This is a genomic window from Catellatospora sp. NPDC049111 (genome assembly GCF_040648615.1).
GTDB lineage: Bacteria > Actinomycetota > Actinomycetes > Mycobacteriales > Micromonosporaceae > Catellatospora > Catellatospora aurea.
In genome coordinates, this window is sequence record NZ_JBEZEB010000016.1 from 111,657 (window position 1) to 153,834 (window position 42,178).

Genomic DNA, 42,178 nt, shown 5'->3' on the forward strand with positions numbered 1-42,178 from the left:
GCGATCACGTGTTTGCGGACGTGGCGGTCACGGTGGCGCAGCAGCCGGTGCACCCGGGCCCGGGTGCCCGCGTACGGGGCCAGGGGCAGCAGGGCGAGCAGGACGGCCTGCTCGCCGGAGGACAGGCCGGGCCGGTCCAGCAGGTCCAGCGCCATGGTCGCGACTAGCGCGTGGCCGGCCTCGGTGGCGCTGCCGACTTCACGCAGGCAGTACGGCCGCAGCTTGCCGCGATCGTGCAGGCGGCCGCCGAGTGCGCGGATCGCGGTCACGACCTCGTCGGGCACCGCGGGCTCGCCGGGTGGAGGCCCGTCGGACCGTGTGGGGAGGGCCGGTCCGCCCGGCTCCCATGACGCCGCGAGTTCCGCCACGATCCGCGCCAGCAGGTCGGCGATGGCGGCCAGGGTGCCCGCGTCGCCGTTACGGGCCAGCACGAGCAGCGCCGACACCGGGTCGTCCGGGTCGAAGCCCGCCCGCAGCAGAGCCAGTTCCCGCTGGTCGGGCCCACCGAGGTCGACGGCGATCCGGCGGGGCACGTCACGCGGGTCGAGGCGGGCCAGGAGCGCGGCCCGCCCGGCGGAATCGTCGGTGAGGTGCCACAGCAGCTCCAGCGCGCGACGGCGCACCGGCCGCAGGTGCGGGACGACGGCCGTGGCGTCGCCGCCGGTCAGGCCGAGCCCTTCGCGCAGCACGGCCACGGTCCGAGGGCCGCCGACCGCCTCCAGCGTGTGCAACGCCGCAGCCGGGGCCTGCGGCAGCGCCTCGATGACCGCGTCCTCCGCCGGAGTGTGGCGCATCGCCCGGACAGCCGCCAGGAACGGCTCGGGACGGGACGTCGCGGGCAGGACACCGGTGATCGCGTCGCCGATCGGCAGGTCACCGCCTCCCTGGCGGGCCAGCTCGACCAGCAGCGCCAGCCGCCGCGGCCACCTCGGATCATCGGCGTCGGCGACCAGCAGCGCGTCGAACGCCGCACGCCGACACGTGAACAGGATCGTGGCGACCTCGGCCGCGGACACGGTGTGGTCGGTGAGAGCGAGGGCCACGATGCCCGGCGCGTCGTCACCGGCCGGGAAGAGGCCCCGCCGGTGCATGGCCCGCAGGCACGCCACCATGGATCCGCCGAACAGCAGCGGGTCGGTGGCGGCGGCCGCCAGGAGATCGCCGATGTCCGCGCGTCCGGCCAGGGTGCCCAGCTCGCGTAGTGCCTGCTGCCGAGCCTGCGGCGGCATCGCCTCGTCCGCGACGACGTCGTGGAGCAGGTCGGCATGCCCGTGACGGGCCGCCGCCACTATCGCGGCATCGATCACCGCAGGCCACGGTGTCGGCGAACCGACCGCCTGACCTTTGCGGGCACCGGCCGGGGCAGGCCCCGGCGACGGCGGAACGGCGACGAGGAGCGGTCGGAGCCGCTCCCGGCGCAACGGGGCGAGCGCTGCCCACGGCTCGGCCAGCTCCCGCAGCGCGGCAGCGGACACATCGTCGAATGCGAGCAGCCTGCCGACGTGCTCGCGGGCGCGGGCCGGGGCCAGCAGCACGCTGTGCAGCCCTTCGCGGGCCAGCCGCAGCGCCGCGTCCCGTAGCACCTGGTCACCGCCGGCGGCCAGCTCGCCGACCAGCTCATCCAGCCGGTCGGTGTCCGCGGCGGCGATCCCCACCACGGACTGGTAGAGCAGCTCGCCCGCCGGTTCGCTGCGGACCGTCGCGGGCCTGTCGCAGATCTCGGCACGCAGCCAGGCGATCTGCACGCTCACCGGCGCCTGGGCTACGGGTCGGAGCGGCCTGCTCTGCTCGGAGACGTAGCGCCGGAGCCGCTGGTGGAGGTGAGCCACGAGGAGCGCCGTCTCCGGCAGTCCGTCCAGGGTCGGCGGCAGCAGCCCGGCCAGTGCACCCAGCTCGGACTCCGCGATGCCCGGGGTCGCGATCCGTGCGGCCAGCCGGTCCAGGCCGAGATGCCGCAGCAGCGGGTCCTCGTGACGGATGAGCAGCTTCAGGACGGCCGGGGTGCAGTCCTCTGCCGCCAGATGGGTCGACAGCCAGTCGAGGTCGCCTCGGCGCACCGCAGCCCGAACCGGCTCGCTCGCTGATGTCATGCCGCCCGATGGTAGTCGGCGCGGTGATCGCGGCAATCTTGATTCGGCCTGCCCGCGAGGCTCCTGCGCCGCCGCGACGAGGCGGCGGGAACCCAGCGGCTGATCCCGCGCCGCCGTGCAAGCGCCGCTCGGCGTGACGGTGAGCTGTCCCCCGGCTGTCAGACCACCGCGGGGTGAACCGGGCCGGGTGACGGGAGCGCCCCCGTGGCGCTCCCGCCGCCCGGAGACTCAGGCGCGGCGCATGCTCATGTGCAAATTCGCACAACCGGTGCCGCCGCCGACACAGCCGCTGTCGGTGATGCTGGGGAACACGTGGAAGCCGTTCTTGTCGTAGGTGAAGCACTTCTCGCCGCCCGGACCCATGCAGTCGTCGCTGCGGGCCCACCCGGCCGCTGTGAACAGCCGGTCGACGAGGTCCACCGTCTCGGCCCGGGTGAGCGGCACGGTGTACCAGCGCAGCCAGACCAGCCGAGTCTTGTCGCGCTTGGCGGATCGGGCATGTTGCGCCCATTCGTGCTCCGGCAGCTTCACCGCATCGAGTTCGGCGGTCCCGGCGGCCAGGATCTCGGCGTCGCCGGGGCCGTCGTCGGCGGGGAAGCCGCAGCCGAGCACGAGGGTGGCGGCGAGCACACCGGCGAGCATCCGGCGGCGCTGGATCGGCATGGCCCGTTCACCTTTCTGAGTCGTCATCGGAGTCGAACGCACTCTGGCACGGTCCCCCCGGTCCGGTCACGACCGCGCTGCTGGCCGCAACCGGCCTGGCCGTTTCCGGACGTCCCGGACCGCTGACACACCCGCCGCCCGCCACGCAGACTGCGTCACAACCGTTCTCGGAAGGGAGATCGACGTGTCGATCAGGACCATCGCCCCGCCCCGCCGCGCCGCCGCCTGGTGGTATGCGCTGCCCGCCGGACTGCTCGCGATCACCGCGTTCCTGTGGTTGGTCTGGCAGACCTACGCTCCGCTGTCGCCGGAGCGCGAGGCCAGGCCGCTGACCGGCCCCACCGACGTGACCGCATTCGAGATGGAGCCCGGCGTCGTCTACTCGGTCTACCAGCGGCACGACCCCGCACGGCGCGGCTCGGACTGCCGCATCGACCCGGAGAACGGCAAGGCGACCGGTCTCGGCTTCGGTGACTTCGGCCGGGGATCCGCAGCGCTCTACGAGATCCCGCGCGCGGTGACCGTCGACGGCGTCCGCTACGTCCTGACCTCGAAGCTGAGCAACGAATTCCGGCGCAAGGTCAAGGTCTCCTGCGTGGGCGACCCGGTGCTGGTGGAGCCGGTGCGGGACCGCCGGGCCGGGCCGCCGGCCCTGCTGGCCGGAGCCGCGCTGGTGATCGTCGGCGGGTTCGCGGCCGTGCTCGTCGCGCGCCGCCGGGCGACCGCCTAGAGCCAGCCGCGGCGGACCGCCTCCGCACCGGCCTGGAAGCGGCTCTCGACGCCCATCCGGTCGGTGAGCTCGGCGATGACCCGCCGCACGGTACGCGCGGAAAGGCCCAGTTTGCGGCCCGCCGACTCGTCGGTGTGCCCGGCGTCCAGCAGCCGCAGCAGCGCCTGCTCCTGCGGGCTCAGGGCGTCCTCCTCGACCTTCGGCGACTCACCGAACGGGGTGCCGCTCTCCCAGAACTGCTCGAACAGCACGTACAGCGCGTTGACCACGGCCGGGCTGCGGACCTCCAGGGCGCCCTCGCGGGAGTCCGCCGGGTTGACGGCGAGGAACGCCACCGCGCGGTCGACGACGAGCATGCGGAACGGCACCGTCGGCACGGTGCGGTTGCGCCCGCCGTGCTCGGTCATCCACTTGGCGAACGCCAGATTGTCCGGGTCCTTGCGGACGGTCTCCTGGTAGACGTTGCGCATGCTGATGCCGCGGCGCAGCACGCGCAGGTTGTTGACTTTGGCCGCCTCGATCGCCTCGGCGCTCATCTCCCGGTCGACGGTGAAGCTCAGGCACTCCTCCCGCATGGAGTCCGCCACCAGGTCGAGCCGTTCCCGCACTGCGGCGGTGCCTTCCAGCCGGACCAGCTCGTCACGGGGCCGGCCGAGGTCGTGCTCGGCCTCCAGCGCCGCGGCCCAGGCCCGGACGGTCTCCAGCCGCAGCCGCCGGGTGGCCAGCTCCGCCTCCTGCTCGGCCAGCAGGGCGCTGAGCGCGACCTGCGGACCGACCGTGCGCCATCCGCCGTCGCCCGCCGGGACGACCAGGGCCCGCTCGGTGAGCAGGTGCACCGCGTCCCGTACCTCGGTTGCGGACAGCTCCAACTCGTCGGACAGCGCCGCGACGCCCGAGACCGGACGCCGGACCATGGCGGTGTAGACGCGTTCGGCCTGCGGTGTCAGCCCGACGGACTCCAGCATCACTCCCCGATCCCGAGCCGGCGAGCATCATTGTGCCGCAGAGATCACCCGGCGCGCCGCCCGGCCAGGCCGCCGGTGAGCTGATCAAACGCGGCCCGGGTTTCCTGAGCAGGCCGACGGCCTGGTCCCGGCGACGGTGCAGGGCGGCGGCCGGACGCCCCCTGCACCGTGTTCGCCGTCGTCGCACCGCGTCCCTTGTGGGCGAGTATGAACTTGTCCTGCGGGGCGCGGACCCCATAGCTTTGCCGCGTGAACCCCCCGCCGCTCACCGCAGACGCCGACACCGCCGCCCCGCCGCCGGCCCACCACGAGGAGCAGCGCGTCGCCTGGGCCGAGTTGTTCTTCGACCTGATCTGGGTATTCGCGATCACGCAGATCACCTCGACGCTCGCCGGCGCCCACACCACCGGCGAAGCGGCCCGCACGGTGCTGCTGTTCCTGCCGCTGTGGTGGGGCTGGGTCGGCACCACGCTGGCGGCGAACCTCGCCGGCAGCCGCGTCGACCGGGCCGCGGGCCGGATGGTGCTGTTCGGCGCGGCCGGTTGCGGCCTGCTGATGTCGGTCGCGATCGGACAGGCGTACGGCGAGCACGCCGTCCTGTTCGCCCTCGCCTACGCCGTGCTGCGCCTGGTGCTGTGGGCGGTCCGTAGTGGACTGGCAGGACAGTTCCGGCCGTGCCTGGAGCCGTTCGCGGTCGCGCTGTTCGCCGGCGCCCCGCTGTACCTGGCCGGCGCGATACTCGGCGGGACGTGGCAGACCGTGCTCTGGGTGGCGGCCGCGCTGATCGAACTGAGCAGCCCGCGCCTGCTGCGCGGCCGCCTGAGCGGCATGCGGTACGAGACCGCGCACCTGCCCGAGCGGTTCGGGCTGGTGCTGATCATCGCACTCGGCGAGACCGTGGTCGCCACCGGCAACCAGGCCGCCGCGGGCCGGCTCGGCACACCGGAACTGGCCGCGATGCTGCTCGCGTTCGCCCTGATCGTGCTGCTGTGGTGGACGTACTTCCACTTCGGCGCGCCCGCGGTGCGGCACAGCCTGGAGCACACCCCCGCGCAGTCGCGCATCGTCACCGACGTGTTCAGCTACGCCCACCTCGGTTATGTCGTCGCGATCGTGCTGGTGGCGGTCGGCCTGAAGAAGCTGCTCGCCCATCCCCTGGACGTGCCGCACAGCCTGCCCGAGGTGCTGCTGGCACCCGGCGTCGCGCTGTACCTGTGGGGCTTCTGCTACGCCCGCTGGCGCATGTTCGGCGCGGCGACGGTGCAGCGCGTCGCCGCCGCGGTCGCCTGCTGCGCCGTGGCCGCGGCCGCCATCCAGCTCCCGATCATGGTGACGGCCGCGCTGCTGGTCGCCGTCCTGCTCGCGCTCAACGCGTTCGAGGCCTGGATCGTCCGCACGGGACGCCCGCTGCCGCTGCTCCGGGTGCCTCTCGGGCGCGAAGGGGCGTGACGGCGCGGCGCGGTGGGCATGGGGATGCCGGACGTCTCCCCGGCCCGCCGCGCCGGAGTCCGACCCGACCGGCCCGCGCCGGTGTGGAACCCGTGATCCGTGCCCATCCGGTGCGGCGAGTGCGAAACGAGGTAGCGATGGTCGCCGCAGCCCGCAGTTCCGAGGCGCGTGCCCTGGTCACCGACGCCGCGGACGCGCAGCGGGCCGCCCGGACCGTGCTCGACGCCGAGCCGCACCTGGTCGCCGAGATCCGCGGGCTCGCGACCGGCAACCGCAAGCAGTCGCTCGACGAGCGCCTGCAGCAGGCCGACCTCGGCCAGTTACGGGAGGCGGCAGGCGGCCGCCTGCGCCTGGGAGCGCTGCGGGCAGCCGGGATCACCACCGTCGGCCAGCTCATGGCGAACCGGCACCGGCTCCACGAGTACCCCGGCATCGGGCCGACCACGGTCACCCAGCTCGAAGACGCCATCGCCGCCCTGGCCGAGAGCGTCGAGGCCGACACGGTGCTGCGCCCCGACCCCGACCGGCGCTCCCCGGCGGACACCCACCTGCTGCGCGCGCTGCACCGGCTGGCGGTCTTCCGCAGGCGGGTGCGGCCCGTGCTGGGCCGGGCCGGCGACCTGAACGACGCCGTCGCCGGCACCATCGACGGCGCGCGGCGCGCCAACAGCCGCTGGCGCAGCCTGTTCCGCGGCCGGCAGGGCCGCCAGGACGATCTCGCGGCGCTGGCCGCGCTGGAGACGGCGCTGCGCTCGCCGCGCCTCGAAACGGCCCGCACCAGGGTGCTCACGGCCGCGGCGGCCCTGGCCGCCGAACCCACCGAGAAGCAGTTGTGGCAGAAGTACAAGGCCGACGCCGCGACCTACCTGACCCTGCTGGCGGAGGCGACCGGCGAGCAGGGCGGCGAGCAGGGCCCGGCCGGGCGGCTGTCGCCCGACGCCGCCGCCCGGGTCGACGAGGTGCGCCTGGACACGAGCCTGCTGGTCTCCACGTTGCGCGGTTACCAGTCCTTCGGCGCCCGGTTCATGATCGCGCAACGCCGGGTGATCATCGGCGACGAGATGGGCCTGGGCAAGACCGTCGAGACCCTCGCGGCCATGTGCCACCTGGCCGCCCACGGCCGGCGGCATTTCCTGGTCGTGTGCCCGCCGAGCCTCGCCGCCAACTGGATGCACGAGATCAAACGGCACTGCCGGCTGACCCCTCGCCTGCTGTACGGCGGCGACACCGCCCGGAGCACCGCCGCCTGGCGCGCCAACGGCGGCATCGGCGTGACCACCTACACGGCCCTCGACCGGCTCGACCTCGACGGGGTCGACGTCGCCATGGCCGCCTTCGACGAGGCCCACTACATCAAGAACCCCGACGCCAAACGCACCCTGCAGAGCCGCCGCCTCATCGAACGGGCCGAGCGCGTCGCGCTGCTCACCGGCACCCCGCTGGAGAACCGGGTCACCGAGTTCGGCGTGCTCACCGAGCACGTCAACCCCGAGGTCGCCCGGCAGGCCGCCGCCGCGCCGTCGGCCGAGGCGTTCCGCCGCGCCATCGCCCCGGCGTACCTGCGGCGCAACCAGTCCGACGTGCTCGCCGAGCTGCCCGACCGGATCGAGAACGTGCAGCCGGTGACCCTGTCGCCGGAGGAGGCCGCCGCGTACCGCAAGACCGTCTGGGAGGGCAAGTTCATGACCATGCGCCGGGCCACCTTCGGGGACCCGGCGCGGACGTCGACCAAGCTCGACCACATCCGCGAGATCGCGGCCGAGGCTATGGCCGAGGGGTACAAGGTCGTCGTGTTCTCGTACTTCCGCGACGTGCTCGACGCGGTCGCGGACGCGCTGGGCAAGCGGGCGCACGGGCCGCTGTCCGGATCGACCCCGCCGCTGCAGCGCCAACAGGTCGTCGACGCGTTCACCGCGAGCCGCCGACCGGCCGTGCTGGTCAGCCAGATCGAGGTCGGCGGGGTCGGGTTGAACCTGCAGACCGCCTCCGTGGTCGTCCTGGTCGAGCCGCAGTGGAAGCCCAGCATCGAGGAGCAGGCCATCGCGCGCTGCCACCGCATGGGCCAGGTCCGGCCGGTGCAGGTCTTCCGGCTGATCGCCGAGGACACCGTCGACACCAGCGTGCGCGAGCTGGTCGCGGGCAAGGCGGCGCTGTTCGACGAGTACGCCCGGCCCAGCGCGGCCAAGGACGACAACGCGGGAGCCGTCGACGTGACCCAGCACGACGGCACCCGCGCCGCCGCCGAACGCCGGATCATCGAGCGGGAGCGGGCCCGCCTGCGCGACAGCGGCGACCAGCACGGCTGACGAGTCCGCTCGATCAGGCGGGCGGACCGTCGGGTGCCGGGGTGGCGGCGACGCGGTCCCGGATCAACGCGATCACGGTGTCGGCGGTGCGGTCGAGGTGGCTGCGGCCGTCGGGCAGCTTGGCCTGCGGGCTGATGTAGCTGCGCGGACCGACGTGGGTGGCCGGGTCCAGCCAGTGCACCGTGATCTTCCCGGCGCGGACCGCCCGGTTCCAGCCGCTCCGCCGGAACAGCGGCCACCGCTGCGGGAAGATCCAGATACCGGCCCGCTCGATCCAGTCGCTCGCGGCGGTGAGCCGGTCCAGGTGCTGGGCGTGGCTGAGGTCGTTGGCTCCGTTGTAGAACCCGCCGAGGGTGATCAGCGACAGCGGGCAGCGCAGCTCGGACCACAGCTCGCCGACCGCGCCGGTGGCCACCTGGGCTCCGCCGCTGTAGCTGAGCAGCACCACGGGGATGCCGCTGCCGGGCTGGTAGCCGGCCAGCCGCAGCTGAGTGGCGATCTGCGACCCGACGGCGCGGTTGTACAGCGGACGGTAGCGGTGGTCGGCGGCGACGAAGATCTGCATCACGTTGTGCAGGAACAGCACCAGCCCGGCCCGGCGGCGCAGCCAGATCCACAGCGGCCGGTTGGCCAGCGGGTAGGCCAGCGGCGAGTAGGGCTGCACCTGGCCCAGCACCCGCAGCTCCGGTGCCCTGGCCAGCAGGGCCTTGACCAGCTGGCCGCCGTCGCGGGTGTCCTGGAAGCGGCGTTTGCCGATGCCGTCCAGGTAGACCAGGTAGGCGGCCGGCGGGCGGTCCGCCTCCGCACCTCGCGCGTAGGGCACCCGCGGGGGGAGTTCCGCGCCGGGAGCGCGCCAGCCCGCCGTGTAGGCCAGCAGCTCGTACCGGGACAGCAGGGCTTCGGCGAGCAGCACCGGTCCGATCCCGAACAGCAGCAGCAGGAGCGCGAACTCGATCATCGCAGCGGCTCCGGCAGCCTGGTCCGGTTGAGCTTCGCGACGAGCCTGCGTACGCCCTCGACGGTGATGCCGAGGCCGGCTCCCGCCACGGCCACGCACCCGGCGGCCTCCCACCAGCCGATCCCGGCCACCGGCACGAGCGCGGTCGCGAGGCCGGCTCCCACGCCGACCATGAGCAGCAGGTGCAGCAGCGGCCCGAGCAGCGGAAACGCCAGGATCGCGGCGAGCAGCAGCGGCGCGACCAGGGCCGGTGTCCAGCGCAGCACGCCCTGGTCGGTCGTCGAGGTGGGCAGCACCAGCTCGGCGAGGGTCCACGCGCACAGCGGCCAGAGCGCGAACACCGCGGCGTCGACGAACGCGCCGGCCACCACCAGCCAGATCGCCCGGGTGTGCGACACCCCGGACAGGCGCGCCACCAGGGGAAGCAGTCGACCGATGGCCTCGGACAGGCCCGCGAGCAGCAGCAGGACGGCGACGAAGAGCGTCACCGGTCGGCCTTGCGGCGCGGTGCGGCGGCGCTCGGCTCGGTGACGCCGGTCTGCCGGAGGTAGCCCTCGAGTTCGTCGGCGGCGCGCGGGGCGCCGCTCGCGCGCCGCTGGGCGGCCTGCAGGGTGGCCACGGCGGCCCGGAACCGGGGTTCGCCGAGCAGGCGCCGGCCGAGGGCGCGCACGGTCTCGACGTCGGCGGTCTCCGGGCTGGTCGCCAGACCGGCGCCCAGCTCGACGATGCGGCGGGCCACCAGCGTCTGGTCGGCGCCCTGCGGGATCACCAGCATCGGCACTCCGGCGTGTAGGGCTTCGTTGACGCTGTTGACCCCGCCGTGGGTGACGAACAGCGCCGCGTGGGCCAGCACCTCCAACTGCGGCACGGCCCTGCGGGCCAGCACGTTTTCCGGCAGCGGGCCGAGTTCTGCCGGGTCGGTGTGCCCGGTGGCCACGACCACGGTGCCGCCGAGTGGGGCGAGCGCGTCGACGAACGCGCGCAGTTGCTGCGGGCCGGCGTCGAACACCGTGCCCATGGAGGTGTACAGCACCGGGTCCCGCAGCCCGTCGGTCGGAAACGACGCGTCGGCCGGGCGGGAGCCGATGCTCGGCCCGACGAACCGGAAGGACTCGTCGAAGCCGGCGGCGTCGGGATGGAACGCCGGTGAGGTGTACACGAGGTTGAGCGGCTGGCGGATGTCCGCGAGGTCGATCCGGGGCACCCCGCGCATGTCGTACCTGCGGCGCAGTTCCCGGCGCGCCCGCAGATAACCCCAGGCGCTGCGGGGCATGGCCAGCGCCGCGCCGAGCAGCCCCCAGGACGCGCGCGTGGGGCTGGGCACCTGCCGGTTGAAGGCGAACGTGGTGAACGACGACGCGGCGGGCACGCCGAGCTCCCGGGCGGCCACCGGGCCCCACAGGCAGGCGGAGTCGTGCACGATCAGATCGGGCCGGGTGGCGCGCAGATCGGTGAGCACCCCGGGCAGCACCTGCACCGCCGTACGCGCCAGCTGCTCCATCAGGGTGACCGGCGTCGGCGGACCGGCCAGTGGCGGCTCGTCGCCCGAGTAGAGGAACACCCGCGCGCCGGTGGCCGCGATCTGTTCGGCGAAGGCGGGCGTCGTGTGGTAGGTGACGCTGTGGCCACGACGGAGGAGCTCGGTCACGAGCGGCAGTGTCGGGTTGACGTGGCCGTGCATGCCGACGTTGAGAAACGCGACCCTGCTCATCGCCCGGCTCCGGGTAGGGAGGGAGCCGACGTCGGCCACCTCTTGGCGATCATGATCCGCCCTTCCCGCCGCGACAGGAGCATCGCGTCCGTTCGCGCTCAGTATGCCAGCGGCAGATGATCCACTTGGCCGGGACCCCCGGGCGGCGGCTCCGGCGTCCCGATGCCCGGCAGCGCCGTATGCAGGCATCGACGAGGCCTAACCCCGCGCTTCGTGGACACCTTGCGCAAGTGTCATTCGGCCGGCCTCGGCCCGGCTGACGGCAGAGGGCTGTCGCCGGTAGTCAGAGGACGCCGCCGTTGACCTGGATGACCTGGCCGTTGACCCAGTGCCCGGCTGGACCGGCCAGGAACGCGACGACCTCGGCGATCTCCGCCGGTGTGCCGAGCCGGTTCATCGGAGCCCGGGCGGCCAGCCCGGCGAGGGTGGCGTCGTCCTTGCCCTCCAGGAACAGCTCCGTCGCCGTGGGACCGGGGGCCACCGCGTTGACGGTGATGTCCCGGCCGCCCATCTCTCGTGCCAGGATCAGCGTGAACGCCTCGATCGCGCCCTTGCTCGCGCTGTAGGCCCCGTAACCCGGCATGGCCAGCTGAACCACCGCGGTGGAGAACGTGATGATCGCGCCGCCGTCGCGTATGCGGCGGGCGGCCTGCTGCGCCACCATGAACGTGCCCCGGATGTTGGTGCGGTACAGCTCGTCGAGGACCGCCAGGTCCAGTTCGGCAACCGTCGTAGTGCGCCCGAGCCCGGCATGGGCGGCGGCGTGCACGACCACGTCGACCCCGCCGTACGTCGACTCGGCCAGGTCGAACAGCGCCACGACCGAGTCCTCGTCGGAGACGTCGGCGCGCGTGCCGAGCGCCGTCCCGCCACCGGCCGTGATCTCCTTGGCCGCCGCGTCGGCCTCGCCCTGGTTGCGCGAGCATACGACGACGGCGAGTCCGTTGCCGGCGAGCAGGCGTGCCGATTCCAGGCCGATACCGCGCGACCCGCCGGTGACGACGGCGACGCGGCGCTGGGCGTCCTGCGTCATGGCGCTCCCCCGTTCTTCCGCCCCGCTGTGGGGCGGCAGCCTCGCCGACGGGCCGGGAGGTCCGTTATGTTGCTTTTGACCTTAACAAGCCGACCGCCGGGTCCGGGCCTATGCTGCAGGAACAGGGGGTACGCGATGCCAGGAAACGGTACGCAGGGCAACGGGATGTCGACCGGCACCCGCCTGGCGGTCTTCACCGCGCTCGCGGGCGCCACGGCCGCCGCGGTGGCCGGCGCGCTGCGGCTGCGCAACCGCCGCCAGAGCGTGCTCGCCGAGAAGGACTTCGGCCCCAAAGCCGACCGGGATGCCGCACGCGCGATGCGGTGAACCGGGCGATGACCGGGAACCGGTGACGCGACGGGGCGGTGAGCGTTGCCCGGCCCTGCTCGGCTGCCTGCGCAGCGACTGCGGCCCCGATGTGCCGGTGGCGACGATCGCCCGGCCGCAGGATGGCGCGTACGCGCTCCTGGCCGAACCACGCGAACGTGACGGCTTCTGGCTTCAGATCGGCGAATCGCAGCCAGAGATCCAGGCCACGCTGCTCGTCTGCGCTGACACCGCATGCGGGCGGGCGCAACGCGTCCCCATCCAGTTCGACCAGCTGGGCACCAGCAACCTGCCGCGGCCGCTGCCGAGCGAGATATGGATCATGGCAGTCAACCGGACGGGCGGGTGCTGCTGACCCGCCCGAAGTGCAGCCCCAACGAGATCTATGTCGTCCGGCCCTGACGGGAGCCGCTTTGTTGTGCCTCGGTGATCCGCCGCATCACACGGACGGTGAGGTAGGCCGTGACGACGGTCGCCACCGCCCCTGCCGTCCACAGCGGATAGGCCACGATACGCATGTCCAAGGCCGTCTGCTCGAGCACGCCGCCGTCTGAGGTCGCCACGCCGTACAGCCGGATCAGCCCGTTGAGCAGCACGGTGATCAGCACGCTCGCCCACCAGCGGCGCACCGGGGCGCGCGGCGCGAGCGGGCCCCCTGCCCGCCACACGTCCCGCACCACGCGGTAGGGGATGAACAGGTTCGCGACCGGGATGAACCACCCGCCGACCGCCCACCCGGGAGCCCACTCCAACGCGCCGCCCAGGCGTCCCGCGGCGCGCCGTGCCTGGTGCAGCCAGACGACGAACGCGGCGGCCGCGAGAAGCGATGCGAGCAGTGACAACCGTTCGCCCGCGGTGCTCGCCATGCCGCGCGGCAGCACGCGGTCGAGGAGTTCGTACGCCATCAAGGCGGGCAGCACAGGGTCGGTGTTGCCGTGCGCCACCACGTCGATCCGGTGCTCGTAGTGGCCCATCGCGAGAATCGCGCGCAGCACCCCCGCGATCGCCGACACCACGAGCGCGACCGCTGCCGGCCGAGCAGCGAGCCACGGCCCGCGCCACGTCCCCGGCACCGGGCCCCGCACCGCGTCCGGCGGCCGCTGACTGGTCGTCGATTCCACAGGGGCTCATCCCTTCCGAAGGTCACCGGCGAGTACGCCCGGCCGGTGCCACCGCGCGATCATCACTGTACAGAAAATGGATCCGCGTCAAATCCCGCCACATCGGCAGATGTCGTTGTTTGGGAGTGTCGGCTACGTTATCGCCGTGAGTCCCACCCCCGAAGTGTCGCCGCGCCGTGCGCCGAACCTGTCCGTCGCGGTCGTCTTGGCGATTGTCGCCTGGTCGATCGCGATCTGCGCCATGGCCGGGTCGCTGCTCTCGATCGGGATGAGCCAGTGGGCCGATTCCTACGACGGCGACAGCCAGGCGATGACCGGTCACGCCGCCGAGAGCGCGCGGGCGGGACTGTGGCTCGCGGCCGTGCTCGCCGCCGGACCGGTGCTGCTGGCCGTGCTCGCGCGGGCGGCCAGGATGCGCAAGACCTTCGTCGTTTTCGTGGTCCTCGCCGTGCTGCTCGTGCCGGCCGGGGCGGTCGCCGCCTCCGGAAGCTGGCGCACCCTTCACCCGCCCGCACCGCCGCCACCGGCCCCGACGCACTGTGTGGAGCACAGCGGCGGCGACGCCGGCTGCCCCGGCGGCTGATCCGGACGCCGGGCGGCACGGTGCCTCGTCGGCTTGCGGGCGTGCCACCGGATGGCCATTGGCACTTGGTACACGGCGCGACATACGACATGCTTCGCGATGTGATGATCATCGCGCACCTCAGTGACACCCACCTCGACGGCGGCGAGCGAGCCCTCGACCGCACCCGGCGCGTCATGAGCTACCTGCGCGGCTGCCGCGTGGACGTGATCCTCGTCAGCGGCGACCTCGCCGACCACGGGGAGATCCACGAGTACGAGCAGGTCAAGGCCGAGCTGACGGCGGACGTCCCGGTCCTGATGCTGCCGGGCAATCACGACCGCCGTGCGCCGTACCGCAAGGTGCTGCTCGACGGCGCGGGCGATGCCCCGATCAACCAGGTCCACCGCGTCGGCGGTGCGCTGTTCGCCCTGTGCGACTCCAGCATCCCCGGACGCCACGACGGCCTGCTCGCCCCGGAGACGCTGGACTGGCTGCGCGAGGTCCTCGCCACGGCCGACGCGCCGGTCTTCCTCGGCCTGCACCACCACCCGATCCCGCTGCACAACCCGCTCGTGGACAGCATCGGGCTGCTCAACGCGGGCGAACTCGCCGCGATCGTCCAGGACTGCCCGCGCGTCGTGGCGACCCTCTGCGGCCACGCGCACGCGGCCGCGGCCGGGACGTTCGGCGGGCGGCCCGTGCTCGCCGCACCCGGCGTGGTGTCCACGACCCGCCTGCCGTGGACCACCGACGACGAGCTGACCTGGGAGAACACCGCCGATCTCGACGACGTGCCCGGGGTGGCGTTCCACGTGCTCGCCGACGACGGCGCGCTCACCACCCATTTCCGGGTCGTGCCCGCATAGGCCGCTCCGGTCAGTCCAGGGTCCCGCCGGCCGCCAGCCGCATCATGTCGGAGTCCAGCTCGATGTGCGTCTCGGTGCCGCCCGCGCTGCCGAGCTCGTGCTGGTAGCTCTGCCAGGACTCGCCCCTGACCTGGTGGGCGAAGCCGCTCTCGACCAGCAGCACCAGTTCGAGCGCGGCCCGTTCGATGCGCTTGTTCAGGCCCGGGTCGGCCCAGTCCTCCGGGGCCGCGAACAGCGACGTCGGCACCACGACGGTGCGCAGGTAGCCGAACAGCGACCGCATCTGCTCGTCCACGACCAGCGAGTGCCGCGCCGTGCCCGCCGTCGCGGCGAGCACGACCGGCTTGGCGATGAGCAGGTCGTTGTCGAGCACCTGGAAGAAGGAGCTGAACAGGCCGCTGGGCGCGGCCTTGTAGACGGGCGCGGCGGCGATGACGCCGTCGGCCCGGCCGAGGAGCTCGATCGCCTGCCGCAGCTTCGGGCCCACCATCGGCGAGATCAGCGCCGTGGTCACCTCGGTCGCCAGCTCGCGCAGGTCGACGACCTGGACGGTCGCGCTGCCGCCGCGCCGGGCGACCAGCTCCGCGGCACGCTGGGCGGTCCGGTCGGCGAGCATCCGGGTCGAGGAGGGGTCGCCGACCCCGGCGGTCACGACCACGAGGGTGTACGGCTGCGTCGGGTTCACTGTTGCGGTTCCTTCTGGTCGTCGTCGGTCGTCGTGCCGGCCCGCCCGGCCAGCTTCCAGGCGATCACGGCGAGCTGCTCCAGCTCGTCGCGGCTCAGCTCGGCGGTGACCGCACGCGCCACATGGGCGGCGTGCCCGCGCCCGATGCTGCGCTGCTTGTCCCGCCCGGCGGCGGTCAGCGACAGCCGCACGCCGCGGCCGTCGGCGGGGTCCGGGCAACGCTCCAGGAGCCCCCGCTCGGCCAGCCGGTCCACCATGCGGGACAGAGCCGGCTGGCTGAGCAGGACGTGCCGGTGCAGCTCGCCGATCCGCAGCGGCTCGCGGTACTTGGACAGCGTGTAGAGCACGTCGTACTCGCGCATCGACAGGTCATGCCACGTGTCGGCTTCCGCGAACTGCTTCATCAGCCTCGCGTGGGCGGACAGCAGCCCCTCCCACGCGTGGTTGGCCAGCCGGCCCCGGTCGGACATCAGTGAACCGGGTAGGTGGTCTGCACGGCCGGGTCGCTGTCCTGGTACGGGGACGCGCCCGTCACGTTGTCGCCGCGGTTGGCGTTCGGGCGCGGCTGGCGCGGGATCGCCTCGCCGTACTTCGCCTTGACCCGGGCGGCGTGCGTCGGCGCGTCGGGCACCTGCGGGTCGCGCTTGGCGGCCAGCTCCTTGCGCAGCGTCGGCACGACCTCACCGCCGAGCAGTTCGAGCTGGTCCAGCACGGTCTTGAGGGGCAGGCCGGCGTGGTCGATCAGGAACAGCTGGCGCTGGTAGTCGCCGAAGTGCTCGCGGAACGTCAGGGTCTTGTCGATGACCTCCTGCGGGCTGCCCACCGACAGCGGCGTCTGCCGCATGAAGTCCTCCATCGCCGGGCCGTGCCCGTAGACCGGGGCCTCGTTGAAGTACGGGCGGAACTCCTTGATCGCGTCCTGCGACCTGCGGGCGATGTAGGCCTGCCCGCCGAGCCCGACGATCGCCTGCTGCTCGGTGCCGTGGCCGTAGTGGGCGTAGCGCTGCCGGTAGAACTTGATCAGGCGCATGTAGTGCTCCTTCGGCCAGAAGATGTGGTTGGCGAAGAAGCCGTCGCCGTAATAGGCGGCCTGCTCGGCGATCTCGGGCGTGCGGATCGAGCCGTGCCACACGAACGGCGGCACGTCGTCCAGCGGGCGCGGCGTGGAGGTGAAGCCCTGCAGCGGGGTGCGGAACTTGCCCTGCCAGTCGACGACGTCCTCGCGCCACAGCCGGTGCAGCAGGTTGTAGTTCTCCAGCGCGAGCGGCAGGCTCTGGCGGATGTCCTGCCCGAACCACGGGTAGACCGGCGCGGTGTTGCCGCGCCCGAGCATCAGGTCCATCCGGCCCTTCGACAGGTGCTGGAGCATCGCGTACTCCTCGGCGATGCGCACCGGGTCGTTCGTCGTGATCAGGGTCGTCGCGGTGGTCAGGATGAGCCGCTCGGTGGCGGCCGCGATGAACGCCAGCAGCGTCGAGGGGGCCGAGGAGAAGAACGGCGGGTTGTGGTGCTCGCCGATGGCGAACACGTCGAGCCCGACCTCTTCGGCCTTCTTGGCGATCTGCACGACCGCGTCGATGCGCTCCGCCTCGCTCGGTGTGTGCCCCGACACCGGGTCGCGGGTGATGTCGCTGACCGAGAACACGCCGAACTGCATGAGATCCCTCGTTTCCACTCGCGCCGGGCCGGCAGGCCCGAGCCAAGTCTATGCGTTTGCATGAAGGGCAACCGGCGCGGAGCCCGCTCTATTCCGTGGTGACCGGCATCACGCGAGCAGGCCGCCGGATCCGAGGATCCGACGGCCTGACGGTGCGAGCGGGTCAGCCGGCCAGGTTGAGGTCGACCAGGAGGGCGTCGGCGAGGCTGGACTCGCCGGCGTCGGAGAACTGGGGACGCGAGGACGGCAGCACGAACTTGTAGCCGACCTGGCGGACCGTGCCGATCATGGCTTCGTACTCCGAGCCGAGCTTGGCGCGCAGGCGCCGCACGTGCACGTCCACGGTGCGGGTGCCGCCGAAGTAGTCGTAGCCCCACACCTCGCGCAGCAGCTGGTCGCGGGTGAAGACCCGGCCCGGGTGCTGCGCCAGGAACTTCAGCAGCTCGAACTCCTTGTACGTCAGGTCCAGCGGGCGACCCTTGAGCTTGGCCGCATACGTGTCCGGGTCGATCGTCAGCTCGCCGCCCCGGATCACGCCGCCGGCGGCGGCCGTTGCGGAGTTCAGGCGGCCGACCGCCACCCGCAGCCGCGCCTCGACCTCGGCGGGACCGGCGGTGGCCAGGATGACGTCATCGACGCCCCAGTCGGCGTTGATCGCGACCAGACCCGCCTCGGTCACCACCGCGAGCAGCGGCACGCCGAGGCCGGTCGCGCGCAGCATCCGGCAGGTGGCCCGCGCCTCGGACAGTTCGGTGCGCGCGTCGACCAGCACCGCGTCGGGGGTGGGCGTCGACACCAGGGTGCGCACGTCGCGGGGTGCGGTGCGCACCGCGTGCGGCAGCAGGTCTATCGCGGGCAGGACGGCCGACGGTTCGCCGGCACGCGCTGTCACCAGAAGCAGGATTTCCACGGATCGCCTCCGTCGTTCGCGGTTGACACCGAAGCGGCGGCCGCGGCGCGCACCGGGCGAGAGCCGATGTCGCGGGGGATGTGGTGCCACGTCGGTCCCGGCTTCACTGACGGGTGATTACGCATGAGCATAGTGGCGGACACGCCGAAGACCAATGATTGACTTCTTTGTCACTACCGTCTTTGCGCTGCTATTCCAGGCAGTTTTCCGGCATGTTTCCTGACGTGATCGACCGCTGTCCCGGAACCCGTCGGCGGCGCGGATCCGGGTCCGATCCGGTCGCCCCCGTACAGCTGGGCCACACCCGCGCTCAGCTCGTGCGGTGCGACGGCGAGCTGCGCCGCGGCCGCTTGCACCAGCAGTTCGACGTCGCCGTGGCGCACCGCGTCGAGCAGGTACGGCGCGACCATCCGGAAAGCACGGACCCGGGCCTCCGGCCAGTCGGCGTGGAAACCCTCGGGGAACGCCTTGGCCAGCGCCCGCTCGACGCCGAGCAGCGGCAGCGGGCGCTCGGCGGCGAGCAGGTCCAGCAGGGCCTCGTCGGGGCCGCGGGCCGCCAGCAGCGCGGCGATGTCCTTGCACCCGGCCGGCGCGGTGCCCGTGACCCGGCCATGCGGCCAGGTCACGGCCAACGGGTAGGCCCGCTCCAGCGCCCTGGCGCCCGCACTGTCGGCGTCGAACGACATGACCAGCGAGGTGCCCGGTGCCGCGCAGTCGGCGAGCAGCGCGAACTGGGCTGCGGTGAACGCGGTGCCGCACGGGGCGACGGCGACGGTGGTGACGCCTTCGGCGGCGAGCCCGCGGTAGGCCAGGTGTGCGGCGATGGCGTCGGTGGGCCCTTCGACGACGAGGAACTGGGTGGGTGTGCCCTGGTCGCGCAACTGCGGGGCGAGTCCGTGGAGCAGCTCGCTCTTGCGGAAGACCGCCGTTTCGGGGGTGTTGTAGAACTTCGCCTGGCTGCGCCCGGACAGATCGCGGCCGGTGAACCCGGCGATCTGCCCATCGCGGGCGTGGATGGGGAAGATCAGCCGGTCGCGGAAGACGTCGTACAGTGCGCCGCCGTGCAGCCGGCTGGCGGCGATCAGGCCGGCGTCGAGCATGACCCGGTGCGAGTAGCCGAGGGCCCGCAGGTGCCGCAGCAGCGCGTCGCCGTGGGACGGTGCGACACCGAGCTGCCAGCCGCCGCCGGGTTCCGCGGCCTCGGCGATGCCCCGCGACCTCAGATAGGCGGCCGCGGGGCGGCTTGTCGGCAGCTGGGCGGCGTAGAAGGCCGCGGCGGCGGCGTTGACGGCGTACAGCGCGTCGCGCTCCGGCGCCGCTGGCCGGTCCGGTCGACGTTGCGCCGGGACGGGTAGCTCCGGCGCCGCTACCCGCTCCGGTCGGCGCTGCGTTGAGCCGGGTGCGCCCCGGCGCGGTGCCGGCCTCGGCGCGGTCGCCGCGGGTCGGCTGAGCGCCCGCCGCAGCCGGACGGTGAGGGCGTCGGCGTTGGTGATGACCGCCGTGACGGTGTGCACGACGGCCCGGTCAACGGCCGCCGGATCCAGCTCGTCACGCCACCGGACCAGGGCGGTGGCCTCGGGCGGCTGCAGGCCGAAGCGTCGGGCGACGACGTGGGCCACCCCGGCGGCTCGCGCCGCACGGGCCGGGCCCGCCGGCAGCAACCGCTGCGCCAGGTGCTGGACCAGGTGACCGGCGGTCGCGGAGATCGGCAGGTGCGCGGCCAGGTCGAGCCGGTCGCCCTCGGCCGCGGCCGCGGCGGACAGCCCTCGGCGCAGTCGCACGGTCAGCCCGGCCCGCTCGGCCATCGCCGCCAGCGCGGCCATCACCGGCACCAGGTCGTGGACGGGCGGCCGGGGCGAGGGCGGCGCGTTGGTCTGCGTGACGTCGAAGACGGTGACGACGTCGAAGCTGTCACCGGTGTCGTCCAGCGGCTGCAGCAGCGCCATGCCGCGTTCGGCGCGGCGCACGTGCGCGCCGCGCTCCCGCCATCGGGCGTAGGTGGCCAGGTCGGTGGCGTCCGGGCGCTGCCGCGCGATCAGCAGGACGTCGTTGACGCCGCGGCCCGGATGGCGGGCCGCCACGTCGAACAGGCGGGCCCAGGCCGACGCGCTGTCGAGGTCGGCGATCGCCAGCCGCAGGGTCAGCATGGTGGTGTGGAGCGCGGCGTGCTGGGGTGAATGCGTTCGCGTGGTCATCGTTCCCCTTCCGCTTCGGCGTTCCGACAGCAGTGCGGAGGCGTGGAGCACTACTCCCTTCATACCGGTGACCACTGACAACTTTCCATTTCTGCAGCTCCCAGCACGCGGCAGAATGAAAGGGGTGCCCCAGGAGGTGGACGATGGCGAACAGGACACGGTGGATCATCGACCTGGACATCGAGGAGGTCCGGGAGGAGCGCCGCACCGTCGCGGTGGCCAGGCTGCAGCGCGACGGGACGAGCCTGGAGGGCACGGGCACCGCCCACCGCCATCCGCGTGACCTCGACCTGGCGCGCGTCGGCGACGATCTCGCCGCCGCCCGGGCCCTGGTCGAACTCGCCGGCCTGCTGCAGACCGACGCGGGACAGGTCCTGGAGAAGTTCGGCGCGACGCCGCCCGAGTGACCGCTGCGATGGCTGGTGGCGGCGTGGACGTGGTGGTGGTGGGGGCCGGACCCAACGGGCTCGCCGCGGCGGTGACCCTCGCGGAAGCGGGGCTGCGGGTGAGCGTCTTCGAGGCCGCCGGCACGGTCGGCGGTGGCGCCCGCACCGAGGAGCTGACGCTGCCGGGTTTCCGGCACGACCCGTGCTCGGCCGTGCACCCGCTGGGCGCGGGTTCACCGGTGCTGCGGTCCTGGCCGCTGGAGCGCCACGGCCTGCGGTGGCTGCACCCGGACGTGGCGCTGGCACACCCGTTCCCGGACGGCACCGCGGCGACGCTCGCGCGTTCCGTGGCGCAGACCGCCGCGTCGCTGAACGTCGACGGCGCGCAGTACCGGCGGCTGGTGGGGCCGTTCCTGGGCCGCTGGGACGAGCTGGCCCCCGACGTGCTGCGCCCGCCGCTGGGCGCGGTGCCCCGCCACCCGCTGCTGCTCGCCCGCTTCGGCATCCCGGCGGCACTGCCCGCCGCGGTCCTGGCGCGCTGGTTCCGCGGACCGCTCGCGCGGGCGCTGGTGGCGGGGCTGGCGGCGCACACCACCACGCCGCTGGGCTCGCCCGGCACCGGCGGGGTCGCGCTGACGTTCGCGCTGGCCGCGCACGCCGCCGGGTGGCCGGTCGCCCGCGGCGGATCCCAGTCGATCTCCGACGCGCTGGCGGGCTACCTGCGGGAGCTGGGCGGGCGGGTGCACACCGACCACCTGGTGACCAGTCTCGACGAGCTGCCGCCGGCGCGCGCGTACCTGCTGGACGTCGTGCCCCGGCACCTCGCCGAGCTGGCCGGCCCCCGGCTGTCGGAGCGCTACCGCGACCGGCTGCGCCGGACCCGGCACGGTCCCGCCGTGTTCAAGCTCGACTACGCGCTGTCGGGTCCGGTGCCGTGGACGGCTCCGGCCTGCCGCCAGGCGGGCACGGTCCACCTCGGCCCGTACGACACCGACATCGGCGCGGCGCTGCAGGCCGTGCACCACGGCAGCGCACCCGACCCGCCGTTTCTCATCGTGGCGCAGCCCAGCCTGTGCGATCCCACCCGTGCCCCGGCGGGCAAGCACGTGCTGTGGGTGTACGCCCACGTGCCCAACGGCTGGACCGGAGACCTCACCCCCGTGATCGAGGCGCAGCTGGAACGGTTCGCGCCCGGTTTCCGGGACCTGGTGCTCGCGCGGGCCGTCACCGGACCGGCCGAGCTGCAGCGGCGCAACCCCAACTACCTCGGCGGCGACATCGCCGGCGGCAGCTGCGAAGGCCTGCGGCTGCTGTTCCGGCCGACCTTCGCACCGGTTCCCTACGCCACCCCGGACCCGGCCGTGTTCCTGTGCTCCTCGGCGACGCCACCCGGACCCGGCGTACACGGCATGTGCGGCTTCCACGCCGCCCGGGTCGCGCTGCACCGGGTCTTCGGCGTGCGGCCACCCGACCCCTGGCGGGGCTGACATGGACTGGTTCAGCGCGCCCGAGTACTGGTGGAGCCGGCTGCTGTTCCAGCGCGGCCTCGCCGCCGTCTACCTCATCGCGTTCCTGGTGGCCGCCGACCAGTTCCGGGCCCTGTTCGGCGAGCACGGCCTCACCCCGGTGCCCCGGTTCCTGGCCCACACCCCGTGGCGGCGCGCGCCGAGCCTGTTCCACCTGCGCTACTCCGACGGCCTGTTCGCCGCCGTGGCCTGGACGGGAGCCGCGGTGTCCGCCGCGCTGCTCGCCGGCGTCGGCGACGCGGTGCCGGTGTGGGCCGCGATGGCGATGTGGCTGCTGCTGTGGCTGCTCTACCTGTCGATCGTCAACGTCGGCCAGGTCTGGTACGCGTTCGGCTGGGAGAGCCTGCTGCTGGAGACCGGCTTCCTGGCGGTCTTCCTGGGCAACGCCAAGGTCGGCCCGCCGATCGTGACGCTGTTGCTGCTGCGCTGGCTGCTGTTCCGGCTGGAGTTCGGCGCGGGCCTGATAAAGCTGCGCGGCGACCGGTGCTGGCGCGACCTGACCTGCCTGTACTACCACCACGAGACCCAGCCCATGCCCGGCCCGCTGAGCTGGTGGTTCCACCACCTGCCCCGCCCGCTGCACCGCGCGGAGGTCGCGGCCAACCACGTCACGCAGCTCGTCGTGCCGTTCGGCCTGTTCCTGCCGCAGCCGGTCGCGAGCGTGTCCGCCGGGCTGATCATCGTCAGCCAGCTGTGGCTGGTCGCGTCGGGCAACTTCTCGTGGCTGAACTGGATGGCGATCATCCTGGCCGCCTCGGCGCTGGACCTGTCCGCGCTGCTCGGCAGCGGCACGACCGCCACCGGACCCGGCTGGTACCAGGTGCTCGTGCTCGCCGCCGCCGCCCTGCTGGTCGCGCTCAGCTACCGGCCCGCCCGCAACCTGGTCTCGCGCCACCAGCTGATGAACTCCAGTTTCGACCCGCTGCGCCTGGTCAACACGTACGGCGCGTTCGGCAGCGTCACCAAGGTCCGCCACGAGATCGTCATCGAGGGCACCGGCGACACCGACCCCGGCGCACACACGCTCTGGCGGGAGTACGCGTTCAAGGGCAAACCCGGCGACCCGCGACGCCTGCCGCCGCAGATCGCGCCGTACCACCTGCGCCTGGACTGGCTCATGTGGTTCGCCGCCATGTCCCCGCTGTACGCCCACCCGTGGCTGCTCGCCCTGCTCGGCCGCCTGCTCACCGGCGACCGCCACGTGCTGCGGCTGCTGCGCGCCGACCCGTTCCCCGGCAAGCCGCCGGTTTACGTACGGGCCCTGCTCTACCGCTACCGGTTCACCACTGCCGCCGAGCGCCGCGCCACCGGCGCCTGGTGGCACCGCACCCTGGTCGAGGAGTTCCTGCCACCCGTCGCGCTGCGGCACAGCGTCCGATCTCCCGACGGACCGTGACGACCCGACGGGCCCGGACGACAGGTCAGCGGTCGCGCGGAGCCACCAGCCCGGACTCGTACGCGAACACCACCAGCTGGGCGCGGTCGCGGGCGTGGAGTTTGGCCATGGCCCGGTTGACGTGGGTCTTCGCGGTCATCGGGCTGATCACCATCCGCTCGGCGAGCTGCTCGTTGGACAGCCCGCGCGCCACCAGCGTGACGGCCTCCCGCTCGCGATTGGTCAGCCACTTCAGGTCGGCGCCGGCGGCCCGGGGCGGCGGCTCGGTGACGTACCGGTCGATGAGCCTGCGGGTGATCGACGGTGCGAGCAGGGCGTCACCGCGTGCCGCGACGCGCACGGCGTGCAGGAAGTCCTCCGGCTCGATGTCCTTGACCAGGAACCCCGCCGCACCGGCCCGCAGCGCGTGGAAGACGTACTCGTCCAGGCCGTAGTTGGTGAGGATCACCACGTGCACCGCCGAAAGCGCCGGGTCGGCCGCGATGCGCCTGGTCGCCTCGATCCCGTCGACGACCGGCATCTGCACGTCGATCAGCACCACGTCGGGCAGGTGCGCCCGGACCGCGGTCAGGCCGTCCTCGCCGTTGCCGGCCTCCGCCACCACCTCGACGTCATCCTCGGCGTCCAGCAGCGCCCGAAACCCGCTGCGGATCAGCGGCTGGTCGTCGACCAGCACGACCCGGATCACGACGCCTGCTCCACGGGCAGCTCGGCCTCGACGGTGAAGCCGCCCCCGCCGCGCGGCTCGGCGCGCAACCGGCCGCCGAGCGCCGTGACTCGCTCGCGCATCCCGAGCAGCCCGACCCCGGCGATCGCGGCCCCGCCCGGCACCGCCGCGCCGTCGTCGTCGACCCGGATCGCCAGGGCGTCCGGGCGATAGTCGATCCGCACCGACGCCGTCATCGCGGCGGCATGGCGGGCGACGTTGGTCAGCGACTCCTGCACGATCCGGTACGCGGTCCGGTCCACCGCCGCCGGCACGTCGCGGCGACCGCCCGCGATCGTCAACGTCGCGTCCAGGCCGGTCGCGCGGACACGGGCCACCAGTTCCGGGACGTCGTCGAGCCCGCGCGGCGGCGTACTGCCGTCGTCGCGCAGCGCCTGCAGGGTCGCCCGCAGCTCCCGGGACGCCTCGCGACCGGCCTGCTCGATCGCCAGCAGGGCTTCGGGCACCTGCTCGCCCCGCTTGCGGGCCAGGTGCACCGCCACCCCGGCCTGCACCTTGATCACAGAGATCTGGTGGGTGAGCGAATCGTGCAGCTCGCGCGCGAGATGCAGCCGCTCCTCGTCGGCTCGCCGCCGCGCCGTCTCCTCGCGGGTGCGTTCGGCCTCCTCGGCCCGCCGCTCGGCCTGCCGCAGCGCCTCCCCGGCGGCACCGGCCGCCACCAGCCACGCTATTTCGAGCGCGCCCCGGGACCGGGCAAGCGCCTGCCCCACGGACATGTCCGGTGACAGCACGACGACCGCCAGCGGCAGCGCGACGAGCATCGTCACCGCCGCCGCGACAGTGACGGCCCGGTGGCCGGCGCGCACAGCGGCGTACACCGCGAACAGGAACGCGACCGCCGGCACGTCGAAGCCGAGCGCCTGATGGCCCACGGCGCACAGGCCGGTGACCACCAGCACCGCGACCGGGGCCCGGCGGCGCGCGACCAGCGCCAGGCCGCCGGCGACCAGCAGCGCGTACCCGAGCAGTCCGGCATCCGTGGCGGGACGCTCTCCGGACAGCCCGGCGATCAGCAGCGTCGCCGCCACACCGGCGGCGATCGCCGCATCCGTCACCCCGGCAGCACGCAGACGTCCCCTGCTCATCGTCGAACACTAACCGGATCGGGGCGTGGACCGACTCCTGCGCCCGAACGAGCGGCGGCATACCGCAGCCGCGGTACTCGTGCGCGCTCTGCGGCGACCGCGGCAGCCGCCTGCGTCGGCGGCGGCAGCGTGAATTGCCTGCGGCTGTGGGACGTCCGGCGGATCGCCCGACGACATGCTGAGGTGACATCCCCTCTCGGCGACGAGACGTACCAAACAGGAGCGGAACATGAGCACACCAGCAGCCCGCACCGCAGTGCGATCTGCCATCGCCGCAGCCACCGTGCTCGGCGGGTTCGGGTTCGCCGCACCGGCCGCCGCTGCCCAGCCGGCCGCCACCGTCTACACGATGAGCGCCGGTCGGTTCGGCGCGAGCGCGGGAGCCCTCATCGGGCTGGCCGGCGTGGTCATCGGCTGGCTGGCGCTGGCCCGCCCCACCGGCCGGTTCGGCACCGGCAACGGCCGGCTCGGCGCGAGCATCGCCCTTGCCGCAGGACTGCTCGGCCTCGCCCTCGGCGCGCTGGTCGTGGCGACCTCCGACAGCGGCATCGGCACCGGCAACGGCCGCGGCGGAGCGTACGTCGCCCTGATCGTGGGCCTGATCGCCACCGTCCTCGGCGGACTGGCGCTGCGCCGCTCCCGCCGCATCGGCTGACTGCCCGTGGCCGGGCCGGTGCATGGCCAGCCCGGCCACGGCACGCCCGTGTGAGACAGAGGGCTCGGCCGGGACCGAAGCTGTCAGCGAGGCAGAACCGGACCTGGCGAGATATACTCACCTTTTACCGGCGATACCAGGTCGGACCGGGAGGAGCCATGAGCCAGGACGGCGGGCAGGGCGACAGCATCGACGGCGTCGGCCAGTGGGACGAGATCGAGGACGAGGGCGTGCTCGACGCCTCCGACACACTCGACGGCGATCCGGTCACCGACCCTCTCGACACGGGCGTGGTCGCCACCGATCGCTGGTCCGGGGCCAACCGCTTCGGCACGACGCCGGCCGAGGCACTGGCCGGGGAGTCCCTCGACCAGCACCTCGCCGAGGAGGAACCGGACATCGACCCGTACGCGGACCCGGTCGACGAGGACGAGGACGACCTGATCCGGCGCGGCTACGACCGTGAACCGCGAGCCGGCCGCCTGGTCGCCGACGACCAGGGCTTCGGCGAGGACGACCAGCCCGACTCGATCGCGTGGGACGTGGGCATCGACGGCGGCGGCGCGAGCGCCGAGGAGGCCGCGATGCACATCGTGGACGATCCCGACGGCCAAGGCGACGGCCCGCTGGACTAGCTCCAGGCACACTCGTCAGAGCAGCTCGGCCAGCATCGCCGCGGCCCGTGCCGCGCCGTCGCTCTCGACCGGCCGGTAGGCGACCTCCCGCCCGATCTCGTCCGCGATGGCCCGCGCGAGCACGTCGGACGTCAGGTCCTCGTAGTCGAGCCGGCGCCCGGCGCCGTACCGGTCGAGCCGGTGCGCCACGTGGAAGTTCTGTTCGAAGTGGTGGCGCAGCGGGATGTAGATGAACGGACGCCGGGCGGCGGTCATCTCCATGCACGTGGTCAGACCACCCTGCACCACCGCCAGGTCGCTCGCGGCCAGGTGCCGGTGCAGGTCCGGCACGTAGGCGCGCACGTCCAGACCCGGCCGCCCGGTGATCGAGGCAGGGTCGATGCGCGGACCGGTCACGACCAGCATCCGCAGCCCCGGCACGAGCCTGGCGGCCGTGTCGTACGAGTCGACGACCCTGCGCAGCAGGTGGTGGCCGACCCCGGAACCGCCCACGGTCACCACGCACACCCGCTCGTCCGGCCGGTACCCGAGGTCGGCGCGCAGCGCCGCCCGGTCGGCGACCGTGCCGGGATCGAACCCGGTGACGTATCCGGCGAAGTCGTAGTGCTCCCGGGTCCACTCCCGGATCATCGGCAGATCCGGACCGAACCGCTCGTCCACCACGTCGTCGGGGTTGCCGACGAAGATCGCCCGGTCCCTGATCCGCGGATACCGGGCGATGTGCTCGATCATCTCGGCGTTGTAGTCGGCCGTGACCAGCGCCTCCCGCGGCCCGCCGTCGGGCATCGGCAGAAAGCCGACGAAGTCGGTGAACCACGCGTACGCGAACCGCTTGAGTTCCGGGTTCTCGTGCAGGAAATGGTCGACGTCCCACGCCTCGTCCCCGACCACCAGGTCGTAGGCGGTTTCCCGCACCACGTCGTGGAACACCATGAAGTTGGCCAGCAGCACCTCGTCCATGCTCCGCAGCGCCTCGAAGCAGTGCAGGTCGTGCTCGCCCGCCTCGCCTTCGATGTGCGCGGACTCGTTGGCCAGCCACCGGCTCGCCGGGTGCAGCCGCTCCCCGGCCTGTTCGAGCACCCGCGTCACCGGATGCTGCGCCAGCCAGTCGATCTGCACCTCCGGATGGCGCAGCCGCAGCTCCGCGGCGATGGCCGCGTCGCGGCGGGCGTGGCCCAGGCCGATCGGCGAACACAGGTAAAGCACCCGTCTGCGCCGGTGACCGAACCGCGACCAGGTCCGCCGCCGCGGGGCGGGCGGGCGGAAGCGCTCGGCGAACTCGTGCACGAGCAGGTTGACCTTCACCGGGTCGCGGGCGAGCGGGATGTGCCCCGCGCCTTCGAGGATTACCAGGTCGCCGCCGGTCAGGTCGGCGAGGACCCGGCTGCGGTGGACGTGGCTGATCCGGTCGTCGTCGCCGTGGATCAGCAGGACCGGGCTCTTGACGCGTTCGCACCAGCCGGTCAGGGTCGGGTTGTCCGGCCACGGGGCGTGGCTCTTGGCGACCAGCACCTCCCCCGAGGTCTGCCGGCCCCAGCCGACCGCGTCCTCGATCTGCTTGGTGGAGTGCGGCTCGCTGAAGCACTGTCCCATGAAGAACCACAGGAAGTCGTCGAGGTTCTCCGTCCAGTACTCGCGGTTGTACTTCAGCCAGTGTTCGGGTGGGTCGGCGCCGAGCACCGGCACCTGTGACGGGGCGAGTGCGGGAGCGGGGCCGTCGACGCGGTTGTAGGCGGAGCGGGCCGAGTCCGGCGGGCTCGCGACGGGCACGGTCGGGCCGATCAGGACGGTCCCGTGGACCCGGTCCGGATGATCCGCCGCGAGTTCCAGTGCCCAGTTCGCGGCCATGGACAGCGCCACCGGGACCGCCCGGTGCGTCCCGGTGGCGTCGAGGACCTTCAGCGCGTACGCCACCTGGTTCTGCTGCCCGTAGGCGGCCGGGTCGAGTGGGCGGTCGGAACGGCCGTTGCCGGGCCCGTCGTAGACCACCACGCGGTGGTGCCGGGCCAGGTAAGGGACCTGTGCCTTCCAGAACCGCTTGTCGATGACGGTCCAGGTCGGCATGAGCAGGATGGTCGGCTCGCCGTCGCCGTACACCTCGTAATGGATCCGCACACCGCCGTGTTCGACGAATCCCTCCGCGTCCGCCTCCCGTGCCCGCATCGTCAGGCCTCCACCTGCTCCGGCACCGCCCGCGCCCGGGGGATGAAGCGGGGCACCTGCCGGGCGTAGCGCTCGTAGGGCTCCCCCAGGCTCTTGCGCAGGTCGTGCTCCTCGAACCGTACGGCGATCAGAATGTATCCGGTGGCGGCCCCGGCGAACAGCAGGTGCCCGACGCTCATGTCGGGCGTGGCCCAGAACGCGATGATGAAGCCGACCATGATCGGGTGCCGGACGACGCGGTAGAGCAGCGGCTGCCGGAACCCCGGCTCGGCGTAGTCGGCGTCGCGGGCACGGGCGAGCACCTGCCGCAGCCCGAACAGGTCGAAGTGGCCGATGAGGAAGGTGCTCAGCACGAGCACGCCCCAGCCCAGCCCGCACACCGTCCACAGCAGCACCCGCAGCCAGGCCGCCTCGACCGACCAGACGTCCGCGGTCAGCGGCCGCCACTGCCACAGCAGCAGGCCGACGGCGAGGCTGGACAGCAGCACGAACGTGCTGCGTTCGACGGCCGCCGGCACGAAGCGGGTCCACCACCGCTTGAACCACGGCCGGGCCATGACGCTGTGCTGAACCGCGAAGATGCCGAGCAGGCCGGCGTCGACCGCCACGGCTAGCCACGCCGGGCTGGTCACACCGTCGTCGACGCCCTTGGGCACCACGGCGTTGGCCAGAAAACCGATGGTGTAGACGATCGCCGCCAGGAACGCGGCGTAGGCGAGCACACCGTAGCCGACCGCCAGAGTCCGCCGGATCATGGGATCCTCCTCTTCGTTCGGTCGATCGACCGAATCTGCGGTACGTTAACATTCGGTCGACCGACCGAACAAGGGGTATCGATTGACCACGGCATCGACGAAGATCATGGAAGCCGCCCGATCGTGCCTGCTGTCCGAGGGGTACGCCAAACTGTCCACCCGCAAGGTGGCCGACCAGGCCGGCGTCCCGCTCAGCCAGATCCACTACCACTTCGGCGGCAAGCAGGGCATGGTCCTCGCCTTGCTCGACCACGAGAACGCGCGGCTCGTCGACCGGCAGCGCCAGATGTACGCCGCGTCCGAACCGCTGTGGCGGCGCTACGACCAGGCGTGCGACTTCCTCGACGACGACCTTGCCTCCGGCTATGTGCGTGTGCTGCAGGAGATGATCGCCGCGGGCTGGTCCGACGCTCTGGTCGCGCAGCGGGTGCTCGCCATGCTCCAGGGCTGGATGACCCTGCTCGAAGATGTCGCCGGCGAGGCCGAAGCGCGATTCGGCTCACTCGGCCCCTTCACCGCCGCCGACATCGCGGTCCTGGTGGGAACGTCGTTCCTGGGCGGCGAGGCGATGATCCTGCTCGGCGACGACGACTGGACCCAGCGGGTCCGCACCGCCCTGCGCCGCGTCGGCGACCTCATCCGCGCGTGGGAGACCCGGACACCTTGACCGGATACAAGAACATCCCCGAACTCGGTCGCCAGCTAGCCGAGGCAGTGACCCAGGCCATGACCGACATCAGGCCGAAGCTCATGCAGGCCGCGCTGACCGGGGATGCCGGCGAGAGCGAAAACGCCCGGCACACCGACAACTTCCTGTCCGAACATGACCTGTGGATGCACGAACGCTATCGGACGCTGTTGCAGCAGCGCCTTCGCGGGTTCGTGTACGCGTCGGAGGAAGCTGAGCCGCAGATCGTCGGCGCAGACCCCGACCCCGACCTCTGCCTCCTCGTAGACCCACTCGACACCAGCGAACTCGCCGTTCGAGGGCTTCACGGCTACACGCATGTCATGGCCTACTCGCGGTCGATGGGCCGCCCCGTCGCGGCGGTGGTCGGCGACATCTTCCACCACGTCCGGCTCTACATCGCCGCATACGACGGAACCGAGGATCACGCGTTCCTGATCACGTCCACCGGCGACGTGCATCGACTCGGCAACCGCCGCACTCGCGCGCTGACCGACTCGATCGTGACGAACTTTCTGATGAAGCCCGCCGAGCGGCTCACGCCGCTTGCCCGGCAGCACCGCTTTCTGGAGGCGCTCTCTCAGCCCAATACCGCAGGCAAGCCCAAAGGCAGGATAGGCGTGGACTTCGGATCAGTAGGCCTTTGCCACGTCGCGGCGGGCTTCACTGACGCCATGATCGAATTCGCGAAGGGGTTCGCGATCTGGGATCTGGCCCCAGGCCACTACGTTCTTCACGCTGCCGGCGGCGTCGTCACCGACCTCGACGGCATCGTGCTTCCGCTGGACTACCGTCTTTCTCACCTGGATGACATCGCCGCGGCGATGGGCATTCGAAGAACCTTCATCGCCGCGGGTACCTACGAACTTGCCGCCGATCTCGCCCATCTACTGGTCCGTTGACCCAGCCAACCGACAGGACGGTAGGAACATCTTCGATTCGCGGGCACGGACGGTGTCCGCCCGGGGAACTGGGCGGACACCGTTGAGCACGGTCGGCTTGACGTCGGTCAACTCCAGGCGATGGAGAAGCTGTTGTCCGTGAAGGCGGCCGAGCCGCTGGTTCCGCTGATCTCGAAGCCGAACTGGGCCTCCCCCACGGTCACGTCACCCCACCAGCCCTGGGTCCGTAGCCAGTTCATGATGGCGCGGATGTCGACCGTGCCCGAGTTGGTCTTGCTGGTACGCAGGAACGAGAACACCGCGTTCGCCCCGTTCGAGCCCCGGTAGATGTTCCAGGTGTGCCCGCCGAGACTGACGTTGCGGAACGCGGGCACGGCGCCGTTGGCGTCGTACTGCTCGGCGATCGGCCCGACGTTGCCGTTCCAGTTCATCCACAGCATGACCTCGTACGCCCAGTTGTTGGCCCAGATGTCATAGGTGGTGGAGTAGTCGCCGCTGCTAGGCACGCTGACGTTGAACGAGCTGGTCAGCGAGGCGAGCGAGCTGACGGTGCGGTTGACCGAGCCCTTGACGGTGTGCGGATAGGACTTCACGCCGGAGGTCATCGGGTGGTTGGCGATCACGCCCCAGTTGGTACCCGAACGCGCCCACACGGTCTGCGACCCCGCCCCGGAGCCCCAGATGTTGTTGTAGACGGTGAACCCGTTGTTGTTCCAGGTGTCCCACTGGCCTGACGCCGACCATACGGCGTCGGACGGCACGCCGGGCGTGCCGCCGCTCGGCGACGGCGTGACCGAGCGTGACGGGGACGGCGTTGGCCCGGCCGTGCGGGTCGGGGTGGGGTTGGAGACGCCGCCGGTGCAGGCGACGCCGTTGAGGGTGAAGCTCGCGGGCACGGGATTGCTGCCTGTCCACGAGCCGTTGAAGCCGAACGACGTGGTCGCGCCGGTGGCCAGCGAGCCGTTGTAGTCGACGTTGCGGGCGCTGACCGCCGAGCCGCTCTGGGTGAGCGCGGTGCTCCAATACTGGGTCACCTGCTGGCCGGCCGAGAAGGACCAGGCGAGGGTCCAGCCGTTGATCGGGTCGCCGAGGTTGGTGACGGCGACGGAGGCGCCGAATCCGCCCGGCCACTGGTTGGCGACGGTGTAGGCGACGCGGCAGCCGGTGGCCGCATATGAGGGCATTGCCGTGATCACGCCCGTGCCGACGGCGGCCAGGACGGCCGCGGTGAGCGCCGCGGCGGCGGAGGTGCGTCTGCGCATGACTTGGTGACCCTTCGTGAGTCGGTCGCCGACGGGGTGTCCGGCCGGTCGGCGCGCTGGCGCTGCCCTGGGCCCGGACCGGAGCGACCTGGCGGGATCACCGTGGCGACACATTTAAGTTTATCGTATTAACAAACTTAAGGGATCTACTCGGCGAGGTCAACCGGCACGGCATGCCCGATCGCCCGCGCCGCAGGCCGTGGTTCGTGTCCGATAGAGACATGTGCCATGTCCGACAGTTCGGCATTGACACTTATGAGTCTCCGACGTACCCTCCGTTGCGGAAAACGCTTTCCGCGCCTGGAGCCGCCGATCACCCCGGTCGCGGGCAGCCCTCTGATGGAAGGAGGCACAATGCGACCCGAGGTGGCACACGCCCGCAACGGCCGCCGATGGCGCCTGCCGCTGGCCGGCCTCGCGACGGCGGCGCTGGTCGCCGTCGGCACGCTGGTGTCCGGCGGCACCGCGCAGGCCGCGACGATCGACACATCGGCGACCTACGTCCTGGTCAACCGGCACAGCGGCAAGGCGATGGACCTGTGGAACTGGTCCACCGCCGACGGCGCGCCGGTCAACCAGTTCACCCGCAACGATCTCGCCGTGCAGCAGTGGCGCTTCGTCGACGTCGGCAGCGGCTACTACCAGATCCGCTCCGTGCACAGCGGCAAGGTGCTGGAACTGCCCAACGCCAACGACGGCATCCAACTCGTCCAGAACACCGCCGCCGGCGGCAACACCCGCCAGCACTTCGGCGTCAGCGATTCCAGCGGCGGCTACGTGCGGTTCGTCAACCGGCACAGCGGCAAAGCCGTCGAAGTGTGGAGCTGGTCCACCGCCGACGGCGGCATACTCTCGCAATACCAGGACCTCGACGGCTACAACCAGCAGTGGCAGCTCGTCAAACTCGGCTCGGGCGGCGGCACCGGCTGCGGCAGCGGCTCCTTCCACGCCGAGGCGGTGCTCAGCGGCTCCACCTGGACCGCCCGCAACGGTTCGAGCACCGTCTACACCGGCTCCGACCTGCGTTCGGCCGTGCAGGCGGCGGTCAACAGCCTGACCTCGGGCCGCACGTCCAAGCAGCGCGTCGTCGTACGCGGCTCCGGGTCCATGAGCGCCAACGCACGCATATCGCTCCCGAGCTACACCACGATCGACGTCTGCGGCACCATCAACGTCACCGGCACGGGCAGCGGCGACCAGGCGCCCATCTACTCCCGCGGCACCACCCAGGTCGAAGTCCAGCACCTGAACCTGACCGGCACCCCGCTGTACGGCGTCTTCATGCGCAACGTCACCGACGTCGTCCTCGGGCAGCTCGACATGCGGCTGTCCGCCGGTCTCGGCGTCCGCATCGACAACCGCGGCGACACCAGCCAGTGGACCCGCAACGTGCGCATCGACAACGTGTACGTCTCCGGCGCGAGCTCACACGCGGTGGAGACGTACGGCGTCGACGGCCTCACCGTCGGCACCGTCACCGCCCGCAACGTCGGCGAGTCCGGCCTGCTGCTCAACCAGACGATCAACGCCACCGTCGGCACCGTCGACGCCGAGAACGCGGGGACCGGCACCGGATACGCCGCCTTCCGCATGGCCAACCGCAACGGCCGCATCGGCTCGGCGTACACCACCAACATCCGGGTCGGCACCGTCCGGGCCCGGGGCGGCGGCCGCGGCATCTTCTGCGTCTCCGAGAGCGGCGGCGCGGCCATCGACCGCGTCGACATCGCCAACACCGGCAACAACGCGATCCTGATCGAGAACTGCTACAACGTGAACATCGCCGCCAACGGCGGCACCATCAGCGGCGGCGGTGAGGTCCGGCTGGCCGAACGCACCGAGTTCGCCGGCAACCGCGACCTCACCCTGCGCAACTTCACCCTGGTCAACAACCGGATCGTCGAGAACCCCTGCGCCGACAACCTGACCATCAGCGGCATCACCCTCAACAACTCCAGCATCACCCGCTGCTGAAGCGAAGGAAGGGCACCTTCTACAACGCTAAGCGTTGTGAAGGTGCCCTTCCTTTCCTTGGGACGGTGGCGGGTCGTGCGTCAAGCGTCGATATACGACACATCGGGCGCGGCGTGTCCGGGCGTCGTCGGGCGGGCCACGGCGGCACCATCGAGAGTGTGAGCCGCGCTGGACAACCCGCCGTCGACGTCGCCGAGCAGCTCGACTACTACCTCGTCTTCGCCAACATCCGGGCTCGCGAACGGTCGCTGCCGCCAGAGGGCATCGTCGTGGAGGAGTTCGTGCTGCGGCCGGACGGCACAGCGTCCGCGCTGGACAGTGCGGGATGGACCGTTGGCGGGACCTGGTGGAGCGCCGCGGCGTTCAGTCGTGGTCTGCGCGGCGACGCCCGCTTGCAGGCTAGGGTCATCCCCGTCGACCGGGCCGGTGCGCACGCGGCATACCGAGGGCTCGGCGGCGGAGACCTGGGCCCGGAGCCGGAACTGCGCCGGCACTTCCTGGACCGGCTCGATCTGCCCGGCAGCGCCCCGCTGCCACTGGTGCCCGCCCAGGCCACCGGCGAGCGCCGGATCTACCGGGTGCTGCTCGCCGGTGAGCTGACCGAATCCGGGCTCGCAGCGCTGCGCGGCGCGTGGCGCATGCAGCCGTTCGACCGCCACGACGACGCCGCCCACCGCATCGCCGGACGAACCCGGCGCACCCTCGACGGACAGACGGTGACCTGGACGCTGCGCCGAATCGGCATCGACACGGCCTGGGCTGTCGACCTGTCCACCGACCGCGCCACGGACACCCCGGACCCCACCGTGACCACGCTGCTCGGCCGCCTGCGCGCCGATGCCCGCGGCCAGGGCCTGATCCCGGTCACCGTGGAACGCCTGCGCTGACCACTCGCGAGGTCTTGAGGGTTGACGGTCCCGGCCCGGCTCGAACGGGCAGCCTCCCTCTCCGACTGCGGGCGCGCCCTTACCGGGTAGGCGCGCCTAGGGCGGGTCACCGTCACTGTAGGTCAGCCGGAGTAGCCGAACAACGAATATCTGCCAGGTCACAGGCCTGGTTCCGCCGGCCGACCAGGTCGCCGTGCACCCATGAAGATCACTTCCATGCAGTACCGTGTCGCGAACCCAGCCCCGCGACGGAGCGAGCACCGATGTTCTTCACCGACTACCTACCAGCCGTGATCTCCGGCTTGATCATCGGTTTCGCGTACCGGAAGCGCGCGGAGATCGGCCCGGCCGCCGGCAACCTCGCCTACGCTGCGGGCATCGTGATGCTGGTGAACGGCGTGCTGGTGGCGACGGCCATCTCGTTCGTCGGCGACATGGCCACCGACTGGGCTTCGCTGGGCGAGGAGGTTCCGTTGGCGTGGCGGATCACCCAGAACGCGCTCACGCCGCTCTCGGCGATCATGGACGTCGCCGCCGTCGGGTTCCTGGCCATGGCGGTGTTCGTGCCCCGGCCCGCGGCGCGTGCCTCTCAGCCGACGTGAGCGGGCCGGTGATCGGACCTACCGATATTCCGCGGTAGCCAGGAGCACTGCGGGCGGGGACCAGCACGTCACACCCTCGGCCGCGACGCCGCGATGTCCGCGGCCCACTGCTCCTCCAGCCGCTTCGCGTGCTCGACGAGTTCCGTGCGGCTCGCGCCGGTGCCGAACACCGACGCCGCGACCAGGTCGACGAACGCCAGGTGGTCGGCGTCCCAGGGACGTTCCGGATCCGCGTCGTCGTCGCCGGTCGTCCATCGGCCGCAGGCCCGGTACGCAGCCCGGTGGCCCTGCTCCCACGGTGTCCACCAGTCGAGCTCCTGATGCTCGAAGAGCATGGGCACCTCCGCGGCGTACGGCACACCGAGTGCGTCGACCAGTTTGTCGATGCGGTCGTGCCCGTCTAGCTCCGTCGACCTGAGCACATGGGCGATCGCGTCCCGCGACGTGGTGAAACCGGCCTCGGCCGACCACGCGAGGAGGTCCTTTACCAGTGTTCGGGTGTCCGCCGCATCCGGGCGCTCACCCTCCGGCAGGCGGAGCGTCGCGAACCGAGAATGGTCGTAGCCGCACTTACCGCGCTTCATTCCCTGGTATGCCAGCAGGTGGCGCGACCACGAAAGCCCGCTCGGCGTCGCGCCGACCAGGCGCGCACACGACGACTCGGACACCCACGCCGCCAGGACAGGCGCACCGGTCGCTGCCACCAGGCGCTCGATGCCGCCGCCGACCTTCGACCACTCGTGCGGATTAGGGGCGACGACCGCCAGGTGCCAGCCATCCCCGCGATCATCCAGCCGCGACCAGCGGGACCCGAACAGCGTCCGCACCTCGGGAAGATCGACGAGCAGCCGTCCGGGGCTGCGCGCCAGCACCCACGATGCGTAGTAGCCCATGGCCCGGCATGGTAACCGGATCGTCCGACACCAGGCCGCTCGAATCGGGCCGCACGCACCCCGTTTCAGGTACGCGTCAGACCCGCGTCAGCGCTCGCCGCCACCGTCGTGTCCAGGTACGACACGACACAGGAGGGCATCATGAGAAGGCTGATGGTCGCCGCGCTCGCGGTGGGCACCACGCTGGCGGTCGCCGGCGCGGCGGCCCCCGCGCTGGCGGGCGACAGGTCGGACGGCAAGGGCGACTGCGTCGTCGAGCAGGTCGACGAGCGCGGCGAGGTCCGCGGCACGTCGACGGAGCCCGCGGGCGCGCAGGTCGGCGAGTTCCGCTGCGTGGACGGGCTGTGGCAGTTCGGCTGGGCGCCGTACGGGGCCGACGACCTGATCACCGCGCCGGCGCTGCAGGTGGACCCGTCCGGGCGGGTGTCGGTGCGCCGGTTCGACCGGCCGGAGCGCGGCAGCGATCTGACGTTCGGCGAGATGGCCGAGATCGCCCGAGTGATCAGCGGGGGCAAGGCCGCAATATTCCAGCGGGCCGTGGTGACCGCCGACGACGGCCGCAAGCGCACGCCGGAAGAAGTCGAGGCGATCCTCGCGGGAAAGGACACCACCGGGGCGAAAGTGCTGCGCACGGTCGACAAGCTCGACCCGGCGTCGACAGTGCAGGACGTCGTCGACGGGGCCGGCGGCGGGGAGCCGGTGGTGGTGTACCTGCTCAGTGAGATCTGGGACGCGATCACGGGCGCGGTGTCGGCGGTCATCGACTGGGTCGTGGACGGCATCGACGGCATCGGCGACTGGATCCACGACCACTGCTCCTGGTTCCCGCCGCCGCCTCCGGGCAGCAACACCATCCCGATCATCACCTGCCGGTTCTAGGAGGACGACCATGCGAGTCGTATTGCCGGCCGTGGCACTCGGGCTGGTCCTGGCCGGGTCCCCGGCGTACGCGGCCGAGGACCGGCCGACCGTCACCGTGGCCGATCAAGCGGGTGCGCCGCGGGAGATGCTGCAGCAGTTGGCGAAGGTGGCCGGGCGTCCACTGGGCGAGGTGCAGCGGGTGCTGGCGGTCGACGCGGGCAAGGTCGCGCTGACCGCCGAGCAGGCCGAGGTCCTCGTCGCGGGCGGCGAGGTCGACGGGGTGAAGGTGCTCGGCACGATGCCGGGCGGCAAGGACCTGCTCGACACGACGTTCACGGACCTGTCCGACGGGACGTTCGACGGGCCCGGCGAGGTCGCCCCGTTCCGGTCGGCGCTGATCTTCGGCGGTTACCTGTTCGAGGGCCGCGAGTGGTGCCTGACCATGTGCATCAGCACGGGCCGGTCGGTCGCCGAGTGCGTGGTGCTGTCGCGGCGCTGACGCGCATCAGCGCCGTTTCAGGACGGGGTGGCAGGGTGATCCTGCCACCCCGTCCCCTCGTGAAGGAGCCATCGTGGCCCACCTGAGCAGAATGCTGCGCCTGGCAGCCGTCGCCGCGCTGGCCGCCGCCGCCGTCTGCGTCGCGCCGAGCACGGCGACCGCCGGCGAGGAGCCGCCACCCGGCGGCATCGACCCCAAGACCCTGGTCGCCGTATGCGAGCAGCTGCGCGGCGAGTTCTACGAGGACCCGAAGGCGCTGTACCCGTACGGCTGCGTGCTGTCCGACGGGGAGGTCACCTGCCTGGAGTCGACGGTGTGCGCGTTCCGGCCGGTCGGCGACCTGCCGCCGCTGGAGGACAGCTGCCGTCGCGCCGGCGGCCTGTACCACCTGGACGTGCGGGCCTACCTGTGCGTGATCGAGCTGTACGCCGTCGAGGTCTTCTGCGACGACGATATGGACGACTGCGGGATCAGCGTCGCCAACGAGCAGCCGATGCCGCGGCCGAAGCTGGTCAGGCGGCCAGTTTGACCCTGATCCGGCCCGCGTCGGCGTGGCCGAGCCGGTCGAGGATGTCCACCGCCTGCGCCCAGGCGGTCCGGGCGGCGGCCGGGTCGCCCGCCGCCCGGTGGGCGTCGCCGAGGTGGTCGAGCGTGTCCGCCTCGTAGTACCGGTCGTCGTGGCCGCGGTACAGCTCCAGGGCGCGCAGGTAGTGGGCGATGGCCAGCTCGTGGTTGCCGAGGTGGTGGTGGATGTAGCCGAGGCTGTCGGAGGTGCCGGCCTGGAAGGCGTGGTCGCCGAGGCGCTGCATCTGGGCCAGGGCCAGCTCGCAGCGGGGACGGGCCCGGCCGAAGTCGCCGCTGAGCGCGTACCCCCAGCCGAGCGAGTTGAGGGTGCGCGCGGCCATCATCGGCTGCCCGGCCGCCCGGTACAGCCGCAGCGCCTGCCGGGCGTGGCGCACCGCCTGGCCGTGCCGCCCCTGCCGGTTGCACAACCAGCCGAGCTGGTACTGGACCTTGGCCTGGCCGCCGCAGTCGCCGAGCCCAGCGAACAGGTCGAGGGCCTGCTGCAGGTGGTCCTGAGCCCGGTCGAGGTCGCCTAGCCGGGCGTACGTCGTCGAGGCGCTGATGTGCGCGTGCCCCCGCGCGGCCGACAGCCCGAGCCGGCCGGCGGCTTCGGTCGCCAGGAGCTGGTTGGCCACCTGGTCCTCCCAGTGGCCCCATCGGTCGAGGAAGTCCTGCGCCGCCCAGGCGAGCTGCCACACGTGCTCGTCGTGGCCGCCGTCGGCGGCGCGGCACAGCATGGCCTGCAGCGCCTGCCGCTCGTCGTGGAACCAGGCCACCGCCGCGTCCCGATCACCCGGCGCCTGCTCGATGTCGTGTCCGGACTCCGCGAGGCCGGCCAGCGGCTGCCGGGCGGGGGTGAGCAGCATCGCCGCCTGGACCGAGGTGTGCAGGTAGTGGTCGCGCAGGCGGCGGTCGGCGGCGGCCAGTCCGGTCGCGGTCTCGTCGGCGGCGGCCCGATCGACGGCGTACGCGCGCAGCAGGTCGTGGAAGCCGAACCGGCCCGGCACCGCCTCCTGCAGCAGGTTCGCCCCGAGCAGTTCGGCGATCAGGGGATCGACCGCCGCAACCGGGACGCCGGTCAGGCTCGCGGCGACCGGAGCGGTGAAGTCCGGCCCCGGGTGCAGGCCCAGCAGCCGGAACAGCCGCGCGGCGGCGGGACTGACCGCCCGGTACGACCAGGAGAACACGCTCTGCAGCGCGTCGAACGGCCCCGCGGACCCGCGCAGCTGCCTGCTCACCTCCGCGACTGCCAGCTCGGGCCGGGTGACGCAGCTCGCCGCGGCCAGCGCCAGGGCCAGCGGCAGCCGCGCGCACAGCGCGATGACATCGTCGACGGCGACCGTCTCGGCGGCCATCCGGTCCGCGCCGATGCGCCGGGCCAGCAGGTCACGGGCTTCGCCGTCGGTGAGCAGGCCGAGCGTGACAGGCTGTGCGCCCTCGAACGCGACCAGGTCGGTGAGCCTGCTGCGGCTGGTCACCACCACGGCGCAGCCGGGTGAGCCGGGCAGCAGCGGCCGCACCTGCTCCGTGTCACGGGCGTTGTCGAGCACGACCAGCACCTGCCGGTCGGCGAGCACGCTGCGGTACAGCGCGGCCAGCTCGTCGGCCCCGGCCGGGATGCGGTGCCCCGGCACGCCGTACGCGTCGAGGAAGCGCCGCAGCACCGCGGGCGGGTCGATCATCCGGTCGCCGCCGAACCCGCGCAGGTCGACGTACAGCTGGCCGTCGGGGAACAGCCGCCGGACCTGATGGGACCAGTGCACGGCCAGCGCGGTCTTGCCCGCGCCCGCGGTGCCGGACACCACCGTGATCAGCATCGTGCCGGCGGCGCGGCTGTCGGCGAGCATCGCGTCGAGCCCGGCGAGTTCCCGCACCCGGGGCGCGAACGCCCTGGTGGCCAGCGGCAGCTGGGACGGCACCGGCGGGGCCGCGACGGTGATCCGGGCCGAGGCGTCCGGAGCGGGGGTGTCCAGGGCCGGGTCCTGGCGCAGGATCGCCGTCTCCAGCTCCCGCAGCGCCGGGCTGGGGTCGATGCCGAGTTCCTCGGCGAGCAGCCGTTTGAGCTGCTGGAACCGCTCCAGCGCGGCGGCCTGCCGGCCCGACCGGTACAGGGCCGTCAGCAGCAGCCGGTGCAGCCCTTCGTCGAGCGGCCGTTCGGCGACGAGCTGCTCCAGTCCGGGGATCAGCTGCCGGTGCTCGCCGAGGTCGAGCCGGGCCTCGGCCAGTGACCGGACCGCCTCGTGCTCCAGCAGGTCGAGGCGGTCGGCCTGCTCGGCGAACCAGCGCAGCGTCGTGACCCCGGTCAGCGGCCGGCCCCGCCACAGCGCGACGGCCTCCCGCAGGCACGCGGCCGTCCGCTGCGGATCGGCGGCCTGCCTGCCCGCGCGGATCAGCCGCTCGGCGACGAGCACGTCGGTGGCCTCCTCGCCGAGGTCCAGCTGGTATCCCGACGCCCTGGCCGTGATCGTGTCCTTGGCGCCGAGCAGCTCGCGCAGGTAGGAGACGTGACGCTGCAGGGTGTTGAGCGCGGTGGCGGGCGCGTCGTCGGCCCATACCGCGTCGATCAGCCGGTCACTGCTGACGATCTGACCCGGGTGCAGGCCCAGCATCGCCAGCACGGCCTTGCGGCGCAGCCCGGGAACCGGCCGCACCGTGCCGCCGACGACGAACTCGACCGAGCCCAGCAGCCTCACCCGCATCGCGCCCACCTCCTGTGTCGCACCAGGAAAGCAACCCACCATAAGGGACGGCGCTCGGCAACCGGCGGTCGCCGGTTGTCGGAAACGGCACAGTCGTGCGGCGGGCCGGACGCCGCCGCGACCGGCGGTAGGCTCACGGCCCGTGAGAGAGATCGTGACCTACGTGCACATGACCGACCGGGACCAGTTCCGACCGGCGGCCGCGGTGCCCGGCCTGGCGCTGGCACCGCTCGACCGGCGCTCGCCGCTGGTCGTCGAGCTGCAGGCCCGGATCGGCGCACCCTACGGCTGGGGAAGCGCGGTGCGCACCGCGCCCGAGTGGGAGCAGTGGTTCGCGCGGCACGCCGACCGGGCCTTCTGGCTGCTGTCCCACGACGGCGAACCGGCGGGCCTGCTCGCGTGCGATCTCCACCCCGACGACGAGGTGGAGATCGACACGTTCGGGCTGGTGCCGGAATTCGTCGGACAGGGCCTGGGCGGTTACGCGCTGACACTCGCCGTCCGGCAGGCGTGGGAGCTGACCCCTGCGGTGCGGCGGGTGTGGCTGCACACGTCCTCGGCCGACCACCCGGCCGCGCTGCCCAACTACCACCGCCGCGGCTTCAGCACCTTCAAGGTCGAGGAGGGCGAACGCGCCTGAGTCGCCGGCCGGGCTCGGAACACCGTCGCCGCGGTCAGCTCGCGGCGTAGCGGTTGACCGCCGGGCGGGCGAGCCGGGGTTCGGTGTCGGGGAACGAGCCGTCGCCGAACAGCACCCGTGCCGCCGCGGCCCGGCCGGCCCGGCCGCG

General features: G+C 72.4%; 41 protein-coding genes (1 of these 41 running past the window's edge). 21 read left to right on the forward strand and 20 right to left on the reverse strand.

All coding sequences use genetic code 11. The features are described from left to right. Both AB0B66_RS22680 and AB0B66_RS22685 read right to left on the reverse strand, forming a co-directional pair. Window positions 1-2,090, reverse strand: the beginning of a protein-coding gene (locus AB0B66_RS22680; protein ID WP_360533119.1) for a HEAT repeat domain-containing protein. 2,614 nt of this gene lie to the left of the window's left edge; the window shows 2,090 of its 4,704 coding nt (coding positions 1-2,090); its start codon is at window positions 2,088-2,090; its stop codon lies off the left edge, out of view. A 228-nt stretch (window positions 2,091-2,318) separates the two neighbouring features. Then, a complete protein-coding gene (locus tag AB0B66_RS22685; RefSeq protein ID WP_360533122.1) occupies window positions 2,319-2,753 on the reverse strand; it encodes a hypothetical protein in 435 nt (144 codons plus the stop codon). A 184-nt stretch (window positions 2,754-2,937) separates the two neighbouring features. Here AB0B66_RS22685 and AB0B66_RS22690 point away from each other — a divergent pair, with 184 nt between their 5' ends. Next, the gene (locus tag AB0B66_RS22690; protein ID WP_360533125.1) at window positions 2,938-3,483 is read left to right on the forward strand and encodes a hypothetical protein; all 546 of its coding nucleotides are present in this window, start codon (window positions 2,938-2,940) and stop codon (window positions 3,481-3,483) included. Here AB0B66_RS22690 and AB0B66_RS22695 read toward each other — a convergent pair. Further along, on the reverse strand, window positions 3,480-4,448 hold the full coding sequence (locus tag AB0B66_RS22695; protein ID WP_360533128.1) for a LuxR C-terminal-related transcriptional regulator: 969 nt from the start codon (window positions 4,446-4,448) through the stop codon (window positions 3,480-3,482). The genes AB0B66_RS22690 and AB0B66_RS22695 overlap by 4 nt on opposite strands. 249 nt (window positions 4,449-4,697) lie before the next feature. On the opposite strand from AB0B66_RS22695, the gene AB0B66_RS22700 reads away from it, so the two are divergent. Both AB0B66_RS22700 and AB0B66_RS22705 read left to right on the forward strand, forming a co-directional pair. Continuing rightward, window positions 4,698-5,897, forward strand: a complete 1,200-nt coding sequence (locus tag AB0B66_RS22700) for a low temperature requirement protein A (protein ID WP_360533131.1) — start codon at window positions 4,698-4,700, stop codon at window positions 5,895-5,897. A gap of 119 nt (window positions 5,898-6,016) precedes the next feature. Further along, window positions 6,017-8,203 (forward strand): DEAD/DEAH box helicase, encoded by a 2,187-nt coding sequence (locus AB0B66_RS22705; protein ID WP_360533134.1) that lies wholly within the window; start codon window positions 6,017-6,019, stop codon window positions 8,201-8,203. Window positions 8,204-8,216: 13 nt separating this feature from the next. Here the strand turns inward: AB0B66_RS22705 and AB0B66_RS22710 are convergent, their stop codons facing one another. The 4 genes from AB0B66_RS22710 to AB0B66_RS22725 all read right to left on the reverse strand — a co-directional run bounded on the left by AB0B66_RS22710 (window position 8,217) and on the right by AB0B66_RS22725 (window position 11,905). Continuing rightward, window positions 8,217-9,161 carry a hypothetical protein gene (locus tag AB0B66_RS22710; RefSeq protein WP_360533137.1) on the reverse strand — a complete coding sequence of 315 codons (945 nt, stop codon included), beginning with the start codon at window positions 9,159-9,161 and terminating at the stop codon, window positions 8,217-8,219. Continuing rightward, window positions 9,158-9,649, reverse strand: coding sequence for a hypothetical protein (locus AB0B66_RS22715; RefSeq protein ID WP_360533140.1), 492 nt, complete (start codon window positions 9,647-9,649; stop codon window positions 9,158-9,160). Before AB0B66_RS22715 ends, AB0B66_RS22710 begins: the two co-directional genes overlap by 4 nt. After that, window positions 9,646-10,872 carry a macrolide family glycosyltransferase gene (locus tag AB0B66_RS22720; protein ID WP_360533143.1) on the reverse strand — a complete coding sequence of 409 codons (1,227 nt, stop codon included), beginning with the start codon at window positions 10,870-10,872 and terminating at the stop codon, window positions 9,646-9,648. Before AB0B66_RS22720 ends, AB0B66_RS22715 begins: the two co-directional genes overlap by 4 nt. A 283-nt stretch (window positions 10,873-11,155) precedes the next feature. Further along, window positions 11,156-11,905: an SDR family oxidoreductase gene (locus AB0B66_RS22725; protein ID WP_360533146.1), complete on the reverse strand. Its 750-nt coding sequence runs from the start codon at window positions 11,903-11,905 to the stop codon at window positions 11,156-11,158. Window positions 11,906-12,040: 135 nt separating this feature from the next. Here AB0B66_RS22725 and AB0B66_RS22730 point away from each other — a divergent pair, with 135 nt between their 5' ends. Both AB0B66_RS22730 and AB0B66_RS22735 read left to right on the forward strand, forming a co-directional pair. Further along, entirely contained in the window at window positions 12,041-12,232 is a 192-nt protein-coding gene (locus AB0B66_RS22730; protein ID WP_360533149.1) for a hypothetical protein, read from the forward strand. A gap of 97 nt (window positions 12,233-12,329) precedes the next feature. Continuing rightward, entirely contained in the window at window positions 12,330-12,587 is a 258-nt protein-coding gene (locus AB0B66_RS22735; protein ID WP_360533152.1) for a hypothetical protein, read from the forward strand. 28 nt (window positions 12,588-12,615) lie between these two features. On the opposite strand, the gene AB0B66_RS22740 is transcribed toward AB0B66_RS22735, so the two are convergent. After that, complete coding sequence (locus AB0B66_RS22740) at window positions 12,616-13,248, reverse strand: DUF4328 domain-containing protein (RefSeq protein WP_360533155.1); 633 nt, start codon at window positions 13,246-13,248, stop codon at window positions 12,616-12,618. 250 nt (window positions 13,249-13,498) lie between these two features. Here AB0B66_RS22740 and AB0B66_RS22745 point away from each other — a divergent pair, with 250 nt between their 5' ends. Beyond that, the gene (locus tag AB0B66_RS22745; protein WP_360533158.1) at window positions 13,499-13,936 is read left to right on the forward strand and encodes a DUF6234 family protein; all 438 of its coding nucleotides are present in this window, start codon (window positions 13,499-13,501) and stop codon (window positions 13,934-13,936) included. 104 nt (window positions 13,937-14,040) lie between these two features. Then, on the forward strand, window positions 14,041-14,784 hold the full coding sequence (locus AB0B66_RS22750) for a metallophosphoesterase (protein ID WP_360533260.1): 744 nt from the start codon (window positions 14,041-14,043) through the stop codon (window positions 14,782-14,784). 10 nt (window positions 14,785-14,794) lie between these two features. Here the strand turns inward: AB0B66_RS22750 and AB0B66_RS22755 are convergent, their stop codons facing one another. The 5 genes from AB0B66_RS22755 to AB0B66_RS22775 all read right to left on the reverse strand — a co-directional run bounded on the left by AB0B66_RS22755 (window position 14,795) and on the right by AB0B66_RS22775 (window position 20,231). Further along, window positions 14,795-15,469 (reverse strand): CE1759 family FMN reductase, encoded by a 675-nt coding sequence (locus AB0B66_RS22755; protein WP_360533161.1) that lies wholly within the window; start codon window positions 15,467-15,469, stop codon window positions 14,795-14,797. After that, window positions 15,466-15,939: a MarR family transcriptional regulator gene (locus AB0B66_RS22760; RefSeq protein WP_360533164.1), complete on the reverse strand. Its 474-nt coding sequence runs from the start codon at window positions 15,937-15,939 to the stop codon at window positions 15,466-15,468. Before AB0B66_RS22760 ends, AB0B66_RS22755 begins: the two co-directional genes overlap by 4 nt. Continuing rightward, a complete protein-coding gene (locus AB0B66_RS22765; protein WP_360533167.1) occupies window positions 15,939-17,126 on the reverse strand; it encodes an LLM class flavin-dependent oxidoreductase in 1,188 nt (395 codons plus the stop codon). The genes AB0B66_RS22760 and AB0B66_RS22765 overlap by 1 nt, the downstream gene beginning before the upstream one ends. Window positions 17,127-17,289: 163 nt before the next feature. After that, window positions 17,290-18,036 (reverse strand): response regulator transcription factor, encoded by a 747-nt coding sequence (locus AB0B66_RS22770; protein WP_360533170.1) that lies wholly within the window; start codon window positions 18,034-18,036, stop codon window positions 17,290-17,292. Between the two features lie 173 nt (window positions 18,037-18,209). Continuing rightward, the gene (locus AB0B66_RS22775; RefSeq protein ID WP_360533173.1) at window positions 18,210-20,231 is read right to left on the reverse strand and encodes a toprim domain-containing protein; all 2,022 of its coding nucleotides are present in this window, start codon (window positions 20,229-20,231) and stop codon (window positions 18,210-18,212) included. A gap of 143 nt (window positions 20,232-20,374) precedes the next feature. Here AB0B66_RS22775 and AB0B66_RS22780 point away from each other — a divergent pair, with 143 nt between their 5' ends. The 3 genes from AB0B66_RS22780 to AB0B66_RS22790 are packed head-to-tail and all read left to right on the forward strand — an operon-like array spanning window position 20,375 to window position 23,539. Beyond that, window positions 20,375-20,638, forward strand: a complete 264-nt coding sequence (locus AB0B66_RS22780) for a dsRBD fold-containing protein (protein WP_360533176.1) — start codon at window positions 20,375-20,377, stop codon at window positions 20,636-20,638. Then, window positions 20,635-22,104 (forward strand): NAD(P)/FAD-dependent oxidoreductase, encoded by a 1,470-nt coding sequence (locus AB0B66_RS22785; protein ID WP_360533179.1) that lies wholly within the window; start codon window positions 20,635-20,637, stop codon window positions 22,102-22,104. Before AB0B66_RS22780 ends, AB0B66_RS22785 begins: the two co-directional genes overlap by 4 nt. A gap of 1 nt (window position 22,105) precedes the next feature. After that, the gene (locus tag AB0B66_RS22790) at window positions 22,106-23,539 is read left to right on the forward strand and encodes a lipase maturation factor family protein (RefSeq protein WP_360533182.1); all 1,434 of its coding nucleotides are present in this window, start codon (window positions 22,106-22,108) and stop codon (window positions 23,537-23,539) included. A gap of 25 nt (window positions 23,540-23,564) precedes the next feature. Here AB0B66_RS22790 and AB0B66_RS22795 read toward each other — a convergent pair whose 3' ends face one another. Then, window positions 23,565-24,227 carry a response regulator transcription factor gene (locus tag AB0B66_RS22795; protein ID WP_360533185.1) on the reverse strand — a complete coding sequence of 221 codons (663 nt, stop codon included), beginning with the start codon at window positions 24,225-24,227 and terminating at the stop codon, window positions 23,565-23,567. Continuing rightward, window positions 24,224-25,351, reverse strand: a complete 1,128-nt coding sequence (locus tag AB0B66_RS22800; RefSeq protein ID WP_360533188.1) for a histidine kinase — start codon at window positions 25,349-25,351, stop codon at window positions 24,224-24,226. The genes AB0B66_RS22795 and AB0B66_RS22800 overlap by 4 nt, the downstream gene beginning before the upstream one ends. A 229-nt stretch (window positions 25,352-25,580) precedes the next feature. Between AB0B66_RS22800 and AB0B66_RS22805 the strand changes: the two genes are divergently transcribed. Next, window positions 25,581-26,006 carry a DUF6223 family protein gene (locus AB0B66_RS22805; protein ID WP_360533191.1) on the forward strand — a complete coding sequence of 142 codons (426 nt, stop codon included), beginning with the start codon at window positions 25,581-25,583 and terminating at the stop codon, window positions 26,004-26,006. A 158-nt stretch (window positions 26,007-26,164) separates the two neighbouring features. Next, window positions 26,165-26,641 carry a DUF5709 domain-containing protein gene (locus tag AB0B66_RS22810; protein WP_360533194.1) on the forward strand — a complete coding sequence of 159 codons (477 nt, stop codon included), beginning with the start codon at window positions 26,165-26,167 and terminating at the stop codon, window positions 26,639-26,641. A gap of 15 nt (window positions 26,642-26,656) precedes the next feature. Here AB0B66_RS22810 and AB0B66_RS22815 read toward each other — a convergent pair whose 3' ends face one another. After that, the gene (locus AB0B66_RS22815) at window positions 26,657-28,804 is read right to left on the reverse strand and encodes an alpha/beta fold hydrolase (protein ID WP_360533197.1); all 2,148 of its coding nucleotides are present in this window, start codon (window positions 28,802-28,804) and stop codon (window positions 26,657-26,659) included. A gap of 2 nt (window positions 28,805-28,806) precedes the next feature. After that, window positions 28,807-29,559: a methanethiol S-methyltransferase gene (mddA, locus tag AB0B66_RS22820; protein ID WP_360533200.1), complete on the reverse strand. Its 753-nt coding sequence runs from the start codon at window positions 29,557-29,559 to the stop codon at window positions 28,807-28,809. Between the two features lie 82 nt (window positions 29,560-29,641). On the opposite strand from mddA, the gene AB0B66_RS22825 reads away from it, so the two are divergent. Both AB0B66_RS22825 and AB0B66_RS22830 read left to right on the forward strand, forming a co-directional pair. Further along, window positions 29,642-30,226, forward strand: coding sequence for a TetR/AcrR family transcriptional regulator (locus AB0B66_RS22825; protein WP_360533203.1), 585 nt, complete (start codon window positions 29,642-29,644; stop codon window positions 30,224-30,226). Continuing rightward, window positions 30,205-31,149, forward strand: coding sequence for an inositol monophosphatase family protein (locus AB0B66_RS22830; RefSeq protein ID WP_360533206.1), 945 nt, complete (start codon window positions 30,205-30,207; stop codon window positions 31,147-31,149). Before AB0B66_RS22825 ends, AB0B66_RS22830 begins: the two co-directional genes overlap by 22 nt. 107 nt (window positions 31,150-31,256) lie before the next feature. Here AB0B66_RS22830 and AB0B66_RS22835 read toward each other — a convergent pair whose 3' ends face one another. Next, window positions 31,257-32,411 (reverse strand): cellulose binding domain-containing protein, encoded by a 1,155-nt coding sequence (locus AB0B66_RS22835; RefSeq protein WP_360533209.1) that lies wholly within the window; start codon window positions 32,409-32,411, stop codon window positions 31,257-31,259. Between the two features lie 354 nt (window positions 32,412-32,765). Between AB0B66_RS22835 and AB0B66_RS22840 the strand changes: the two genes are divergently transcribed. The 3 genes from AB0B66_RS22840 (at window position 32,766) to AB0B66_RS22850 (ending at window position 35,874) form a co-directional block, all read left to right on the forward strand. Next, on the forward strand, window positions 32,766-34,385 hold the full coding sequence (locus tag AB0B66_RS22840; RefSeq protein WP_360533212.1) for an RICIN domain-containing protein: 1,620 nt from the start codon (window positions 32,766-32,768) through the stop codon (window positions 34,383-34,385). 158 nt (window positions 34,386-34,543) lie between these two features. Continuing rightward, on the forward strand, window positions 34,544-35,272 hold the full coding sequence (locus AB0B66_RS22845; protein WP_360533215.1) for a hypothetical protein: 729 nt from the start codon (window positions 34,544-34,546) through the stop codon (window positions 35,270-35,272). 263 nt (window positions 35,273-35,535) lie between these two features. Then, complete coding sequence (locus AB0B66_RS22850) at window positions 35,536-35,874, forward strand: hypothetical protein (protein ID WP_360533218.1); 339 nt, start codon at window positions 35,536-35,538, stop codon at window positions 35,872-35,874. Between the two features lie 68 nt (window positions 35,875-35,942). Here the strand turns inward: AB0B66_RS22850 and AB0B66_RS22855 are convergent, their stop codons facing one another. Further along, window positions 35,943-36,767, reverse strand: coding sequence for a hypothetical protein (locus tag AB0B66_RS22855; RefSeq protein ID WP_360533221.1), 825 nt, complete (start codon window positions 36,765-36,767; stop codon window positions 35,943-35,945). A 141-nt stretch (window positions 36,768-36,908) separates the two neighbouring features. Between AB0B66_RS22855 and AB0B66_RS22860 the strand changes: the two genes are divergently transcribed. The 3 genes from AB0B66_RS22860 (at window position 36,909) to AB0B66_RS22870 (ending at window position 38,656) form a co-directional block, all read left to right on the forward strand. Continuing rightward, window positions 36,909-37,646 carry a hypothetical protein gene (locus AB0B66_RS22860; protein WP_360533224.1) on the forward strand — a complete coding sequence of 246 codons (738 nt, stop codon included), beginning with the start codon at window positions 36,909-36,911 and terminating at the stop codon, window positions 37,644-37,646. Between the two features lie 10 nt (window positions 37,647-37,656). Beyond that, the gene (locus tag AB0B66_RS22865; protein WP_360533227.1) at window positions 37,657-38,127 is read left to right on the forward strand and encodes a hypothetical protein; all 471 of its coding nucleotides are present in this window, start codon (window positions 37,657-37,659) and stop codon (window positions 38,125-38,127) included. A gap of 73 nt (window positions 38,128-38,200) precedes the next feature. After that, window positions 38,201-38,656 carry a hypothetical protein gene (locus AB0B66_RS22870; RefSeq protein ID WP_360533230.1) on the forward strand — a complete coding sequence of 152 codons (456 nt, stop codon included), beginning with the start codon at window positions 38,201-38,203 and terminating at the stop codon, window positions 38,654-38,656. On the opposite strand, the gene AB0B66_RS22875 is transcribed toward AB0B66_RS22870, so the two are convergent. After that, window positions 38,640-41,390 carry a BTAD domain-containing putative transcriptional regulator gene (locus tag AB0B66_RS22875; RefSeq protein ID WP_360533233.1) on the reverse strand — a complete coding sequence of 917 codons (2,751 nt, stop codon included), beginning with the start codon at window positions 41,388-41,390 and terminating at the stop codon, window positions 38,640-38,642. The two genes, AB0B66_RS22870 and AB0B66_RS22875, sit on opposite strands and share 17 nt — an antisense overlap. Window positions 41,391-41,532: 142 nt before the next feature. Here AB0B66_RS22875 and AB0B66_RS22880 point away from each other — a divergent pair, with 142 nt between their 5' ends. Beyond that, the gene (locus AB0B66_RS22880; protein WP_360533236.1) at window positions 41,533-42,030 is read left to right on the forward strand and encodes a GNAT family N-acetyltransferase; all 498 of its coding nucleotides are present in this window, start codon (window positions 41,533-41,535) and stop codon (window positions 42,028-42,030) included. Window positions 42,031-42,178: the final 148 nt, after the last annotated feature.

Bases quoted from the DNA above. Each gene is read 5' to 3' on its own strand.
- AB0B66_RS22760 (WP_360533164.1), bottom strand. From the start codon at position 15,939: ATGTCCGACCGGGGCCGGCTGGCCAACCACGCGTGGGAGGGGCTGCTG.
- AB0B66_RS22860 (WP_360533224.1), top strand. From the start codon at position 36,909: ATGAGAAGGCTGATGGTCGCCGCGCTCGCGGTGGGCACCACGCTGGCG.
- AB0B66_RS22800 (WP_360533188.1), bottom strand. From the start codon at position 25,351: ATGAGCAGGGGACGTCTGCGTGCTGCCGGGGTGACGGATGCGGCGATC.
- AB0B66_RS22850 (WP_360533218.1), top strand. From the start codon at position 35,536: ATGTTCTTCACCGACTACCTACCAGCCGTGATCTCCGGCTTGATCATC.
- mddA (WP_360533200.1), bottom strand. From the start codon at position 29,559: ATGATCCGGCGGACTCTGGCGGTCGGCTACGGTGTGCTCGCCTACGCC.
- AB0B66_RS22695 (WP_360533128.1), bottom strand. From the start codon at position 4,448: ATGCTGGAGTCCGTCGGGCTGACACCGCAGGCCGAACGCGTCTACACC.
- AB0B66_RS22835 (WP_360533209.1), bottom strand. From the start codon at position 32,411: ATGCGCAGACGCACCTCCGCCGCCGCGGCGCTCACCGCGGCCGTCCTG.
- AB0B66_RS22875 (WP_360533233.1), bottom strand. From the start codon at position 41,390: ATGCGGGTGAGGCTGCTGGGCTCGGTCGAGTTCGTCGTCGGCGGCACG.
- AB0B66_RS22725 (WP_360533146.1), bottom strand. From the start codon at position 11,905: ATGACGCAGGACGCCCAGCGCCGCGTCGCCGTCGTCACCGGCGGGTCG.
- AB0B66_RS22710 (WP_360533137.1), bottom strand. From the start codon at position 9,161: ATGATCGAGTTCGCGCTCCTGCTGCTGCTGTTCGGGATCGGACCGGTG.
- AB0B66_RS22765 (WP_360533167.1), bottom strand. From the start codon at position 17,126: ATGCAGTTCGGCGTGTTCTCGGTCAGCGACATCACCCGCGACCCGGTG.
- AB0B66_RS22730 (WP_360533149.1), top strand. From the start codon at position 12,041: ATGCCAGGAAACGGTACGCAGGGCAACGGGATGTCGACCGGCACCCGC.
- AB0B66_RS22805 (WP_360533191.1), top strand. From the start codon at position 25,581: ATGAGCACACCAGCAGCCCGCACCGCAGTGCGATCTGCCATCGCCGCA.
- AB0B66_RS22780 (WP_360533176.1), top strand. From the start codon at position 20,375: ATGGCGAACAGGACACGGTGGATCATCGACCTGGACATCGAGGAGGTC.
- AB0B66_RS22750 (WP_360533260.1), top strand. From the start codon at position 14,041: ATGATCATCGCGCACCTCAGTGACACCCACCTCGACGGCGGCGAGCGA.
- AB0B66_RS22775 (WP_360533173.1), bottom strand. From the start codon at position 20,231: ATGACCACGCGAACGCATTCACCCCAGCACGCCGCGCTCCACACCACC.
- AB0B66_RS22685 (WP_360533122.1), bottom strand. From the start codon at position 2,753: ATGCCGATCCAGCGCCGCCGGATGCTCGCCGGTGTGCTCGCCGCCACC.
- AB0B66_RS22720 (WP_360533143.1), bottom strand. From the start codon at position 10,872: ATGAGCAGGGTCGCGTTTCTCAACGTCGGCATGCACGGCCACGTCAAC.
- AB0B66_RS22790 (WP_360533182.1), top strand. From the start codon at position 22,106: ATGGACTGGTTCAGCGCGCCCGAGTACTGGTGGAGCCGGCTGCTGTTC.
- AB0B66_RS22855 (WP_360533221.1), bottom strand. From the start codon at position 36,767: ATGGGCTACTACGCATCGTGGGTGCTGGCGCGCAGCCCCGGACGGCTG.
- AB0B66_RS22865 (WP_360533227.1), top strand. From the start codon at position 37,657: ATGCGAGTCGTATTGCCGGCCGTGGCACTCGGGCTGGTCCTGGCCGGG.
- AB0B66_RS22810 (WP_360533194.1), top strand. From the start codon at position 26,165: ATGAGCCAGGACGGCGGGCAGGGCGACAGCATCGACGGCGTCGGCCAG.
- AB0B66_RS22815 (WP_360533197.1), bottom strand. From the start codon at position 28,804: ATGCGGGCACGGGAGGCGGACGCGGAGGGATTCGTCGAACACGGCGGT.
- AB0B66_RS22840 (WP_360533212.1), top strand. From the start codon at position 32,766: ATGCGACCCGAGGTGGCACACGCCCGCAACGGCCGCCGATGGCGCCTG.